Raw genomic sequence first — 57,671 nt, 5'->3', positions numbered from 1 at the left:
GGTCGTTTCCAAATCTTGCCACCGGCGACCTCAGCTTTCGTCGAATCCGGAGCTGGGATCGAACTTGAGGGTGCGTGCGTTTTCTCCGATGGTGCGGATCTCTGCTTCGTCGAATCCTTCTGGTTTGGTCGCTTGGATGTCGATGGCGATTTCGAGTTTGGCTCCCGTTCCTGCGAGTCGGTCGATGACTTCGCGTGTCACGTTGCCGATGTCGCGCGCGTACCGGTCAGAGTCGATCCTGACTGATCCGAAGAATCGTCGCAGGACTGCTTCCATCTGTGTCTCGACTACTGATGGCGTTTCGTCCACTGAATGTGTCACGGAGAAGTCAGTCCGGTTCGAATCCACGGGACCCACCGACGCTGTTCCGCCACCATCCAATGCTTCACCGAGTTCAGCCTTTTGCCGCATGGTCTCGGCTAGGTCTGCTTCGATCTGCTTTTGGGCGCGTTCAACCTCTACAAGCAGTGTGCTGTCGGTGACCTGAATTGAGTGATTTGGGCTTGGAGGGACAATCAGCCCTCGGTATCGCCCGGTCTCTATGTCTTTGCCGGTTGCGATTGCGAACCGTTCGCTGTCCACCAACACGGAGTCTAGTGATTGCTCGATTGCACCATCGAGAACATTGCGTCGGACAAGTCTGGGGAGGTATGTGTATCGGGTGAAGTATCCCCACAGTTCCCCGACGCTGATTTCTCCGCTATCGCGCCAATGGGTTCCTAGTTCCTCGTGCAGGGTTGCACCCAGGATTGCTGCTCCCAGTTCTGTGATGAGTTGGTCTTCTCGGGAGAGCTTCGCGCTGACTCGTTCTGCTATGGAGTTGCCGCCTGAGTCGGGCACTTTCTCCGCTATCAGCTCGAATGGTTTGGTTGGGTCGAACTGTTCTGGATACATTGCCCACACGAAAGTATCGCGGATGCGATCAGAGACGGTCTGATCCAGTCGTGATACCCAGTCGTCTGTTTGCTTACGTTGTTGTGCTGACAGATTCAGGCTGTCACTTGTAGCTTGGACCTTTTTCCATCCCAGGTAACTACGTGTTGCAGCTTCGAGGCTTTCAAGTTCTCCCTTGTCCGCGAGCAGGAAGATCAGCGAGTTGCGGTGAATGCGTTGGCTCGCACCTTTGCTCTCAATCGCCTCTTTCACCCATTGATGAGTGGCGGAATCCGCCCCGTCTTGCTTGCGTCGCGCGTGGCGTGGATGGGCGATGATTAGTCGGGTGTCTTCAAGGTCTGGGATGTCAGCAGATGATGAGGGAGCGACGTGGACCCGGTCGAACACACCTCGGGAACGCTCCTCGCCGTGAAGGCGTCGGCTGATCTCGTTCCACACCAGCTCAGGATCTTCGCGCAGCCTTTCTGCGTAATCGTTGGCTGTCTTGGTCACCGATGGTTGAGTGTCGAACCAGTAATGCCCCTGCTCTTCGTAGAAGTAGGTGGAGCGTTGTGCGAGTTGCTCTACTGCGCTGCCGAAGTTGCCCAGGACATCGCCGGGTACTGCGGTTCCGAGCCACAGGTCTTGCTTATCCAGTCCTTTGCGTGTGCTCTTGATTCGTGGTGCAGCCCCCATGAAGATCGTGCGAGCGATGCGCTGGGTGACAAACCTCTGTCCCAGATTGGGCCGGTCAAGGTCAATCTGTTGAGCAGTTGAACCGGTGCCGTCAATGTCGGACTCGATGATCGGTTTCCACTGGTCTTCTAGATACTGGGTCAGGTCCGTGTTCACCGTCGTCGCATCCAACGGAACGTTGCCCGGAAGGATCAACGGCGACGTGTCGTTTGAAGCCCACAGCTCGTGGACGATTGAAGACACGAGCTTCAATACGCCACGGGTTCGTTGGAAACGCTCCAGGGTTGACCAATCCTCGTAAAGACGATCAAGCAGCTCTGGGTGCAGCGGGTACGAGGCACGGATGCGCTTCTCATAGTCATCGTTCGGTGTCGCAGCATCCCGAGGGAACAAATTAGTGTTATTCCGATACATGGTCGCGAAACTACGGGCAACCGCCGAGATCGTCGTCAGCCCTTCCGCATCGGGAGCTTGGAAGAGACGGCGACGAACGATCTCGAAAGACTCATCCTTGCTCGACGGCCGCCACTGGTCCGCCACACGGCGTATCACGTTCTGGAGCCGCTCCAAAGCGAGTTGCCCGTTAGCCCCACCAATCTCAATATCAGAGCCTTGACCGTCAGCCCCAGTGTCTGAAGCGGGGATCGAAACCACCAGCATGACACCGGGAACAGAACGCACTATCTCCGTGAGCGACTGCGCGAAAGTGAACTGAGTATCGAATGAACCCGCTGGAAGGTCCTTGTCCGTCACGAGTTGTCGAGCATAAGCCACCCACTCATCAATCAGAATCAAAGCCGGACCGTACCGAAGGAACAGAGTCCGCAAGGCTTCACCAGGATTAGTTCCAGCAAGATCATCCTTAGCGATCAAGTCGTACGCTTCACGACCACCCAACTGCCACGCCAGTTCACCCCAAAGAGTGTGAACCTCGGTACCATCCTCCTTCAGGATCGGTGAACCCGCCTTTAAATAAGTACCCACCAGTGCGACACGTTTCACGGACAGATGTTCTAGATCGGGCTTGCCGTTCTCAGCGATAAGCTCCTGGACCTCTTGCGGAAAATCCTTCGCCGGTGTGCCACCGAACAAGTGGTAGAGCGCGAGCATCGAGTGGGTCTTGCCGCCACCAAAGTTGGTTTGCAGATTGACTACCGGGCTGGCCCCATCCTCACCATTCAGTCGCTTGATCGCTCTGGATAGAAGATCGCGAAGACCCTCAGTCAGGTAAGTTCTGGAGAAGAACTCAACCGGATCACCATACTCCGGGCTTGTTGCCTTACCAGTGTGAACCAGGTGCAAGTCCGCTGCGAACTCTGATGCCGTGAACTCACCACGCGCCACATCATCATGAGGCCGAATCACCTCACGCCACGGACGCAAACCCGTACCCGGCTCAAGTGACACCTTTGTACGCTTGACCTGCTGGCGAGTCTGATCCTCAAACACCGTGCGCTGAAGATCCATACGGATCTTGCGAACATCCGCCGCCGAATCCGGAGCATCAACCGCCTGAAGCAGCCTTTCAATAGTGTCCAGCGTGCGGATCGCATCATCCGAACTAAACGCATCCCCATGCGCCCACCGGTTACGGGCATCTCGCAACTCAGAAGCAAAACCCTGCTGAGCCCGCGACAAACGATCCTTGAAGTGATACCCCTGCTCAGTGAGTGCCCTGAGCTGTACTTGGACGTCACTCTTGCTCATCACCCACGGATTAGTGCCACGCTTGCGTGCATCCGCCTGAGCCCACTCATCAGGCCACTCCGCCGTGTTGTAAGCCTGAGTCATCACCTCATCGACTTCAGGCTCTAGCCCCTCGGAGAGCAGATCAAACGCCTTGCCCACCCGATCACGGTTGTTCATCGCCATTGTTTCTCTCCTAAGTCCCTGCTACTCATCATCGTCATCTGTCGCTGCGAGTTGTCGCCTGGCGACTCGTTCCTGTGCTTCTTGGTAGATCTTCTGGATGCGTGCCTGAAGTTCAGCCTTAGGTGGCAGCGCAGTCCAGTACTCCGCCACAACGATCCCGTCCTTGTGCATTTCAAGTAGCTCGATTTGCTCTCTGCTGGTCTCGGTGCAGAGGATGAGTCCAATCGGTGGCTCCTCATCGTCGAGCCTCTCGTACCGGTCTAGCCACTTGAGGTAGAGCTTCATCTGCCCCTCAAAGGCAGCCTTGAACCTTCCCACCTTCAACTCGATGGCAATCAGCCGCCTTAGTGGTCGGGAGTAGAACAATAGGTCGAGATGAAAATCATCGTTGTCGATTGTCATTCTCTTCTGTCGTTCAACAAACGCCCAGCCGTTGCCCACCTCAAGTAGAAATGACTCAACGTCCCGGAGGATTGCCTCTTCTAGGTCCTTTTCAGCAAAAGCATCTTTCAGACCCAGGAAGTCGAGCAGATAGGGGTCGCGGAAACTATCGGCTGGAACAACTACCCCGCCACGAGTCTGAACGTTCGCAATTTCCTTGCGCTCAAAGCCTTGCCGACCAATGAGTTCCCGCAACGCGCGGACACTGAGGTGAGCGGTGACCGCCTGTTTGATGTAGAAGGATCGCGCTTCGTCTGTCCTAACGGGCAGGAGCACGTGAAAGTGGCTCCAACTCAATTGTCGCGACAGCGTTGCGACAATATCTGCTTCGGGAAATTCACGCGCGAACTGCATCATTCTGTAGAGGTTTGCCCTGCTATAGCTTCGCCCATACTCATTAGTCAATTGTCGCGCCAGTGTTGCGACAATCTCTTGTTCGTAGCCAGCGCGCTCTTCTCTTAGCACTTCGACGTCGATCATCCGCCCGATGTACCAGTTCCGCAACGTCAACGTCGCATTCACCTGTGCAGCAGCAAACGATTGGGCTTGATCAATAAGCGCAGACACTCGATCTACGAGATCCCCGCCTTTGGCGCTGACAGACTCCGCGATGGCACGGAACGGAGAAACAGCGTCACCAGATTGGTGCCACACCGCGGCACCAATCTCCACTTCTCCAGGATTCTTCGTCATGACCTAATCACCGTCCTCATCGAAATCAAACTCTTCCTGGGTAGAACGAGGGATTGACGCATACTTACGCGCTTGCTCGTTCACGTCACCCCAAGCACTCACCAAGCCGTTGAAGAGGATCGCATCCTTCGTGTCCTTCTTCTTCTCCGCCTCATGGAACAGCAAGAAACCCAGTTCCTTCACAGCATCCAGATTGACGCGCGTCTGCACCTGCGGTAACAACTCAGCAACCTTGTCGGCACCATCTTTCGCCATCACCCCTGCAAGGCGGATCGTCGCTTCCCACACGCTCACACTCTCATCCGCTGAAGCGTCCCAATCACCATCAAGCTGAGACGGAGACAAGAGACATGCCTTACCACCCTTTGCCTCAAAAATGCCGCCACGTTCAAGAGCGCCAATCGACGTATCGGAAGAGCGAGCTAACTGATCAGCTATACCGGAGTTCTCCTGACCCCAGCCATACTGTCGATACCACTTCACAGCGAACCGAGTATCCGGATCAAAATCGGACTCCTGCTCGCCAAGCACCTCATCAAGCGTTGCGTTGATCAGCAACAGCGCATCTTTTACGCTCATGTCTGATCCATCTGCTTCACGCACACTTCCGAACGCGGAGAAGACCGCTATGCCCGGACCAATTGCGGCTTGAGCCAGGTCAACAGGTGCAATCGAGCCCTGCATAAGCTTGCGCAGGGCATCAGGCAAGCTCTCCTTGAGCGTAGCCACAAACACTCTTCGAGTAGTGGAAACCGCACCTTCTGTGCGTGGTCGGCAAGCCAGCAAAATCGTCGAAGCAATAGAGTTCGCGCCTAGGCTCGTAAGTCTTCCTGCGCGTTCCGTCCTCATCGGCCATGTTGCAGTCACCTCCCAGCCGCCTGAAATCAATCCGTCGAGGAGCGTATGCCAACCATTCGATGAACCGCTTTTGCCATTCTCGTCTTTCTGCTTGTACGCATAGTAGATGAGGAGTGGAACATCTTGATTTGCGGCGTAACGGATGCGCCGGAACACGTCGTTGAATCCATTGACAAAGCGCTGACGTGCCTCTTCTTTCCCACCATGTCTGTACTGGTTGGCGACGAGTTCTTCAGACTTCGGAGTGAGCATGGTGCGGAACAGGTTTGGATAGACATCTTTTAGTGAACGCCTGAGCCACGTGTAGAAGAAATCGGACAGATCAGAGTAGCTGATCATGTCGTAATAGGGTGGGTCAGTCACGACCGCATATCCCGAATAGTCGCGTGAGGCTGCATCAGATTGACTAACGCCACCGGCAGGTATGTCGCCGATCGAAAACGAGTGATTCCTTAGCGCTCGAACCATGCCTTCAAGAATTACCTGAAGAGAACCAGACGCACCCGAGAAAGGATTTGCCTCAGCGAAGTCCCAAACCATAGGAATGGCTTGGCCGAAAAACATGTGCTTGGGACACTGTGCCTTTGGTTCCCAAGAACAGAGTGAGTTGTTCAGATCGGCTAGCTTGTCAACCGCCATCGCGAGATAGGTAGCGATAGCGTCAGCGTATGCAACTGCGCCGCTTCCGCCGTCGGCAAGTGCTTCTCCTTGCTCCCATCCGGCCGCGGTAGCGTCGCGTAAAACTTCAGCACGCACTTCCGCGACGGTATCGCTGAAGGCAGTGAGCATTGTCAGCTGGCGCGGTAGATATAGATCAGAAAATCTTGTGTATCCGTAGGCTGGAGGTGAGAACCACCGGGAATCCGTTGACATGCCAATATCGAGGTCAGATTGGGGGCGCACAACACTCGCGGCTTCCCTATCTCTCTCAGACGGGGCGAAGTACGCCCGACCACTTTCGCTTTTCGCCGCGACTGCGATGAGGTCATATCCAATTCGCCCGCTCATGCCTTCTTCTCTTACATAGTCGTATGAGAATGGAGTCGCATCACCGACAGCTTTCGCACCTTTGCCATGCTTTATGGTCCAATCCTCATCCCCTTTGGGACCATAAGGGTCGCGACTGATGGAGTACTCGATGACTCCTTCACGAACTTCAGGCACGATATACGCCTCTTTGCCTTTGTTTGTGCTCAACCACCAGGTACTGACGAGCGGCGTCCTTATTGGGTGCGCTGGGTTCGGACTCACCACAGTCCGCGCCCACTTCCATGCGATAACGGTTAACTCATTTCCGTCTTGGGTGGTTACTGTCGGATAGAGATGGCCAATCTTCGCCCATACTCTTTCGATGAGTAGCGATCCATAGCGACTCAAGTCCTCTGCAAAACCCTCCATTCTGCTCCAGCTCATAGCCGCGGCGGCTGAATCGGGAAACACAGGGTCTTTGCCGCTCACCAGAGGCGGAATCTGGACGAGTGCCTTCGTAACAAGAACGGCGACCGGATTCAAGTCGGAGGCATGTGCTTCGAGCCCGAGGCGTTGAGCCTCAAGGGGAATGATCCCTCCACCGCAGAAGGGATCGAGTACTGCTGGCAAGTCGCCTCCGTTTGACCTCCGAATCTCATTGCGAGCTTCTTCCATTAGACCCTTATCGCCGGAGTTCTCCCACTTGGAAAGACGTTCCATCAAATCATGGAGTCGCGCTCTTTCAATTGCCTGAGCCTCAGGTGTCGGAAAGCTGTCAGGATCAGCCGACGGATCATCGACAAGTTGGGCGAATATCGCCGCCCGTACGTTGACATGCGGCTTACGCGACCACCAGTGATGCAAAGAAGCAGGCTTCGACTGGCGAATCGTCCCTTCGCGTCGAGTCTCTTCATTGATTGCTTCGAGTGGCAGTGAGACTTCGATTAGTTTCTTCTTGGGTGTTGTTGTCAAGGGATTTCTCTCAGTTTCGGTGTTCTGGTTGTCAGTGTTTTGGCTCATCGTGGTGGTCCTCCGCGATCCCAGTAGTCTCGCCAGACTTCGTTGTAGGAACGGGTTGTGGCGGATGGTTCTAGGTGATCGAAAGCGTCGGAGACGTATCGAATCCGGTCGCGGTCCTTGCCGTCGGCTGATACTTCTACGAGGGCTAGTCGGTGGCGGTCGCCTTGGGTTTGAGCGAAGGTGATCTCGTTGGTGGTGATGGTGAAGGTGTCTGAGCCTTCGATGCGGCCTTTGACTTCGATGTAGTGGATGAAACCGTTGGAATCCATTGACTGGATGTCGTAGCCGGGGTTGTTGTGCGGCATCTCGGTTGGTTGGCGTCCAAGGTCCAGTTCGGCTGCGAGAACGGCGTCAACGGCTCGGCGTTCTACTTCTTCCGTGTTCTTCGCGAAGGTTGAAGACTCATGCTCATCACTGGTCTGGATGGCGTTGCTTGGGATGACTAGCGCGGCTCCTCGGATCACGGCTGGCACTGCGACCAGGTTGAGTGCTTCGTCGAGTTGTTCAAGTCTGGTGTCGAGCCGTTGGTCGAGTTGGCGGGCACGCGCAAAAGCCGTATCGGCACGCAACCTGCCAATGGCGCCGCCGCGTTCAAGGACTACGAGGCGGTTGTGTTCGCGGTCCCAGTGGTTGATCTCCGCAAGTAGGCGATCCTTGACCTGGGTCCGGGTGCGTGCGGTTTCAGCATCGAGGCGTGCCCGGATTTCTTCCAAGCGTGGGAGAAGTCCTTTGCGGTAGGACCATCCTCGAATCTGTTTGTCGTGGTTTTGTTGTGCCCAATCGGAGGAGACCACCTCTGCGATAGCTTCCCTCTCCTCTTCGACTGGCCTGTCGTAGTCCAGGTATGGCGGAGCTGCCGTGAGAATGATGTTGCCGTCCTGCTCCAATAATGGGTAGTCAAAGTGGTGTGAGACTGTGTCGGCATCGGAATTCTCGATACGTTCCTCAACGCTGTACATCAGCATCGGTTCCACGCCTTGTGTTGGGCGACGATCAACCAGCACGGTGCCTCGCTTGAGCGTTGGACCCAGATCGTCAATGGTTGCCTCAATTACCGCGTCAAGAAGCGGATGGCCAGGCGCGATGAGTGCTGCGTCAGTGAGCCCTTCGGGGTGCATTCTGGACAGGTCAAAAGTGATGCGCTCATACTGATCAGCGACCGGTGCCCAACGGTTGAGGCGTCGTGCTACTTCGATGACTCGTGCCGGGACGCGGGTGATCTCGTAGCGTCCCTTCTCCCGCTTGCGGATGCGCCCACCCAATCGTTCGAATGCGGGGACGAAGAATGCGGCGATGTAGCCGGGTTGTAGTCGCCTTTCGCGTGCTTTCTCCATGCGTGTTCGCACTTCGTCAAGGTCGAGCGCGCTGAACATTTCGGGGTGGAGTGCCTGTTCTTTCAACATCTCGTTCAGGCCTTTGGAGACGCTGGAGTCGATGATGCGGTCGAGTTTGGCTTTCACCTGTGGTTGGTCGCCGTAGCGGATTGCCTCGATCAGGAGGTCTTTGAGTGAGCGTTCTTGGAAAGCGTCCGCGTCGCCCAGGACGTTGAAGAGGTTGCCGTTGTAGGCAATCGACATTTGGTCAATCTTCGACAGCAACCGGGTAAACACATCGCCTTCGCGAGTGTCTTTAGCGACCATGTTCCACAGGTGGCAGACCTCGCGCTGACCAATACGGTGGATACGACCAAAGCGCTGCTCGATCCGGTTCGGGTTCCACGGCAGGTCATAGTTCACCATCAAATGAGCACGCTGAAGATTCAATCCCTCACCGGCAGCGTCTGTGGCCAACAGGACCACGGTGTCTGGGTTGTGAGTGAAGCGTTCACGCGCGAGCTTGCGATCCTCACGACGCGTACCACCATGAATCGTGATCACGGAGTCAGCGCGACCAAACTGCGCTGCGATCTTGGATTGCAGGTAGTCCAGGGTGTCGCGGTGTTCGGTGAAGATGATGATCTTGCGTGACTCGCCAGAGCCATCCTGGTCTAAGAGGTTTTCATCCAAGATGGTGCGGAGCTGTACCCATTTCTTGTCCTCGTCCTGGAGCCGAACGCGGCGCGCAACTTTGATGAGTTCATCAAGGATCGCGATCTCAGCCTTCAACTCAGGAATCGTGCGCGCGGCGGTAGCTAGATCGACAACCTGGTCTATCTGCTGCTCGAACTGGTCGCGTTCCTCCTCAGTGGTTTCCTCATCAAAGTCCTCAAAGTCTTCCGCCGAGAACGCTGGAAGATCAGGATCATCAAACCTAATGGCTGGCTTTTGCCCAGTTAGGCGTGCCGTTTCAGCAGCTCGCTGCATATCACGCAGCTTTGAATCAAGGCGTTGCTGGCGTCGTTCAAGGGACCGAAGGATCGCTTCAGGGCTGGACGCGAGACGCCGCTGCAACACGGTGAGCGCGAATCCGACGTTGTTGCCGCGCTTCTTATCGCCCTCTTGCGCAATCCTGTCAGCTCGCCCCATTTCGGTGCGGACATAGTCAGTGACCTGCTCGTACAGATCCCGCTCCGCATCGCTCAACTCATACTCAACCGTGTAAGCGCGGCGTTCAGGGAACAACGGTTTACCCTCGAACGTCAACAAGTCTTCCTTGACCATGCGCCGCATCAAACCATGCGTATCGGTGCGGTGAACGCCTTGCCGATACTGGCCCTCAAACCGGTCACGATCCAGCAAGGACATGAACAGTTGGAAGTCCTCTTCCTTACCCGCGTGCGGGGTTGCGGTCATCAAAAGGAAGTTGTGAGCGGTCTCCGACAGTAGCCGTCCAAGCCGGAACCGTTTGGTCTCGTCAACCTCACCCGCCCACGATGAGTAATGCGCAGACATGCGGTGAGCCTCATCCACCACGGCAACATCCCACGTGACCTCACCGAGCTGCTCGATCAGGTCCTCGCTGCGCGAAAGCTGATCCATACGAGCAATCAGATACGGATGCTCAGCGAAGACGTTACGACCCTGCGCATCATCAACCATTTGACGGCCAAAGACCTCGAAACGCAGATCAAACTTCTCAGACAGCTCCTCACGCCACTGCTCAACCAGACCGCCAGGGGCAACAATGATCGCTCGCTCGCAATCAGAACGCAGGATCAGCTCTTTCAGATACAAGCCAGCCATGATCGTCTTACCAGCACCAGGATCATCCGCCAGCAAGAAACGAAGCGGGATGCGCGGAAGCAGCTCTTCATACACAGCGCGAATCTGGTGCGGCAAGGGATCAACATCAGAGCTGTTGACAGCCGCCATCGGGTCGTACAGTGCGGCGTACTTGATGCGCAATGCCTCAGCCGCGAGACGGAACTCGTCAGGATCAGCGTCATACGCCGGAGCAGAATCGGAATCAGATGCAATCTCGAAAGTGGCCACCTCAGTATTCGTGATCGCGCGGGCCCCGCTACGCCCAGCGTCATCGCGATAGAACACCTCGAACAACTCATCATCCACCGGATCAACTGCCACCAAAGTGACCGTCTGGCCCGGCACCAAACCACGAAGGCGCTGCCCAGCACGCAACGCTTCAAGCGTCAAACCAGGGTCTGTCATAAGCGCCTCCTTCCAGTTTTCAGGCAGTAGATCAGGATACGAGCCACCTCCGACATTTTCTGTCGTAGGGTGATTCGAGGAGTGGATTCAACTCGTTTCAGGATGCTCCTGAGCGGAGTCGGAATCTCCTCTTCTCACCCAGTCATCGACCTCGCTGGCTTGGAACTTCCAGATTCGGCCAATCTTGTGGGCGGGCATGCCACGGTCAGCGATCCACGTGTACACGGTGTCCTTGGTGATGCCAAGGTGTGCGGCGATGTCGTCAGCGGACATCCAAGCTTCAGCCACGAGAACCTCCCAACCCTTCCCCATCGATGGAGTGCCTAACGAACCCAACATTACCGACCCAAACCCGGTTTGTCCGGGTGTAAGCCAGGTGTGGCTGGTGACGGTGGATGTCGTAACGCGCAAGAACGCAAATGTTCAGGGAGAATAGATTATGGAGCGCTTCTTCTCTCGGATTCAGGTTGACCCGGCTCATGCGGATTGGTCTCCTGTGGTGGTTCAGACGCGCTCTTTCACCCTTCCTATTGACCCGGTTGCTTATGAAGCGGTGAAGATCATGCTGGTCCGAGATGGATCAATGGTTTTGTTCTCCGAGTTCGGAAAGCGAGAGGCCACGGTCAACGATCTGGTGGTGTTGTGTGCTGCCACGCTGTGTGGCGCAGTACCGCGAGGGACCGTGAAGGTGTCTACGGCTTATGTTGACCCGGACTATTTGCTGGATCAGTTGTCGTGGCGTCACGCTGAAGTCTTGCCGGACAGGTTCGCGGCTGAGGTTCTGGTGGAGCGGTCGTATCACTTTCGTGCCGAGCTGATCCATCTTCTCCCTGAGGTAGCGGTGACGCTGGCTCGGTTCTTGGATTCGATTGAGAACCGCAAAGATGCGGGCGGTGAGGGGTTCTTCCAAACCCAAGCCACTTTCGCTGGGGTCATGCAGTTACTAGCTCAGCTCATGCCATGCTCGCCGGACAAGACGGGGCCGAACATGCACGCCATCGCCCTAAGTAAGGATGAGCTACGCGCAAGATACGCACCAATCCGGGCCGAAGTGTTACGCATCGAGCAAGCACTACAGGAAGACCTTGCCAGGCGGTGGACTGTTAGTGAGATGGCCGAAATCGTTCACATGTCGCCGCGTCACCTCTCACGGGTGTTCCGCGAGGCTTTGGGACGTTCACCGATCTCCTATCTGGCAACACTGCGCGCCAAGGAAATGAGCCGCCTGCTGCGAGAGACCGACGTGAGCATCGCAGAGGCGGGCAGGGCGGTTGGTTGGCGAAGCCGTACTCGGGCCCGGCAAGCCTTCACCAAGCTGACCGGCATTTCCCCGGAGGATTACCGTCACAGGTTCGCTGGTGCGGATACGGACAAGTGGGACCAGGATCGGGACGAGAACGCTCCAATACCTGGCTGAGACCGCGCGTGTCTTGATACATATGGTTTACGTCAGGTGTATCGCCGGTTCCCTGACGGCCACCCAGGCGGTTCCAAAACCCATTTTTGTTGCACCGTTCTTGGTGCCCCTATCTGATCCGACGGTTGCTTCGGCGTACCTCACAGTCGCATGACCACCCACTTGTTGGGCGGTTCCGACGGAGGGAGGCCCCGACATGGCGACGAAAGAGGAAGCACGGGCAGCGCGTGAAGCAAAGCTCGAAGAACTACATGACAAGCTGACCGGCGCGGTCGAACAGCTCGTCACCGGCGAAGACTGGATACGAGCCCTGACTTTTGCGGCGAAGTTCCGCACCCGCAGCTTCAATAACACTTTGCTGATCTGGGCTCAACACATGCAAGCCTACGAAGAAGGCAAAGTTGACCAGCCGTTCCCGACCTATGTGGCGGGGTATCGGCAATGGCAGGGCCTGGACCGGCAAGTCGTCAAGGGCCAGTCCGGTTACATGATCTTTGCTCCGGTGACCGCCCGGTTTGCTTCAGCAAATCCTGTTGATCCGTTGTCGTGGCGGCGTCTGGCACCGGGCGAGAAGCGCAAGGTCAATGAGGTGGAGCGGTCCCGCATGGTGGGAGCGAAACCTGCCTACGTGTGGGACGTGAGTCAAACCGATGGCACCCCGATTCCAGAGACCCCAAAACCAGCCCTATTCGAAGGCCAGGCACCGGCAGGGCTGTGGGATGGACTCGCGGCCCAAGTGAAAGCTGCCGGTTTCACCTTGACCCTTGTTGCAGACGAGTCGGAGATTCACGGGGCGAACGGGGTCACCGATTACGCCTCGAAGACTGTAACTGTGCGCTCGAACATGTCGGATGCCGCCCAAGTCAAAACCCTCGCCCACGAACTCGGACACGTGCTCATGCACGGCCCAGATAACCCGGATACCATGCAGCATCGCGGTATCAGCGAGGTGGAGGCCGAATCAGTGGTGTTGATGATCGGCGCAGTTCACGGCATGGACACCAGCATCTACACGGTTCCATATGTTTCCGGCTGGGCGTCCTCAGTTGAGGACACCAGCCCGGCAGAGGTCGTGAAAGCCACCGGCGAACGAGTACGCAAAATCGCCACGGGGATTCTTGATCAGCTCGACACCATGAAGGTGGGCGACGGCAACCCACCCGGCCTCAACCGTGACGCCATCCAAAATCGGAATCCTCAACGATCCGTTACCGCACCCTCTGCTGTTGAAAGCCAGCCGCTTCGCTCTGCTGAGCCGGTGTTAGTGGGACGGGGGCTGTCATGAATCCGCTCGCCCTCGTCTTCAAGGATCTCCGAACGTCTCCGGCGCTTGCTGCCCGTCAGCTCGCCGAAGCAGGGGTGCCGGTGTTCCCGTGCATTCCAGGTGGAAAACGACCTTTGCCTGGCTCCAACGGGTTCCTGGACGCCACCACCAACCCGGAGCAGATCAACTCCTGGTGGAGGCGAACACCGAATGCGAATCTTGCTATCCCGACCGGTTCAGAATCAGGGGTTGTGGTGGTTGATGTAGATGTTCACGGCACCAACGGCTTCCACGCCTTCAGCCAAGCCAGAGCAGCAGGACTACTACCGAAACCGTTGGTCGTGGTGCGGACGCCTTCAGGCGGAATGCACCGCTACTACCCAGCAAAGAGAGATTCAGAGCAGCGGTCGTGGCAGGTCGCTAAAGCCGGAATCGACTTCAGGGGTGACGGCGGATACGTCCTCATCCCACCCTCCCAAACCACGGTCGAAGGGGCGCTCAGGCACTATGAGGTGTTCGAACTCCACGCCGACTCGACTGCTGCGGTGGATTCTGTTGCGCTCAGGGATTTCCTTGACCCCAAACCAGCAGAACAACCGCGCAGCACTCATCGTCCGGTGCTGTCCGGTGAGGGCGCGGTCCAGCGGATCACCACCTGGGTGGGAACACTCATCGAAGGAGAACGGAACCGAGGTTTGTTTTGGGCGGCCTGCCGCCTAGCAGAACAAGGACTCACCCCCACTGACGCCTTTGAGGCACTACGACAACCTGCCGAAGCGATTGGCCTGTCCCAGCGGGAAGTCGCTTTGACCGTGCGCTCCGCATACCGCACCGCATGTTCCTCTCCTGTCCGGTCTAGCCCGGAGGTAAACCCTTTCAGTCGGCGTGAACCACAGCGCGCCTCACCGGTGAGGAGCCTGGCATGACAGCAACGATCCACATGGCAGAGACGATGAGTCATAAGTGGGCGGCTCGGACCGCTATCACCGGAACTTGCCTGATCGCGCTTGGGGCGTTCTGGCTGTCCTTCACGGCGTTGGCGGATTTGGCAGCACGGTCTGGCATTGATCGGGGTCAGGCGTGGGCGTGGCCACTAATCGTGGACGGCATCATCGTCGTCGCCACCGTCTCTGTTGTCGCTTTGGCCGGGCAGAAAGCCGCGTGGTATCCCTGGATGCTGCTGGCAGGTGGGGCGCTGATGTCGGTCACCGCCAACGCCGTCCACGCGGTCGTTTCTGCTGATGCGGACGTGCCGAACATCTTGGCCGCAGCAGTTGCCGCTGTCCCTCCTATCGTGCTGCTCGCGATCACCCATTTGACCGTGATCCTCACCCGAAAACCCACCAACACCGTTGCCGAGGCTCCGAGGGTCAAAGTCAACCAAGTACCAGCGGTGCGCGCGGCCCCAGAGGCGGCGTCTACGAATAGGCCTAAGTCCCTGGAACCGGCAGAACCATCGAAGGTGGAACCACTGCGGCTGGGATCGATGTCCCAGCGGCGGGAACGCGCCGCCCGGCTGCGGGAGGCGGGTTGGTCGAATAAGCAGATCGCCCGGGAGTTGGGGGTTCATGCCTCGACCGTGGGCCGCTGGTTCACACAAGCGTCCTCATCAACCATCGAAACAGAATCCGAATCTGAGCCTGAATCAGGAGAACAATCATGAACGAAGAAACTGAACTGATGGAGCAAGCCCGCGAGGCCAAGACTCCAATCAATAAGAACGCCGCTACGAACCTTGACACTGAGGCGGCGACCGTGCCGGATGCGGTCAAGCAGGAGCACACTTCGGGCAGGTTGACGAAGGAGCGTTTAGCGGCGGCGCGGAGTCGCGGCATTGAGTGGGTGCGTGCCTCTGATCTTCTCAGCCGAGGCAGTTCCACCACTGCCGGTGCTGGTATCCGCTTCAACCAGGAAGCAGCTTTGCGAACCAGACGCGCCATCGCCAGGGGTGCCCGCGCCATGTCTGCGCGGGCGCGCCAGTTACCACCCTTATCGGCATATGGCCGAGGTATTACTCCAGATGCAGCGGCGACCCGTTCTGGGGTGGGGATGCGGTGATGACCCATGAACAGCAAAGAGGTAACAGTCCGCCTGTCTAGGGAGCAGCCGCCTACCTACCCTGTAGGAGGTTCCAAAGCCATGACAACCACAACCAATACCGATACCAGTTCTGATGATTTCAGGTCCAGTGAAGGACTACGTCGAATCCTGATTCGCCTGTACCAAGGTGGGCGTGGTGCCTGGCACCGCGATCCGGTCGCCGATGAGTTGATGGAGTACGCGGCCCAGAAGTATGCGGGACTGGCCCGCAAACACGGACTGGACCCGTGGGAGGCTGCTGGTGCGGCTTTTGATGCGATGCGCTCTCGGGCCGCGCGTCGGGCGAATGAACCGTGGGCAGTGATCACTGACGCGGTACGCAAAACCTGCATCGCCGAAGAACGCGGCCAAGGGCTACTGTGTTCGACCCATCAGGCCCGCCGCAAACACATCTCCCGGTTCCATGACCCCGAACGCTTCTCCGACCGAGAAAACCTCCTGGCTGACTATCATCCGGCATTCCAGGCCTTCGATGAGCATCCCGAAGACCAAACGGAATATCCAGAAGCCAGGTCGGTGGTCACCGCGATTGCGGATGCGACCACTCTGTTCGAGTTGTTGGGTTGGCCAAGGGGAACCGTGAGCGCGGCCATCAGCCACATCTGTGACACGTTGACACGGATGGGTAATCGGGCCTCCACCTACGAGGCGCTACGCCGTGACCTCCACGCCAGAGCCCTCCTCGATGTACCCTCTACCTCGTGGACCGCGATGCTGCGGGTGGTATTGGGCATTTCGGATGCGGCCTACGGAGCGACGGGCCGAGGCCAAGGCATCCTCCTGCGCCTCCTAGTTGGCGAGGACCTGTCTGACCTGCTGGCCGATGACGAACTCGTCGCGGTGATCGTGCTTGCCACCCCAAGCCGGTATAACAGGTGACCTGCCATGAGCGCCCCCACCACTGTCAAGGCCCCGACTGGGTATATCGACTTGGAAAGGTCGGTTGACTCGATCCGGGTTGGGAACCGGCACCGCCAAGACATGGGCGACCTCGATGCCCTTATTGCCTCCATCGAGCGTGACGGGTTGTTGCAGCCCATCACTATCACCCCCGACGGACTCCTGGTCTGCGGGGCTCGCAGGCTTGCGGCGGTGCGTCAGCTTGGGTGGAAGAAAGTGAACGTGTGGGTGCGTTCTTCGATCTCGGATCGCCTCGCACACCTTCTAGCTGAACAAGACGACAACGTCCTCCATAAAGAACTCACCCCTCTAGAAGCCGAAGCCTTGTACCGGGAAATCAAACAACTCCTGGTCGAAGACGCCTCCCGCAGGCAGGCCGCGTCGCGGTTCAGCACGCAGAATCAGCCAAGAAGTGACGGTGGTTCAAAATTTGATCCACCGTCAGAGTCCATCAAAAGAACTCGCGAGCAGGCCGCTGCGATGATCCCTGGAGTGCCTTCCGACACCACTTTGGACAAGATCACCTACCTGCGCGATACCGCTAATAATGCTGTGCTTCCCGAAGAACTCCGCCAGCAAGCAGCAGAAGGACTCGCGCAGATTGATGCGGGCAGTGCGGTCCACCCTATCTACCAGAACATCCGCGCCGCGCTGGATCAGGTCAATGCTGTCCGTGACACTCAGCTTCATCAGCAAGCCGAAGAAGCGATGGCCCGAGTCCTAGAAGAAGTGAAAACCGGGAAGAAACACAAATCTTCTGCGAGGCGGACTCCAGGCCCCACCCGGTTTGCGATCCAGGCATTCAACCAAACCTGGGGACACGTCTATGGGTGGTGGGAACACTACGACCTCAATGTCCTCGCCAAAACTCTCACCGATGAGCAGGCCCAGGTGTTCTACGAGACTGCCGAGAAAACCGCGCAGGCCGCCGCAGAACTACGGGCACTCAGAGGCGACCCACCCCTCATCAAGACAGCCTGACCCGCCTAGCAGGAGGCAGGAGTTGTCCGCGTACCTGCCAGGCATGAACACCTCAACTCTTACTCGTCATCCTGGCCGCGTGGTTGCCGCCATCATCACCCTCATCGCCTTCTTAGTGCTTGCTGGGGTTGGTATCTACGGACTCGTCTCGGGTCCCAAACTACCCGCCACAACGCCACAATCCGAACCACCTGCCGTGGTGCCATCTGTGCCGGTTGGCCCGTCGCCGCACGTGCCGAAACCATCGACAGTGAAAACCTCCACGGACCCGGATGTGTTTGCCCGCAACGTCGCGACCGCGCTGTTCACCTGGGACACCGCAAGCACCCTGATGCCCCTGGACTACAGTGCGGCGATCCTTGCGGTGGGTGACCCTACTGGGACCGAGCAGGCAGGACTGGCGTCTGACGTGGGCAACTTTCTGCCATCAAGGGAACAGTGGGTGGAGCTGCGCAAATACTCGACCGCCCAAACCCTCACCATCAGCTCCACCTTCGTGCCCGATTCCTGGGGCGAAGCGGTAGCGCAAGCCGCGCCGGGGCAGATACCACCCGGTGCCACAGCAATCACGGTTCAAGGCACCCGCCACCGCACGGGAATCTGGGAGGGCCAGCCCGTCGCCGAGGACTTTGACGTCGCGTTGACTATCTTCCTCGCCTGCCCCCAAAAGGCGGATTCCTGTCATGTGTTGCGCCTGTCCCAACCAGGCAACCCTCTCCAATAGGCAGGTGATGCCATGTTGAAGAAACTCGGGTTCGCCGCTATCGCGCTCATCCTGTTGGGGCCGTTCACTATCCTTATGGCGGTGGGGTTGTTGGTGAATCCGGCGTCCAACGCCGAATGCACCGTTACCAACAGTGACTTGTCGGTCGGTAGTGTTCCTGATTCTTTGCGGGTGACAGCGAAGGATGGCACCTCTTTCACTCTCACCAAGCAGCAGCTCACCCATGCGGCCACCATCATCACCGTGGGCTCGCAGATCGAGGGCGTGACTCGTGACGGTATTCAGATCGCGCTCATGGCCGCGCTCACCGAATCGACCTTACGGATGCTGTCGAACACCGGCGTCTATCCCGAGTCGGCGGACTATCCGAATGATGGCGACGCCTCCGACCACGATTCGCTGGGCTTGTTCCAGATGCGACCGCAATCCGGGTGGGGCACCGTCAAAGAGTTGATGGACCCGACCTATCAAGCCAAGGCCTTCTTCGGCGGCCCCACCGGCCCGAACTATCCGTCACCTCGCGGCCTGCTCGATATTTCGGGCTGGCAGAGGATGAGCAAGGGCGAAGCCGCGCAAGCAGTGGAAGTGTCGGCGTTCCCGGACCGGTACGCCAACTATGAGCCGGTCGCCGACACCATCCTGGACACGCTGACCACACCTGCGCCCGACACCAGTGCCGGGTCGAATGGGTCCATCCCGGAGACTTCGCGGATCGTGTTCCCGCTCCCGGAGGGCACCTGGGTGATGACCTCACCGTTTGGTTATCGGATGCATCCGACCCTCAATGAATGGAAGCTCCATGAGGGCACGGACTACGCGGCCGCTGATGGAACCGCTATCTATGCGGTAGCTGACGGTATCGTCTCAGTCGCGGAATACTCCGACACCTGGGGCGGGCATGTCGTTATCGACCACACGATTGGTGGCCAGCCCGTCTCGACCGGATACATCCACATGTGGAAGAGCGGCATCCACGTCACCGTGGGTGACCGCGTGAGTGCCGGGCAGCACATCGGCGATGTCGGCAACTCCGGGCGCTCGACCGGACCGCATCTCCATTTCGAGGTTCGTCCAGGTGGCGGGGAGGCGATTGATGCCGACGCCTGGCTGGCCGACCACAAGGCCACCACCCAGAACGGTTCCACCAGCGCCGGGGTATCGAGCGATGGCTGCGCCACCAACCGCTACGCCGGGCAAGCGACCGCGATCACCGGGGACGGCGGGCAGATGGTCGATGACCCCACCACCGGCGGGCAGATCACCTCCCGGATGGCCCAGGTCATGGCCCAAACCAAGGCCGCGTTCCCCGACACCGGCTGGTCGTGCTACTCGCCCAGGCCAGGGCAGAACAGCGAGCACCCGAAAGGTAGAGCGTGCGACATCACGTTCGGTAACGCCATCGGCTCCCGCCCGACGCCCTCGCAACTGGACGCGGGATGGCAAGTCACGAACTGGGTCAAAGACAACGCCGAGCTTCTCGGTGTGGAGTACCTGATCTGGCAAGGCAAAATCTGGGTACTCTCCCAGGATTCCGAGGGCTGGCGTGACTACAACGGCGGCGGAATGCACGACCCCACCGATGTCACCGGCGGCCACTACGACCACCTGCACATAACCGTGATCGAGTAGTCTCGGAAGTTACATTAAATGTAAGAAATCCTTGGTCAGAAACCGTTGATTTCCTGCGGTTCTGCGACTTTCGTGATGTTGTGATTGTAGCAGTTGAACCCTTGTCTGGTCAGGCATTTCACTCTGTATCTTACATTAGATGTATGAATCGTACATTTAACGTAAGCTCTGTTTGTGGGTGTTTTCGATGGATCGGATGATGGCTTGCTGCGTAGTGCAGTGGTCATGTTGCGTCCTGTCGAGCAGGTTTTCGAGGAGATGTTGGAGGGGTGGGCGAATCAGCAGACCTCTCGGGCGTTGACCGCTCAGTTGATCAAGTCTCGTCGCTCCCAGGTGTGTCGGTTTGCTGACTTTTGTGGTGCTCCGCCGTGGCAGTGGAGTCCGGCAGACATGGAGGAGTGGACGACTTCGCTGATCTCGAAACCGCATCAGTTAGCGGTCTCAACGGTGAGGGGCTATCAGAACTCGATTGCCTTGTTCTGCGCTTACCTGATTGATCCACGCTATGGGTGGATACCAAGGTGTCAGGAACTCTTTGAGGCCGCCCCGGTTCAGGTCTGCCATGAGTGGAACACTGTCGTCCACACCAGTGACCATGAGGCCAATCCAGCGGTTCGTCCTCTTTCCCGCTCGGAGCTGCAAATGTTCTTCGACTATGGCGACGACTTGGTTGATAAGGCTCGCTCGTCGAATCGTAAGGGCTGGCTGACCTTGTTTCGGGATGTCACTCTGTTCAAGACGATCTATGCTTTTGGGCTGCGGCGACGCGAAGCAGCGATGCTGGACTTGCATGACTTCACTAGGAACCCGAAAGGATCAGAGTTCGGAAAGTTCGGTGTGTGTAACGTCCGTTGGGGTAAAGCCTTGAAAGGTTCCCCGCCGCGCCGCCGGGCAGTGCTGGCGGTGTTTGATTGGACCCGCCCGGTTCTCGAAGAGTATGTCAGCGAGGTTCGTCCTCGTTTCAGTCCTGATAATGAGTCGATTCTTTGGCCGACCGAGCAGCGCACTCGTATCCGCTTGGATCACATCGATGACCGCTTCGCTGACTGGCGGGACGATCTTGGTTTGGATGCAGCCCTGCATCCTCACTGTCTGCGTCATTCCTATGTCACTCACTTGATCGAGGATGGTTTCGACCCTTTGTTCGTTCAACAGCAGGTTGGCCACAAGTGGGGATCAACCACTGCTCTCTACACCGGGGTCTCCGGCGATTATCGCAACCGCACACTCAGGCAAGCGCTCGATGCTGCTTTCACACCACTGAATCAATCCGAGGAAGGCTGAACCCGTCATGGCAAGGAACGTTGATTACCACTGGAACATCCGCAAAGTGATGAACGATCACGGCATGCAATCCACCACCGCTCTCGTCCCATTACTGGCAGAGCGGGGCGTGTTCATGACCTCCACGCAGGTCTACCGAATCGTCACCGGTAAACCAGAACGCCTCAACATGACCTTCCTTGCCGCTCTTTGCGACATTTTCGGGGCCACACCAAACGATCTGATCGAACCCTACGTCGAGTCCTCGGCGCGCAGAGGTCGCAAGACCGGCACGGCCCCCATCAAACCTGCGAGCAGTGGAACCAAGAACCGGCCAACCAGGGCAGTCATCAAGCCTGCTGACGAGTAGATGACAGATGGCCAGCACCATCGTCCAAGGCCAGTGTTTCCGCTGCGGACGAGTCAAAGCCTTGCGTTGGAATCACGCTCTGAACCGAGGCGAATGCAGGGCTTGTCGCGCACAGCGCTATGAAGAACAAACCTGCTCGATTTGCGGCAGAAAGAGGCGAGTCAACGCTCGCGCCAAGGATGGCGGGGCTATCTGCACAACCTGTTACGCGAAGACGAGGACCAGCACCGATGTCTGTGACCAGTGCGGCGCAACCGGCCCACTGGCCACAAGAGCAGGTGGCAAACGCGAGGACGCCCGGAACCTCTGTATGCGTTGCCACCGGTATCCGCGTCGCACCTGCGGGGTTTGCGGCAGGCTCAAACGCATCGCCTTGAAGGCCACCTCGACCAGTCCTGGTGTTTGCCCGACCTGCTACCAAGCCCCCGTCGTTGACTGTTCCATCTGCGGCCAACAAGGACTCGGCAGGCGCACCACGAACCACGGTCAGCCACGCTGTTTCTCCTGCCAAGCCGCCCAGCAAATCAATGAAGCGCTCACCGCCATAGACGGGACGATCCGCCCTGAACTACTGCCGGTCAGAGATGCCATGCTTGCGCTGAGACGACCACGCTCAATCCTGGGCAACTGGAACGACCTGCTGAGCTTGCGACTGTTGATCGACATAGCCCAGGAGCGTATTGAGTTATCACATGAAACTCTCGACGCTCTCCCACAAGGATTCGCGGTGAACTACCTGCGCTCAGTCCTGGTAACCGCCGGGGCATTACCGCAGCGAGATGAGAACGTGATCCGGGTCGAACGGCACGTCACTCAAGCCACGAAGAACCTTCTCGATCCATCCCATCGCACCATCCTGACCCGCTACGCGAACTGGTATGTGTTGCGCTGCTTCCACACCCATCAAGATGGCCCCATGAGCGCCAACGTTGCAGGACGCTGCCGAGAGAACATTGACATGGCACGCGGTTTTCTCAACCACGTCGCGAGTAGCGGATACTCACTCGATGACTGTCCCCAGATCATCGTTGATCAATGGCTCACCGAGCAGCGGAACAGGCGGATCGCCTTCGTTCGCTGGCTCAAGAACAACGGCCACCTTCACCAAGTTCAATCTCCCGACTCTATGCGAGAGAAAGACCCGAACCATCAGATCGACCCCGACCAGCAACTCGCTCTCGCACGCCATCTCCTGCACAACCCCGACAGCGCCAGCATCGAAGACCGAGCCGCTGCCTGCCTAATCCTGCTCTACGCCCAACCAGCCTCGAAGATCATCACCCTGACAACCGATTCCGTCGAGATTCGCGACGACGACACCTATCTCCACCTCGGGCCAGAACCCCTGCTGCTCATTCCGCCCTTGGACACGCTCATCAAAGCTCTGCCAGTTTCCAAACCGTTCGGAACTGCAAGCACCCTGGCAGACAAGAAATGGTTATTCACCGGCAAGAACGCGGGCGGTCATGTCCATTCAAGGTCGATGATGCACCGAATGAATCAACTCGGCATCTACATCCGATCCAGCCGGAACACCGCACTCCTTACCCTCGCTGTCTCGACACCTCCCGCAGTGTTCGCATCACTCATCGGAATCAACACATCAACTGCCACACGCTGGGCCGCTCTCGCTGGAGCTTCCTGGACCAACTACGCAGCCATCAGATGACACGATTCGGAAAGACTCAGCGCACCTGCCGGACATGAAACTCCAGCAGCTCAACTCACTCCATCGCGTCGCTCCACCGGGGCTACTTGGGGAGTTCGATCCTCCGACCCTGCCGGTAAACTAGCAATTATTACATCTAATGTAATCGCAGACCGTTGGAATCACGCGGAATACCTGGTCATCCAAGCGCGCCGCATACCTCTGGAGAGAAAACTATCCAGCAATGGCCGAGGTGACGAGGGTGCTTCTCGTCAGCGGGATGTCCTCGTGGATGGCGTGTTTCCAGGTTTCGGTGTCGGTGACGGTGGCCCAGTTGGAGTGCAACAGGACCATGAGTGTTTCGTGGAAATGTCTGGCGTTGATGGTTCCTGCTCGGTTGCCCAGGTTGATGGTTCCGCTGGCGTCACTGATCACCTCGACGGACACCGCCTGGGTCTCTGCGGCTGCGGCGCTTGCCAGTAGGCAGTTGTTGGCCATGAAGCCGACCAGTGTGACAGTGTCGATCTGATTGTCAGCGAGCCACTGAGTGAACCCTTGAGAGGTGAAGATGCTTGCCTTGTTCTTGACGAACCGAGGCAGATCACTCAGAGCTTCAAGAGATGGGTGGAGTCTCTGGGACTGTGATCCGCTGGCGAAGACTGAGGCACCGGCAGGGTTCTCATGCTGGATCAATGCGACTGGGATGCTAGCCGTTTTCGCGGTTTCAATGGCACTGATGATGGCCTCCAGCGCCTCTTCTGGTGCTGGGTATTTGATGGTTAGCGGGCCTTGGAAGTACTCGTTCTGCACGTCTACCACTACCAGCGCTCGCCTTGGTGTCTCCACTGTTCTTCTCCCTTCTTGCGGTTCCAGCTCGATTCTTGTGGGAAAAGTGCGGGTAGAGTGAGAGGCGCAAAAGCACTTGTTCGATGGATTTAGGCCAATCATGCGGATCGCGATCTATGCCTTTGATGGAATCTCAATGTTCCAGCTCGCTTCACCGTTGCTCGTGTTCGGGGAAGTGACGCGACTGGGCTTGGCGGAGAACTGGACAACCGAGGTGTGGACTGTTGATGAACAATCCGTATCTACCGCTGAAGAGGTTGAACTGGGCAACCTGAAGCGTCCGAGCTTGCCACTACAGGTTGATCTGTTGGTGTTTCCCTCCTGGCCTTCTGACCTACCGGAGCCAGACGAACGACTTGTGGCACTGATTCGCAATGTCCATCAGGAGGGCGGCATGATCGCTGGCCTGTGTCTGGGGGCGTTTCCGGTCGTGGCGAGTGGAATCCTTGATGGGCGTTCGGCAACAACGCACTGGCTCCACACTCAGACTCTTGCTGCTCGCTACCCGGCGGTGCGGGTGTTACCTGATCCGCTCTATATCGACCATGGTGATGTTCTCACGTCGGCAGGAACCGCCTCCGCCTTGGATGCCTGTATCCATATCGTGCGGGAGAAGCTGGGAGCCGAAGCGGCAGCTACTATCGCTCGCCGCGCGGTGATCGCTCCGCACCGGGACGGTGGACAGTCCCAGTACATCGACAGACCGATACCAGTTCAGGACGCCGACCCGCTGAGTGCCACACTCGACTGGGCGTTGGCAAACCTCGACCAGCCACTCGACGTGCAAGCCCTGGCAGAGCACGCTCACATGAGCGTCCGTAACTTCACTCGCAGGTTCACTGAATCAACCGGAACGACCCCAGCACACTGGGTTCTCCTATGCAGAATGGACGAAGCAAGGCGGCTCCTAGAAACCACCAACTGGAGCATCGACAAACTAGCGCGAGCTTGCGGGTTCACCAGCCCGGTCACATTCCGGCAGAACTTCGTCAAGCACTACGACACCACCCCCACCTCCTACCGGCCAAGATTCACCAAACTCACCTAGTGGGGCCTGACCTCGCCTCCTGGTACTTCATCCGTGGCCGTCCCTGGGGCATCACGCCGTTGCGTATCCTCGTGCGAATCTCGGACTCGAATCGCCCTGACGGTCCTGTCTTCAACCACGGCCCTGGGTAGCGTACCTGCCGGTTATGAATGTGTTTCCTGATTTTGGCGGCCTGTCCGGTATCGACAGTTTGAGCGGCGTGGTTGGCGCGCTATTGACGATCACTTTGATCGGTGCGGTTGCGGCTCTGATCGTTTCTGGGGTGGCGTGGGCGTTCGGGTCCGCGACCGGTAATTATCAGCTCGCCGCGCGTGGTCGTATCGGCGTCCTCATTGCCTTGGCGGTTGCCGTTTTGGCTGGTGGTGGTGTTGCCGTCGTGAACTGGATGATCCACATCGGCCAACAAATCTAGCTCGTCGCCATCTGGTGCCCGCTCTTCCCTTGTGGGAGGGCGGGCATTACTGCGTGTGGGGCAGATGGCGCACCTAGCTGGTGTCTAACCGTTTTCTGCCCACGCACGTGGGCACCCCCTTTTTGGATTGGAGTCCGCCGTGATTGAACTGATCACTACCTCATTCGTGAACGCCATCGGCATGTTGCCGATGGACATCAATATCAGCCCGAACACCGATGGTCTGCCTGGTATCGCCCAGTTGCGCACCATTGTTGGCGCGGTCATGACCATCGGCCTGATCCTCAGTGTTTTGGCCTTGATTATCTCGGCGATTGTGTGGGGTTTCGGAGCCAACAGCTCGAATCCTCATTTGGCCAGCCGGGGCAAGTTTGGCGTGCTGGTGTCGTGTGGTGCGGCGGTGATCTGCGGGGCTGCGGTCACGTTGATCAACTTCTTCTGGAACGTCGGACAAGCCGTATGACCAGGACCCAACTGGAGGGAGGTTTGTGATGGGGGTTTGCGATGTTCCGATCATCTCCACTGTCTGCGACATAGCCGGAGAAGCAGCCGCCACCTTAGTGTCGGCTCCGTTTGAGTGGTTAGCCCAAGCAATGGGGACCGCAGCAGGATGGTTGTTCGAAGCCGTTTGGACGGTGTTCGACACCACCACCCTGGTAGATGTCACCCGACCCGAGTATGTCAGTGTTTACAACCTGATTTTCGGGATCGCTATCTTCCTGATGCTCATCTTCTTCCTTCTCCAACTGATTACCGGCCTGATCAAACGAGACCCCACCGCCCTCTCGCGGGCTGTGTTCGGACTAGCTAGGAGCGTGCTCGGCTCCTTCATCGTGATCACCCTGGTCGGGCTTGCCTTGGAGATCACTGACCAGCTCTGTACCGGGATTATTCAAGCTGCCGGGGAAACCACCGCGACAATGGGCACGAAGATCGCCGCCCTGGTCGCAGGACTGGGGGCGATCACCATGACCGCCCCCGGAGTCGGAGCGATCCTGATCATTTTCTTGGCTGGCCTTGCTATCGCGTCAGCGGCCATCGTCTGGATGTCATTGCTGATCCGCAAAGCCTTGCTGCTGGTGGCAATCGTTTTGGCACCGCTGGCGTTTTCTGGGTCGTCGTGGGATGCGGCGAAAGGGTGGATCAGTAAATGGGCGATGTTCGTCCTCGCCCTGATTCTGTCCAAGCTGGTGTTGGTGGTGATTTTCCTGGTCGCGATCACCCAGGTCTCCGCCCCGATCTCCACTGACCTGACCTCCGTGTCCGACCCCCTAGCGGGCATAGTGCTCATGGCGCTGGCCGGATTCTCGCCATACATGGTCTACCGATTCCTGTCCTTCGTGGGTGTGGATTTGTACAACCAGATGGGTGCCGAGCAGGAAACCAAGAGCGCACTCAACCGGCCACTACCAATCCCCACCAATGGCGGTGGTGAGGGGCCGATGAAAATCCTCACCGGCAACAACAACTCTGGCGACGCCGCGAGTCCGCCACCATCCAACCCGAGCACTACAGCCACGTCTGCTACGGCGGGCGAAGGAACTGCCGCCACCAGTAGCGGAGCAGGGGCTTCCAGCGGTGCTGCTGCGTCTGGCGGTGGGGCCGCTGCCGCTCCTGTGGCGGGCGCGGTCATCGTTGCCGGGCACGCCGCCTCGGCTGGACCAAAAGCAGGAACCGCGTTGGCCGGTCAGGCCGAGCGAGTCGCCGACTCCGCCAACCAAACCACCACCACGGCGCCCGCAAATGCGTCTTCTTCGGTGCCCCCTGGAGTGGTTGGGCGTGGGAGTGAACCGCCCCCGCCGCCGCCACCCCCAGTGCCCAGAACCCCACCGAGCAAGGAATAGATCATGGCCAACAGCAACGACAACACCTCTTCTTCATTGGAGTTGTTTCCGGTCAAGTTTTCCCGCCTGACCCGCAGAGGCATCCTGCTCGGCCTGTCTGCCTCCCAGCTCGTGACATTGGGCATCGCGCTGGGCACGGTCGTGTTCGCGGTCTATTCCGGTGGTGGGATGCTGCTGGCTTACACGGCACCGATCTGGGCCACCTGCCTCCTGCTCACGTGGATACCCGTCGGTGGTCGTCCCCTGGTGGAATGGCTACCGGTCGCCTTCTGGTGGGTTTGGAAGTCCACCGGCGCACAGTTCTTGTATCGACGCAGGATCATCAAACCTCGCCCAGAAGGAACATTGGCTTTGCCAGGCGACATGGCCAGACTCAGGGAATACTCCGACCCGAGCACGGGTGCTTGTATGATTCACGACCCCCACGGGCCAACACTGACAACCATTTTGGAGGTCGCGCATCCAGCGTTCATCCTCCTTGACCCTGGTGAGCAAGAACGCCGCGTCACTGCATGGGGAAGAGTATTAGCCACCACTTGCCGGTCCGGACGTATCGCCACTTTGCAGGTTTTGGAGCGGACCTTGCCAGATTCTGGGACAGGCCTGGCGGAGTGGTGGGCTGAACACGGCAATCATGATGATTCGTGGGCCTCGACCACGTATGCGGAGCTGATCCAGCGGGCCGGTCCTGCCGGGGAACGACACGCCACCACCATTAGCTTGTCGTTGGATATGCGGGCGACTGCTCGGCAGATCAAAACCGCTGGCGGCGGCATCAAAGGAGCCGCAGCCGTGTTACGCCAAGAAATGGCCACCCTCACCACCGCCCTGCGCTCCGCTGACCTGCATCCGTCGGGGTGGCTCACGGCTGGGGATGTGACAGTGATCCTCCGGTCGGCCTACGATCCCGCTGTTGCTTCCTCCCTGGAACGCCACGGCAATATCGGCAGACAGCTCGCTGCGGCTGGCCCAGTTGCCGTCACGGAAACCTGGGGGAACCTGCGCACCGATTCGGCCTACCACGCTGTCCTCTGGATCAGCGAATGGCCCAGATCGCTCGTCTACCCAGGATTCCTCGCACCCCTTGCACTGTCGAGCGGAGTACAGCGATCCATTTCCCTGATCTACACGCCGATGCGTTCTGACCAAGCGGCCCGTGACATCCGCAAGAAGAAGGTCGAGTACATTTCGGATGCCAACCAGCGTGCCCGGATCGGGCAGATCGAGGACGCCTCCCAAACCGCCGAATATCACGACGTCCTCCAACAAGAAAGCGAGTTGACCGCAGGCCACGGCGTCCTCAGATACTCCGGCCTCATCTCCATCACCGCACCCACAGAAGCCGAGGTGGAATCAGCGATAGCTGCCATCGAACAAGCAGCCATCCAAGCATCCTGCGAAACCCGACGCCTCGTCGGACAGCAAGCCCAGGCATTCACTGCCGCAGCGCTACCACTCGCCAGAACCATCTAGCTGAACTAGGAGTCCAATCATGAGCACCAATGACGTACCTGCCACCGGGTCTTGGGTTGGGGTGGTTTTCTTCCAAGGTGAAGACGCCGACCGCGTCCTGGACTACATCAACAAACACGGCACCCAGGGGGCGGTGGAGTATTTGTCGAACTGGGACTACGGAGACGAAACCACCAACGCGGCCACCGCCAATGGCGAGATCCACCTGGACATTTCCGGTGGGATGCTCGACCACACGGTAGAGCACGGCAGTTATGTGTTGTCGCATAACCCGCATCTGGGTCACGTCGCCCTCTACCGGCGCATCGACCCGACACCCGAAACCACAGCATTCGCCGTGCCTGAGTTGGAACCCACACCAGAGCAGGACCGAACCTCAGGGCGCTCCGTGCGGGATGCGTCCTGGTATCAACAATCGCGTCGCCCTGACACGGCGTCTTCACCTGCTCGGGGGTTGGGACTATGAAAGACGAACAGCTCCATACCGCTGTGTTGGTGTCCCCAGCCAAGGAGAAGCGACGGTTGCGCAGGCAGCGCCGTGAGGCCGCAACCAGACTCCTCGCCCAGCAACGCCAAGCAGAAAAACAAGCAGCACGGGATAGGCGTGACTTGGAGCGGGCTGAATTGCGTGCCACCCACTACCTACCCAAAGCCGGAGAACCAGGTGCCGCCGCATTGCGCTCACCGGGACGGTTCAAGGTTCCCCGCCACCAAGACACCTCGGCGGTTTTGGCGGGTCAGTACCCGTTCCTGGCTGAAGGGGGCCTTGGAGCCAAAGGCGTCTTCGTTGGCGCAGACCTCTACTCAGGCGGCTCGTTTGTTTACGACCCGTGGCAGCTCTACAAAGACGGAGTGATCACTGCCCCCAACGTGATCGTCGCCGGAATCGTCGGCTCCGGCAAATCATCATTAGCCAAATCCTTGTACACCAGGAGTCTGCCGTTCGGCAGGCGCGTCTACATTCCCTGCGACCCCAAAGGTGAACACACCGTCGTCGCCCAAGCCGTCGGCGGCAGAGCCATCATCCTCGGACACGGCCTCACCGCCCGGCTTAACCCTTTGGATGAAGGACACCGACCCACTGGGCTCTCGAATGAGTCCTGGGCTTCCACGGTTGCCTCACGCCGCCGCGACCTACTCGGAGCTCTGGCTGAGACCGTGCTCGGTAGAGCACTCACCCCGCTGGAACACACCGCCGTTGATGCCGCCCTGACCGCCACCGTCCAAGAGAATGCGGTGCCGATCCTCCCAATGGTTGTGGACCGACTCTTCAACCCCAACCCCACCAGAGATGACGGACGTCTAGCTGAGGATGGTCGCCTTGTCGCTCACGCACTGCGCCGCCTGGTCGCAGGAGACCTCGCCGGATTATTCGACGGACCCTCCACAGTCACCTTCGACCCCACCCTCCCAATGATCTCCCTCGACCTGTCGCGGGTTGCAGAAAACACGGCGCTTTTGTCGGTGTTGATGACCTGTGCCTCGGCGTGGATGGAATCAGCGCTCCTTGACCCTAATGGCGGGCAGCGCTGGATGATCTACGACGAAGCCTGGCGACTCATGTCCCACCCCGCCCTACTACGCAGAATGGACGCACAATGGCGCTTAGCTAGACATTTCGGGCTAGCGAACATGCTGATCTTCCACAAACTCTCCGACCTCGACACCGTGGGTGACCTAGGATCAGCCAACCGAGCCCTCGCCACCTCGTTGTTGGCGAACGCCGAGACTCGGATCATCTACCGGCAAGAATCCGACCAACTCGGCATCACCGCCCAAACCCTGGGCCTGACCGGCACCGAACAAAAACTCCTGCCAACGTTATCTACGGGGCAGGGGTTGTGGCGGATCAAAGACAGGTCATTCGTGGTCCAACACCAAATGCACCCCAGCGAACTAGCCCTATTCGACACCACCAGCCGCATGACCACTTGAACTCCCGCGTCTTCCAGAACCCCCGGCGCTGTAATGCTAGTTTTGGGTAGCGTACCTGGTGGGTATGAAGAAACCCTCAACGGCTACTGTGCCTGTCATCATTCCCACCATCGTCCTCACCGTTCACCTGAATGGGACGATCACCGCCACCCTCGACGGCAACCCTCTGCCACCACCCGCGAATGCCCCGTGGCGGAGATCGTCACTACCGCAGATCATCGACCAAGCTTCACAGCAACGCTCGATTCCAGTGTGGGTGGAAGTCCAAGAAACCGACGGCACCACGTTCACCGACCTCTTCCCCGCACTCCCACAAGCTGCGACCAGCTCGAAGCCTCCAGCGCCGAAGCGGACAGCCAACAATGCCAACTCAGTCGAGGTCCACGCTGAGGGGTTCCTCCCCGGTGAGGACGTGGCTATCGCCCCGATCATCGGTCACACCAACGCCACGGCTGACGGCCAAGCGCGGGCTCTGATCGACACAGCAGTCTTGCCGAAAGTGTCCGAGGTGGTTCTGCTAGGCCGAGTCTCCGGGACCATGACAGTGAGTAGCCTGATATGAACGGGCCATCCCGTCAAACGGGTTCTATGGGTGATGAGGCAACCAACATCGCAATGGCAGGACTCTTCACCCTCGTCGGAGTTACGTTTGTCCTGCGCGGTGCCGGATCAGTCACCGCCTGGATCACCGGCTCTATGGAGCCTCCTGGTGGTCCAGCTTCCGGCATCAGCGTCCTATTGAACCCTGGCGACCCTGGAACCGCACTCGGCGCACCGGGACTGAATGCAGTGGCCTACTGGATTATCACCGCTCTCATGCTCACCGCCATTGGCACGGCGGGAGCTTTCTTTTGGTTGAAGGTGCGTCGGTTTACGCAGGCTGTGGAGTCTGATCCGCATCGCCTAGCTGGCATCGCCACCCGCCAAGACATCAGCCAAACCGCGTCCACGAAGGCGCTGTTGAAGCGCGCCATCAACCTGCGCCCCAGCCTGGACTCCCCGAAACCAGAAGACGTGGGCTACCGGATTGGCCAATCTAAGGGTTTGAGCGTGTGGGCAAGTGTGGAGGATTCGATCATGGTGATCGGCCCACCCCGCTCCGGCAAAGGCTTGCATCTCGTCATCCCCGCCATCCTCGACGCCCCAGGAGCCGTCGTCTGCACCTCGACTCGCCCCGACAACCTCACCGCCACCATGCGAGCCAGAGCGAAAATCGGCCCCGTCGCGATCTTCGACCCCCAACACCTCGCCGAAGGACTGCCATTGGGGATGAGATGGTCACCGATTAGGGGGTGTGAGAACCCGCAAACCGCGATGATCCGCGCCACCGGACTCGCAGCCGGAACCGGACTCTCATCCGGCGGAGTCGATAGTGGTGGTTTCTGGGAAGGGAAAACCCGCACCGCGCTCCAAGCCCTGTTACACGCGGCAGCCATCGACAACCGCCCACCAAGCGAACTGTTCCGGTGGACCCTCGACCCGGTAGCCGCAGCCGACGCCGTAGCAATCCTCAACGCCTCACCCAAAGCCGCGACCGGGTGGTCAGAGTCCTTACAGGCCATGATCGACTCCGACCCCAGAACAAGGGACTCGATCTGGCAAGGCGTCTCACTCGCACTCGGATCACTCGCCGACCCGAGAGTCCTCGACGCCGTCTCTCCTGGCATTGGTGAGAGCTTTGACCCGGAAACCTTCATTCAAAAACGCGGCACACTGTTCTTGCTGGCCACCGGTAGTGGTGCCGGGGCATCCGCCGCCCTCGTTGCCGCACTGGTCGAAGACCTGATTGAGACCACCAGGCGCATGGCCGCCCGCTCACCCGGAGCACGCCTCGACCCACCCATCCTGCTGGCCTTGGATGAGATCGCCAACCTCAGTCCGCTCCCATCGCTACCAACGCTCATGGCTGAGGGTGGCGGGTCGGGAATCACCACCATGCCCGTATTGCAGTCACTTTCCCAAGCAAGAGACAAATGGAACGAACACCAAGCATCAGCGATCTGGGATGCGGCAATCGTCAAAGTCATCCTCGGCGGAGCATCAGGCTCCAAAGACCTCCAAGACATCTCCCACCTCATCGGTGAGCGAGACGAATATACCGACAGTGTCACCCTCGGTGACCACGGGTCCCGCTCCAACCAACGCTCCATCCGCCGCGTCCCGATCATGCCACCCGACCACATCAGGCGTCTCCCGTTCAGTACCGGCATCGTCCTGCTGCGCTCCGCACCACCCATCATCACTGACCTCCACCCCTGGCCGGGGCGCTCCGACGCGAAACAGCTGCTAGCTGACCGAAGCGAGATCGAAAACCTCCTGCAACAAGGCGAGTAGCTGGGGTGGTTGGCGTACCTGACTGGCACAGCAATCCGACAAGCGGATTGCCTCGACCAGCAAGGAGCACAGCACATGGCAAGAAAGAAAGATGCCGCTCCGGTGGAAGAAGTGGCTCAGGCTCACCCACTAGAACAACGATCAGTTACCGGCCCTGAACTCAAGGACAGCTTCTATGGGTTCGTGGCGACCAACCCTCAGTTCAGCAATCCCGAAGGCGGCACCCCAAGGCTCTACTTCAAGGCGGGACAAGAGCATTATCGTCCTGAGCCGGACGGAACCTTCACCAAACTCGAAACGACCTTCCATGATGTAGTGGCTTTTCGCGGTGCGGCGATTCGTGGATTCGAGAAACTAGCGAAGCAGGATTTCTTCGTAGCTCAGGGTGAACTCAACACTTACGTGGACCGGGAGTCTGGTGTGGAACGTACTCGTTTCATAGCCAATCGGTTCGGACATGATCTCGCACGTACCCGCTACGAAGTTGACCGCACTCCCCGCCAGAGCGGCCTGGGACAGGAAAGGCCAACCCGTGATGCCGCCCCTTTCCAAAGTCCTGAGCGCCCCACGCAGAAGCGCACGGCACCCGCGATGGGAATGTGAGGGCCAGCCATGAATGATGAGACTTCCACCCCTGAAGAAGATTTCTCTGAAGAAGGGACAGTCTTCGATCCCCAACCGGGTTTGCCAAACCCGCCCCATCCAATCAACTGGAACCTGCTTACTTCCACCGACTTGGAAGCAGAGCTGTTGGAGTTGAACCGGTGGGTTCACTGGCTACGTCACACCTACGGGCTCCCGGCCAGTGTCATCCCACCCATGTGGCACAGGCACCCAGAACTGATCTGGGAACTCTCCGCCCTGCACTTGAGTTGGCTGGGCGCATACGATCCTGAACAGAACGCTGCCGCACCGCTCGGGTGGCACCGCGACTTCGCGGATGCTCGTCACCGACTACGCGAATGGGTTGCCACCTCCGGTACTCGGTTAGATCGAGACCGGCCCACGCGCCAGACCAGTTGGCCCGGCGAAGATCCAACGGACTCCATCGAAGAGACACTCATCAGAGACAGAGAAGAAGACTTCGTTCGTTTCGTCATCAACCAAGTGGACAAACGAAAGAAAGCTGAAGACGCCTTCTTCGCAGGTGTTGATCCCGAGACCGGTGAAGTTCCATGAGAGAACGCCGCAGTTTGCCTCCAGATAGGATGCGACGCTACCGCATACGGGCTGAAGTCCGAGATGACTTGGATCTCCACCAACTCGCTCAGTTGTTCATCGCCATGGCCACATCCCGAGCCAGAGCCGAACAAACTGATCAGGAGAACCTCCACCCGGATACTCGGCAAGCAATGGGAAACCCGGTAGAATCTTAGATGTAAGAGTCAGTGACTTCGCCTAGCGGAGTTGCGGTGCGTGTCCTTTTTTGGCCTTCGAGGCTTACCTGGGAACACTCCATCGGGAGAGTTCTCCGGGTCTTGTTTATTCCTTACTCGCACCGCGTGGACGACGAGTGCTGTCCGCGTTGACCCCAAAACCGTTGGGGAAGGAATAAACAAGCCATGACAATCACAGTGAATCCTCCGGTTATTGAGACCGAATCGCGGGAGACTACTGCCCTAGCCGTCTCCTACCTCCGCGTCTCCACCAAGGAACAAGCGGAACGCGGGGGTAGGGAAGAGGGCTTTTCGATCCCAGCTCAACGCGAAGCAAACCTTCGGAAAGCTCGGGAACTCAATGCAATCATCGTTGATGAGTTCGTCGATGCCGGTGAATCCGCTCGCAAAGCTGACCGCCCCGAACTCATGCGAATGATCGAATACGTCAAGACTCACGAGATCAACTACTGCATCGTCCACAAGATCGACCGACTCGCACGCAACAGAGCCGACGACGTGACCATCCACCTCGCGTTGAAAGAAGCGGGAGTCACCCTTGTCTCCGTTACTGAGAACATCGACGAAACACCCTCTGGCATGCTGGTCCACGGCATCATGTCCTCCATAGCTGAGTTCTACAGTCGCAACCTTGCCAACGAAGTCTCCAAAGGCATGACCCAAAAGGCTATGACCGGTGGAACATCAGGCAAGGCTCCTATCGGCTACCTCAACGTTCGCAAGAAAGATGAAGTAGGAAGGGAGATGCGAGTAGTTGAGCTCGATCCCGAACGCGCACCACTCATCAAATGGGCCTTCGAAGCGTACGCTACAGGCAACTACTCAACGATCACGTTGCGCGAAGAACTGATAGATCGAGGTCTCAGAAGCGTTCCGACCCCCAAGCGACCAGCGAAACCGCTAGCACTGTCTTCCATTCACCGTATGCTCAGCAACCCTTACTACAGGGGCCAAGTGAGCTTCCGAGGCGCGCAGTACGACGGACTCCACGAGCCGCTCGTATCAAAAGAAATCTGGTACCGGGTGCAAGCGATTCTCGACGAACATCACCTGTCAGGAGAGAAGACCCAGGCCCACGACCACTACCTCAAAGGTACTGTGTACTGCGGAGAATGTGGATCAAGACTGATCTTCTCTAAGGCGCGAGGCAGCAAGAACGTGATCTACCCGTACTTCATTTGCTCCGGTAGACACAACAAACGCACCGACTGTCAGCGCCGCGCTATGTACGTACCGGACATCGAGTCGGCCGTCGAGGACTATTACCGGAAAGTTCAGATCCCTGATGAGACCGTCAAAGCTCTACGTGACCTCATTGTGAGAGAGTTCGACCGTTTGCACCAGATTGCCCGCCGTGAAAAACACGCCTACGACGCGGAACGCAACGATCTGCTAGAAGAACGGATGAAGCTGCTCCAAGCCCACTACGCTGGAGCGATCCCGCTAGACCTTCTCGGATCAGAACAAGAACGCATAGGACGACGGCTCACCTTCCTTGAAGCCCAGATCAAGGCAGGAGACATGGAATACGAACAGGCCAAAGCCCACCTAGACGACTGCCTTGAACTGGCAGGAGACTGCTACCAGCTCTACATGAGCATCGACGACTCACTACGAAGAACCGCCAATCAAGCGTTCTTCGACAAGCTATACATAATCGAGGATGACTTCATCGAGGCACAACCAGGGGAACCATTCACGATCCTGTTCAACCCCGACGTGCACCAACTCGCCCTCCGCCAAGAGGCGGAGAACGAATCGGGTAATCAAACCCCGTCCGACGTGGGTTTGAACATCGAACATTTGGTGGAGATGGCGGGAATCGAACCCGCGTCCGACAGTCAACCCCGAGGTCTTCTCCGGGTGCAGTCTGCTAATAATTTCTCAGCCCTCAGCATCATGCAGACCTGCTACTGAATAGGCTCAGTTAACTAAGTGTCGGAGTCTTCCCGCTAACATGAAAAACTCCCAGTGGCCCCCTAAATGACGCCACAACCAGAGTAGGAAGCAATCCTCTGGGTGACGGACTCAAGGTTCTGGCTGCTACTAGGCAGCGAGAACGAAGTCAGTGCTGTTTTCTTTGGCACTTAATTGTTTGCACGCGTCGTTTACGAGATAAGCGCACGTCCTCGACCCGCTTCTCCTCGATCGTTAACCACCGTCGAAACCGATCATCCCCTATTGAGTTTTCACTCCGCCGTAGAATCCCGAATCCACAGACCCAAGATCCTTAAGCACACATTAGGATACGGCTAACCCTCATCCAAATCAATGGAAAGATTGGTGACAAAAGCAAAACGACCGTGAGACCGAGATTAAGAAGCTGGAGCATCCGCTTCGAGCACCTTTGAGTTTCAAAGCACACCGCCGAGTCGGCTGAACGTAGTACGAACACTGCCGCCACGCGCAGGCGACTCAGCGAGGACGCTGGGGGCGCTTAAGGTAGTTGCTCATGACGCGTTTGGCCTCGCGTTGGTCCTGTGCCTCACGTAGCGCTTGGCGTTTGTCATACTCTTTCTTGCCTCTGCCTAGGCCGATTTCAACCTTAGCTCGACCCCCGACAAAATAGAGTTCCAGCGGGACAACCGTGTATCCCTTTGCCTGCGAACGCGACTCCCACTTCTCTATCTGCGACTTATGCATGAGGAGCTTGCGCTTGCGAGTCGGGGCATGGTTATTCCATGATCCCTGGGAGTACATCGGAATATTCGCGCCGTAGAGCCAGGCTTCGCCTCGATTGAACTCAACCCATCCGTCGACGATGGAGGCGCGACCCATTCGCAGCGCCTTGACCTCCGTGCCACCTAGCGACAGTCCCGCTTCGAGGGTGTCCTCAATCTCGTAATCGTGGCGGGCGCGACGGTTCCTCGCGACGACCTTCTTCTCATCCGAGGCAGCCTTGCGCCGCTCACCCTCAGTGGGTTTCGGCTGTTTCCATGGCTTGGCCACGACATAACTCCAACCAGGTTCGATACTTGCTCAAGTCCAGATGACTTCCGGATGGCAATACTACATGCCCGCGCTACAGATAGGGCAAAATACTGATCGGTGTTCCATTCTGGAACAGACTCAAGTGCATGTGACAACCCGTCGAGAAGCCAGTTGTCCCGGTATAGCCCACTACCGTCGATGTACCGACCGACTGGCCCACAGACACCGGAGGCCAAGAACCAAAGTGCATCTGTTGAGTGATGTATGAGTTTCCACCGATGACGCCGTGGTTGATGGTTACGTAGTACCCAAGACCGTTGGCACCGTCGTATCCCACGTCAACCACTGTTCCGGACCTCGCGGCATACTGCGGCGTCCCGCATGGCGCGCTGAAATCAGTCCCATCGTGCAACACGTAAATGCCGACCACCGGGTGCCACCGCATCCCGAAGTATGAGGTGATGTAGGTACTGATCCGTAGAGGGTTAACGAACATTCCTGGACCGGCAGATCCTGAAGTGGGAGGCGTGTATCCGCCACCTCCACTAGAACCCGAGTTGCCTGATCCCGAGTTGTTCTTTGCGGCTTCTTCTGCAGCTTTGCGGGCTGCTTCCTGACGTGCGGCCTCCTGCCGAGCCGCCTCTTCAGCAGCAGCCTTGTCGATTGCCGCGATGCGGGCAATCGCATTGGTTCGCTCATCTTGGGCGCTGGTCATCGCCGTTGCAACCTCGCCTCGACGTACCTCCCACTGCGCCTGCAGGGATTCTTGCTCCGCCAGCTTTGTCTGAACCGCGTTCAGGTTCGTTGCGACATTATCGCGCGCTGAAGCGGCCTCAATCGCGGCCTGTTGAGCTTTGGCTTCAAGATCGGTGATGCGTTCAGTTACTGCTTTTTGTTTCTCTGCCTGGTTAGCAGAGACAACCAATCCGGCCCTGACTTCATCCATCGCCTTCGACTGCACCCGGCCCAGAGCACTTGCGGCCGCGGCTTGGTTACTGATGTCTCCCAGATCATCAGTCGAGACAACTACCTGGAACGGAGAGACAGACTCACCGCGATACATCTCGCGAGCCATCTTGCCAACGGCCGACTGGAGTTTGCCCTCCTGCTGCTCCGAGTCCTTGATTGATTCATCAATCTCAGTCTTCAGGGTCTGAGCATCAGCAAGCTGATCAATCAGTTGCGCATGCTTACGCTCTGCGTCCGCGAGCGTCTGCTCGGCGGTCGACAACTCAACCTGCAGGTCAAGAACATCGATCTTGCTCTGCTCAATAGCGATTGCCATGTCAGTGAGGTCGGCGTCGATACCCTCGGCTTCTCCTTTGAGGGTCGCGATCTTTTTTTCGCTCTCCTCACGTTCGCGAACGACATCGGAACGACTTTCAGCGAACGCAGGAGCTGTAGTCACCAAACCCGTCAACGCCATAAGGAAGGTAACAAGAATCGCGCCGATCACCGCGATGCGGCGCTTCGACGACGCGTTTACTGACCTTGCCTTCCGGGGCTTCGTCATTTCTAGTTATACCTTCGTGTACTTAGCTAATGAGAAAGCGGACGCTATCAGTGCCAAGAGTAGCGCGGCAGCGACCAAAACGGGAGTTATGAGCCAAACCTCGCGGAATCCGATGAACTGGACCCACAGGAATGACCCGGAAAGCCAGTTGTTCACCAAGAGTTCAACACCTGCAAACAGGCTACCAACCGCCAAACCGGCACCGATCAGCGCAGCTATAGCTCCTTCGATCATGAAGGGAGCTTGGATAAACAGGTTGGACGCCCCGACAAGACGCATGATCTGAGTCTCCCGCTCACGACTCATCGCTGAGAGTCGGATCGTTGTAGTTATCAGCAGGACGGCCGCGACCACCATTATCCCCGCTAGCCCAAGCGACATCGCCTTCGCTTTTTCGAGGACGTCAAACATCGGTTCCAGTAGCTCTCGTTGGTCAACGACCTCTGAAACGCCCGGGCTACCACTGAATTCCTCATAGATGATCTGATATTGCTCAGGATCGACCAGCTTTACCCGGAAAGAAAACATCAGCATGTCGGCGGTCGTCCAGTCGCCTAGTGCGCTATCTGCAAATCTCTCTTGGAACCGTTCGTATGCTTCTTCTTTAGTTTCCTCGAACACCTCAGCCACATACGAAGACATCTCGTCCGACGCCAGGCGTTGACGGACGTCTTCGATCTGTTCCTCGGTCGCTTCTTGAAGACCGCACGAGGGGGCACTGTCGTCCGTAGCACACATGTAGATCGACACTTCGATCTTGTTGTACCAGTCGGACTTCAGCATGTTGACCTGCATCTGCGCCAGCATTGCAACACCGACAAACAACAGCGAAACATAGGTGACGATAACAACCGCGACGGCCATCGCCTTGTTGCGGGCCAGACCTTTTCCTGTTTCAGAGAGGATAAAGCGTAAACGCATCGTTACATCCCCCCTCCATAGACACCCCGATTTTGGTCACGGACCACATGTCCGTCTTCAAGCTCAATCACACGTTTTCGCATCTGGTCAACGATCTTTGCGTCGTGAGTCGCCATTACGACAGTGGTGCCGGACCGATTAATCCGATCGAGAAGACGCATGATTCCAAGTGAGGTCTCCGGGTCCAGGTTGCCGGTAGGTTCGTCGGCCAGTAGAACCTGAGGCCGGTTCACCATGGCGCGGGCAATCGCAACCCTTTGTTCCTCTCCACCTGAAAGCTCCGTTGGTAGGCGTTTCTCTTTGCCTTCCAAACCAACTAACTCAAGTACTTCAGGAACTTCAGTCTTGATTGCGTGACGGGGCCGGCCAATAACCTGCATTGCCAGGGCAACATTCTCTGCAACCGTTTTCGACGGCAATAGTCGGAAGTCTTGGAACACCGTCCCAATCTGGCGCCGGATCTTAGGAACGCGCCACTGCGGAAGCGTGGTCAAGTTCTGTCCCAGAACCCAAACCTCGCCCGAGGTTGCCCTCTGCTCGCGAAGGATTAGCTGCAACATGGTGGACTTACCCGACCCGGACTTACCGACCAGGAAAGCAAACTCTCCGCGCTCAATTTCCAGGGTGACGTTGTCAAGCGCAGGGCTGGCACCCTTCACATAAACCTTCGTCACGTTCTCGAATCGAATCATTGCTCACTCTTGTGGACGATGGTGCTCGTCTTTAACATCTGACTTGAATCAGCCTAAGTTCCAGTTTCTAACCGGATGTGTGCGACACGCACCGCCTGGCACTCTGTGACCCTATGAATCTGCTCTGGGTTAACGTGCCAAGCTGCAAATTCGTTTCGCCGACCGGGTGCGGAGTTGGAGCATCGCAAGCCAAACAAGTGTCCGCCCGAGGGCATTCGCTCGGTGCATGAGGATATGGGGCGAAGTTGCGGCACGCGACACTAGTCCTTTTGAGACTGCTTACGCCAGCGAATTCCCGCGTTGATGAAGTCATCAATGTCTCCGTCGAATACGGCCTGGGTATTTCCGGACTCGTGTTCCGTCCTCAGATCTTTAACCATTTGGAAGGGCTGAAGAACGTACGAGCGCATCTGGTCACCCCAGGACGCCTTGACATCGCCCTTTAGTTCGTCCTTCTTGGCCTTTTCTTCCTCGTGCCGCAACATAAGCAAACGTGACTGCAAAACGCGCATCGCAGCGGCACGGTTTTGAATCTGTGATTTCTCGTCTTGCATTGAGACGACGATCCCCGTGGGTAGGTGCGTGATGCGCACCGCCGAGTCTGTCGTGTTGACAGACTGTCCACCCGGTCCTGAACTGCGGAAGACGTCGACCTTAAGATCGGTATCGGGAATCTCGATATGATCTGTCGTCTCAATCAGAGGGATCACTTCCACCGCAGCGAACCCGGTTTGGCGGCGACCCTGGTTATCGAACGGGCTAATGCGAACGAGGCGGTGCGTCCCCGACTCGACTGACAAAGTTCCGTATGCGTACGGCGCCTCAACCTCGAACGTTGCAGACTTGATCCCCGCAACATCTGCGTACGAGGTGTCGAGCATCTTGGTCTTGAATCCCCGGCGCTCCGCCCAGCGCAGGTACATGCGAAGCAGCATATGAGCGAAGTCGGCCGCGTCGACTCCTCCGGCGCCTGAACGGATAGTGACGACCGCGTGCCGTTCGTCGTATTCCCCGTCAAGCAAAGTGCGGATTTCAAGATCGGAAATATCGTTCCGTAACTTCGCAAGATCCCTGTCACACTCGGTGAGAATCTCCTGGCGCTCCTCATCGCTCTCCGATTCGTCGGCGAGCTCAACCATCGCCTCAAGATCGTCGATCCGAGAGTCGATGACACGCAGCCTCTCAAGCTCGGACTGGAGATGGCTAAGTTCGGAAGTGACCTTCTGCGCCGCATCGGGATCATCCCAGAGATCAGGGGCCGCTGCCTCGTCCGAAAGCCTGGCGATATCCGCCTCAAGCCGTTGCGGATCTGCAACCGATTCGACGTTCTGCATGGTGCCGCGTAAAGACGCAATGGCCGCGCCGAAATCTGTGCTCACGGCACCTACCTTACCGGACCTAGTTTGTGCGGCGCGTCCAAGCCGATCTGCCCCGTCTAGCTGGGTAACTTGGAATGGTGAGTCCTAAAGCAGTCGCCAAGCCGCCGTCCGCGCTTGAGTTAGCAGCCCTTGCCAACGCCATGGTTCCGGGCCTCCAAGCTCTGGGAGCTAAAGACTATGTCGCTACCGGAAGTGGCGCAATAGTAACGATCGTCGATGATCATGGGAAGGACTGGCAAGTATGGTCAACCTCCTCGCAATTGTCGAAAGATAGTGCCGAACGCCTACTACAAGTGCTTAGGCTGCTCGACGGATACGTCGGTGTGAACAAGCTTCCCTTCAGTGTTCCGGTACCGACGGCCGTTCTTCGTCAGAAGTCGGGGTTCCTTGTGTTGGTGTACCCACACATGGGTGGAGAACCGGGAGGCGAGGGGTATCTCAATGGGGGCGGTGCGCTTGCCTCAACGATTGGTAAGGCGTTAGGACAGCTACATAACCTCCCGAGTGATGCTTACTTCGAGGCTTCGGGGCAACTAAACACTGCTGAAGAGAACAGAGGTCAGGTCGCCGGTCTAGTCGAACAGCATGGTTCGGTATTGCCCGCTGATCTGCGAACCCGGTGGGTCGGAGCGCTGAAAGACTCTGCCCTTTGGCAATTTGACTCAACCCCGATTCACGGAACCCTGAGCACTAATAATCTGCAGGTCGCCCAGGGAGGCGCGGTGCTGGGCGTGCGGGGATTCGAAGCGGCGCGAGTCGATGACCCCGCTTTGGACTTGACGTGGCTCATGTACGGCGCAGACGACGGGTTCCTTCGCTCGTTTGAGGCGGCTTACTCGCGGGCACGGATAGCGCGAGACCTGCACCTTCTGACACGAGCGCAGTTCTACGCTGAGATCGAGACGCTCAGATGGTACGACCAGGCGGTCCAGGCTGATGACTCGGCTTGGCGCAAGGCTGGCGTGGATGCGCTGAGGGAACTGGACAAAGACCTGATGGGCGAGTTATTGGTCGCGCCCAAGGAAGATGTCATCGAGATCAAGTTCACCGCAGAGGAAGAGCCTCTCTTACGACTTGGATCGTCCACTTCTTCAGCCAGCCCGACCGGTGCCACAGTGGCGGGAGCAGAACTGGACGAGGAGCTGTAAGCAGGCGATTTGGAGTGCCTCACCCGTTGGTGAGACTAGGGTGTGTGTCCTGAATCTGTGCTCGGGCGAGGACCACCAGGAAATTCGTGGTTGCAAGGCGGAAGAGGAGGCTTTGCTGGTGGCAAAGCCGACGATAACAACGTAGCAAACGCGGACTTCCCGGTCACCACAACAAGCAGGAACTTAGCAGACACACCCTAGCTTTCCATCTCTAGCAGCTGATCCAACGTAATCCTCTGAGTTCCGTCAGGGGCGATGAATAGGAGCTCAGCGCTGATTCCGACTCCCTCTTCATCGGCGCGCGGCTTCCAGGCTGCGACGTACTGGCTAAGTTGAGCGATGTAGTAGCGAACCCAGTCGGCGCTTAGGGATCTACTCGACCTTCCTGTGGTCTTCCAGTCAATCAGTTTGTAGTTGCCCTCGTTGTCCCTAAGAACCGCGTCAATACGGCCGCGGACAGGAATCTCACCGGTCGGAACCCAGAACGCCACTTCCAGCGCCTCAACCTCTAGTCCGTCAAGCGGGTCAGCCGCAAGAAACGCGTCCCGCATCCTCTTGAATCGCTCCCGCTCCGAAGGGGGAAGGGCTTCCGCCATCTGGTTCCCAACCAGTAGGCCGTTGGCCGGGTCGTCGGACTCGAACTCAGGATTTGTTCCGATATCGCTGGAAGCGGCTCCGGCCTTGCCCAAGTACAGTTCGATCCACCTATGGAAGGCCGTTCCCAACAGGCTCTGGTCCCCGGGCGGCTTTGGTATTGGCCTGAGTAGCTCATTTGCCGTTGCGCGTGGATCCCGCTCATACTGCGCAAGCTCGGTGACGTTCAGCTCTCGTACCTGCCCAACGCGCCTAAGTATGATCTCAGGTCGGTCGTCGGCATTCAGCGCTTCGCTTTCTCTGGCGTCCCTGTCTGCGAGTAGCCGAGACACGGTATTTGCCAAGCCTCTACTTTCAACAGACGCCAGTACACGCTCACGTCGCGAGACCCTGTCTCCCCCATCCTCAGAGTGCCTTTCAATTTCTTTCATTGACTCAAGCACGCGTGCTGCAGCCTGTTCTGCGGCTCTCCGAGTCACACCTGGATCACGAGGAAAGCTCACATTCCCGGTCTCGGCCCTATGCTCTTCGATCTGCTCCCGGGTTGGCGAAAGCACCATAGTCGATCGCACGCCGTTTACATCCGCTGCTTCAGTGAGGAATGCAGAGGGGAGATAAACGCTCGCCCCGCCGCGGTTCCAAGCCCCGGACAGATGCAACCACTTCTTTGCTCTAGTGAAGGCGACGTAGGCAAGTCGGCGCTCTTCTCGAAGCACGTACTCTCCCATTTGGTCCTTAAACTCTGTTTCAAGAACTCCCCCTCCTGCCGCTTCCATGTCCAGATAGTTCGGGTTCGGCAGGTGGCGATGGTCTGCTCGCAACTCAAAAGGCAGGCGCTGCTGGTCGGTCCACCATCCGCTAGTGGGCTTCGGATCGGTCGGCGCCTCAGGTTGTAGTGCTTCTTCGGTCCTCCTCTGTTCCCCCCCTCGATAGCTCGGGAAACCGCCGCTGGTCAGATCGACCACAGCCACCGCATCCCATTCCAGCCCTTTTGCGGCGTGAACCGTCATAACCTGGATCGCATCCGGATCAATCTGGACCGATGGCAAGGCGATCCCGCGTTCCTGTTGCTCCGCAACGCTAACCCACTCAAGGAATGCTTCCATCGTGGGTCGATCGGCGCCGGATTCGTAGTCTGAAGCAATCTGCGAGAACTGGTCTAGTACCTCTGAGACACCCGAGGATGTCGGATCGGCAAGAGCATTTGAGTCAAGACCAAACACCCACCGGGCGTTATCGATTTGCTCTGTGATCGATCTGTCGCGTCGGTGTCTCATAGATTCGAGCCGACTTGCCAGCCCAGCGATACGTCCTCTGGCGACCTCTGTCATGTTGTCTGGCTCGTGGCCCTCACCGATGGCGCTCACTGCTTCCAGGATCAGGGTTTGTCGTCTGTCATCGCCCGGGCTCTTATATGCGAGATGACGCGCGAGGTCAGATAGAGCGCGGAGATCCGAGACTCCAAGATCCAAGTTTGTTAGTAGACGAGCTAAAGAATCGGACCTGCCGATGTCCGTAGTGACCTCAAGAGCCGCCCGCAGATCCACCACCATTGGGTGGCTCAGCAGAGCCTCGCCCGAAGCCAATTGGGCCGGGAGCCCTGCTTCTCTCAATGCCTCAACGACCCGCAGAAGAATCTTTGAAGTCCGGCCAAGTACCGCTGCGGACGACCCGGGATCTTGTTCACGGACAGACCGGATGAACTCGACGGTGTCAGCGATGCTCTGATCTTGGAACTCAAAGTAGTTGGCAGTAACCGAACCCGGACCGACATTCCTACGCGCGGTAAGAACCGGCAGCGCCACGCTCTGATCATTCCTCACCGGCCCCGTGCCAGCGTTTCGCTTATCGATTATCCAGGAGGGTGGCTCCGAAAGTGGTGCGGCCACCCTATTAGCCACATCTAGGATCAGTTGATCATTTCGCCATGCCGTTGAAAGGGTGAGAGTAGCGTTCAAGACGTCCCTGTTCTTGTTGAATAGGGAGTGGAAATCATCGAGCGAGGCAGCCGAGGCCCCCCGCCACCCATAAATCGCCTGGTTTGGATCACCAACCGCAGTCACTGGATGATCGGAGAACAAAGCGGAAAGAAACCTCATTTGAGACACCGACGTATCCTGAAACTCGTCTAGAAAGACGATCTGGTGTCGTTCACGAAGTATCTCTCTCGCCTCTGCCGACTGCTCGACTACGGCAATCGCCCCCTGTACCTGATCGGCAAAATCCATGTACCCATCGACCCTGATCTGTTCATTGAACGCATCGATGATGTCCAAGAGTTGCAAGCGCGCCTCAACGGCGGCCTTGCCGTTGCGGTGAAACGTGATGAACCTGGGTCTTCCTCCGCTCGGACTCGGATTGGCTTCTGCGTCCGCGAATCGCTGGCACAGCGACTCAAGTTCTGAGCGAGCCTGTCTCACAGTCATTGCCTGGTTCATAATGTCTTGGCGCAGCCGTAGAGCGTTGTCGGTGACTGTCTCCATGCTGCCGGCCGATAGGTCACCGCGCCAGCCTGCGATTATCTCGCTCATCAGTTGCCATGCGGCTGCCTCACCCAGGTGATTTATTCCGGGGTCGATTCCGACCAGGCCACCGAACTCCCTAACAACGGAAAGTGCAAAACCGTTGTAAGTCGTCGCTTCGGGACTGCCTGCCAATACATCCAGTTCTCCGGCTCCAGTCTGCAGATTCCACTGCCGCAGTCGGCTACGAAGACGCTGTTCTAGCTCCGCGGCAGCCTTACGAGTGAATGTAAGTCCCAGGATATTCTCCGGGGACACCCCATACGTTGCGGCGATATAGGTAGCGCGCAAAGATAGGGTCTCTGTCTTACCGGAGCCAGCACCCGCCACCACTAGGAGCGGCTGAGCAGTCCGCTGTTGTCCCTCCCGGGTTTGGCCCGCTACCTCACCCTCTGAATCGCTAACATAGGGCGGATACACTGCGATCTCGGATTGCTCCTCCGTCGGCTTCTTTAGCGACAACCGGTCCACAAGCTCCATCAGCGCAGCATGACCCTGTTGAGTCTCCACGATCTTGCCCTTCACTCTGTGCTCCTGCTCGACTGGGCCTTAGCCGGACAGACCGTCTTGAACGGACATAGTCGGCACACCCGTTCATCCTCCGAGGGGACATACGTTCGGCCAGACAGCGTTAGAACCAGTTCTGAGTATTCGCTACGAACCCGCTCGGCTTCTTCGGCAGTGAGCGGGGGTTGCAGGGCCAGCTCCTTGCCTGCCGCGGCTTTCAGTTGTAAGAGTGCCGCCCCACCATTTCGCTCTCCTGCCTCGGCCAAACCAAGCTGGTATGCCAGGAGTTGCGGATTATCCTTCACAGATCTCGCAGAGATCGGGGTACCAGTCTTAATGTCGATGATCCGCACTGATCCGTCTTGACCCGTCTCGAGCCGATCGATTCTTCCATTGACGACCGCATCCCCAAGGCGGTAGCTCATAGCCTGCTCGACTTCGACTGTTGCTTCGCAATCATCGAAGTAAGCTGCCAGGGAACTAATCTGTTCCTTTGCCTCATTCCAGCGGGTACGTCCCCAGTGAGTCTCGGTCTCAAAACCCGCTCTATTCCACTTTTCAGTGAGTGCTTCCATTAGTTCTTCGTATGTTCCCTGCGGATGTTCTTCGGCGATCTCGTGGAGCATGGTTCCCCACGCTGAATGGGAGTATTCCCCCCGCGATTCCTGGGTATCCTGCGGGTCAAGATTCACAGAAGAAAGAAACCACATCAGCGAACAGTCCACGGCCTTACCAATCTTGGAGGGAGAAAGCCTAAGAGGACCCGAACTAATGACAGGAGCATCAGATGAAATAGAACCAGTTGAAGCCCACAACGCAGGATCCGCGCCCTCTACCCCCTCGACAGCGAGCAGTGAAAGGATACGGACGGCCTCTTCCTTCACCGCTTGACCGGCGTCTGGACCCGAGATTACGCGCCTGAGCGAACCCACCACAGAAGGCAGGTCCAAACGCATTGTCAACTCTGAGTACTGTGGTTCACCATCTTCCCCGTGCAGGCGCGGAACGATCTCTTGATCCTCCAGCCCAGACAAGAACACACTGGGCGCAGAATCCTCGTTCTCGACAGCGAAGAAATGGAGATGATCAATCGCCCGCGAGACCGCGAGATTGAATAACTTGGCCTCGTCCGCTCTCTTCTCTTTCACCGATTGAGCGTATGGACGACCGATTCCTACGCCGCGATCTATGAAATGCTCTCCAAGCGCGACTTCTCCCCGCCATCGCCTACCCTCGGAGTTCTCTGCCATTGCAGAATCGATGATTGCTCGAAGCTCACCAATGTTGCCGAAAGACCCGACCGCCCCACCGGGCCACTCTCCCGCCTGCGGCCCGACAATACATACCACGCTCCACTGTTGGCCTGCGCTGGCCGTCGCGGTTAATACCTGCACACCAGTTTCCGTGATTCCGCCCCGCACCAGTGAATCTGACTCGACCTGTTCCTTAAGAGATTCGCTTGCAAAGTCAAGGGCTGTATCCCCACCAAGATCCGCCCGCTCCAAACGCTTCTGAGACCAAAGATCGGCCTTTCTAAACAAAGCTATGGTCGCGTCTAGTTGGTCGGCGGCAGCGCGAGCATCTACTAATCCGGCAGTCGAAGTAGAGGGGGCAACAGCCCGCTCTCGAAGGGTCTCAGCCAGCCCAGAACTGTCCCAGAGCAGCCAAAGCCCGGCCTGGGGGGTCATCTGAGCTGCCTTAGACTTCAGCTGCCACAGTGTTCGCGCCGTACGAACCTTAGCTAGAAGCTGAGTTCGTGACCGGTCCCCTTTCATCTCACCAAGGACGAGTTCGGTCTCTGGGATACTCAGCAAATCAAGAGCGGTAAGCTCACGCCCACCCAATCTGGCGCGTAGGTCGCGGATTAGGCGAAACACGGCGAGTGGGTCAGCCACAATCAGTGGTGACCTGAGCAAATCCAGTGCTCCCGCACTGGGGTCAAGCATCTGGGCTCTCTCGTCCGGCGACGCCCAGTCGCCCAGCTCCTGGGCCCCTTGGACAACTAGCTCAAGCAACGAGCGACAAATCGGCACCGAAGATAGACGCATCGGACGGTCGGCGTTCTTCAGAGGGATTCCGGCACGGATGAGGCGACGCCGAACCGAGTCGACCTGAGCGGCATTTCGGACGATGACTGCCATCTGCTCCCAGGGCACACCCTCGAAGAGATGGTGCTTCCGCAGTCTCTCGGCAATAAGCGTCTCCAAGCGAGTGTCCGTCGGTGAGAGCGCCAAGGTCACGCTCTGATCTTGCCCACCTCGGGTCGCCTGCATTTTCGGGACGTCTGAGGCAACCCATGAACCAATCACGTTGGAGGCTCTGACGATATTCGGCGCCGATCGAAAGTTCTTCGTCAAACTCACCAAAGGAAAACCTTGGCCACTGTTCGTCAGCTCAGACGTCTCTCCGCCGGATCGGTCTTGTGCCACGTTGCGGGCCAATCGTTCACCTAGGCTTGGATCCCCACCGCGAAACGCCGCTGCCGCCGTCAATGGAGAGTTAAGGAGGATGACCTGCTCGGCATACCGAGCAACGGTTCGTACCAACTGAGCCCCAGAAACCGTCAGATCCTGTACGTCATCAACGATTAGGGTCTTCGGAACCGGCCGCCCAACCTTCAGCCCAGCAGTCTGCCTGTCACCTTGCCATCCAGCTAGCAAACGTGCCGCGATGCGAGGCATCCGTGCAGTATCGGCATGCGGGGTCGCCGGGGTGAACGGCGCGTCCTTGTCGCCAGCAAACTCCCGATAGGCTCGCGCCGCCAACGACCAGACAGGACGGTCATACTCCGTCCCCAACTTCTCTAGGTCATCAGCGAGAAGCCCAAACTCCCCCACGCGCGCCAAGAGGTTTCTAAGTTCCATTCGAAAAACCGGGGTTCCCATAATCTGCGTGGTATACCGTTCCCCAGGCTCAGCCAGAGAACTGAGAAACTCCGTGACCCATGCGTCCTCATCGCCACCTGAGACAAATGGAATCCGAGCAACGGGCTGTTCCCGCTCAACCGCCCAGAGGTTAGCGACCAAATGAGCGTAAGAGTTAATCGACCGCACCAGCCTGTGGCTTCCCGGGCCATCAAGTACCCCAGATGAGACTCGATGATCTTCGACTTTTGCCAGCTCACTACTGACAAGCCGATCCGTAATGGTTCCCCTACGACGGTCGGGTGTCAATACCAGCACCGGAGACCAGAAATCATCTGAATGATGGGATCTCTGTGACAAAGCCCGTGCGGCCAACTGGACTGCCAGGGTGGTCTTGCCGGTTCCCGGGCCGGCATTTACACAAAAAGACTCGCCTTCGAGCCCGCGCTCAAGCAACCGGCCGTAGTCGACCGCCTCCCCTGAATCTACTGCTTGACGCACGGCGCTCCTTTCAACACTGAGTTCTCCACACAAAATGAGTATGGCGCAGAGCTCCGACAAAAACGTCCGGATGTAGTTAAGCCCCAGGAGATCGGTCAGGGACTGCGGGGGTGCTGAAGACTAGAATCAAGCCAGGCCCAGATGGGCACCTGTTCCTAGGAGACGATGATGAAACTTGTTCTGAATCTACGAGACGGAATTCCCCCGCTCGCGCTTGACATTGAAGGTGACGAGGACTCCGTCCTCGAAACGGTGAAAAATGCAATCAACAAGGGCGAAATCCTCGACCTCACGGACAGCAAGGGAGAGCGTGTTCTGATTCCCGCCAGCGCGATTGGCTACGCTCTAGTTCCCTCGCGCAAGAGTAGCCCCGTGGGCTTCGGGCGGATGTGAACCCAAAGGAACTACGCCTTTAGGTTCACTGCCTCCATGCGCTCCTTGTGGCGCTTCGTCGAGTAAGAGACCACCGCATCGACTGTATCGGGATCAATCGCTAAATCCGGGTACGTAAACAGAGTGGCTCGCAGAAGACCAAAGGCCTCGCCCGCAACCCGTCTGGCCCACAGCGACAAACGCGAAGCCAATTGAGGATCATCGGCCGTTAGGTCGGCAAGATGCTCCTCGACCCATTTCCCGTGTCCCAGATCCCAGGCGATCAAGTCAGACTCAAGTATCTGGTGGCGTTCGCTCAACTCGCTAAGAACATCTGCAAAGATGCCGAGGACGATGTAGCTCTTTACACTGCGTTCCCACCAGTCAGACGGACGGGTACGGTCATCTAGCTCGTCAAACAAACCGGCGTAGATGCCGGCCGCCTCCGAAAGCGAGAAACCGCGAGCCGCGGCTATGTCCTCAAGCTCAGTGAAACGCCGGTATCCCCTGTCGGCCATCCGAGAAAGGTCGATGTGATATTCGATTGTCGGTGCCTGGTCGCCATCTTTGGCCAGTCGCGTCATTGCCGCGAGCGCACTGAAGGCAATTAGTCCGATCGCCTCCTGCTCAGCAGTCGAGGCTTCCGGTACCGAGGTCAGATCGTCGTTGCTCATGACACAAGCCTATAGCCCTGTCCACAGGGGGAGCGACGCCAGTGTTCAGCGTCGGATAATCGCTTCCTAGGTCGCGCGGCGCGTCGGTACATCTCAAGGCAAACGAGCCGAGGGCTTGCCGGGGCAAGTAAAGCCGGGCTGTCCCCTGAAGATGTCAGCTCCGTTCGTGAGATAGCAGGCGAATTTACGGCGCGGGACACCAGGCAAGCTAGACTTCTAAACAGGTTGCCCGGTCGTAACGGACACTCGGGTACTTTGGGGCATCGGCCCCACTTAACAGATATTGACGATCGGCTGCCTAATAACGCTTAAGACTCCTTGAAAGGCAGAACGTGAGTCAAAATACCTTTGCCGACTATGACATTAATCCGGCAATCGCCAGCGCCCTTGCGGACGCAGGAATAATCAACCCCTTCCCCATCCAGGCGCTGACCCTTCCGGTCGCCCTGGAGGGCCGCGACATCATCGGACAGGCAAAGACTGGAACCGGAAAGACACTCGGATTCGGAATCCCTGTTCTGCAGTCTGTCGTCGGACCAAAAGACGAGGGGTTTAGCGATCTTCGCGCGGCAGGCGCTCCGCAAGCGCTGATCGTTCTTCCCACCCGCGAACTTTGCAAGCAGGTTGCAAACGATCTCCGCGTTGCGGGAAAGGGCCTATCGGCGCGAATTCTCGATATTTACGGTGGTGTCGGCTTCGATCCGCAGATTGATGCGCTGAAACGCGGCGTCGAGATTGTTGTCGGCACCCCCGGTCGTCTAATCGATCTGACAAACCGTCGTGTCCTAGACCTGAGCCACGTAAAAACGGTGGTCTTGGACGAGGCCGATGAGATGCTGGATCTCGGCTTCCTTCCCGACGTCGAGACGATCCTGTCTAAGGTGTCTCCAACTCGCCACTCGATGCTGTTCTCTGCAACCATGCCAGGGCCGGTTATCGCCCTTGCTCGTCGCTTTATGCGCCAACTGACTCACATTCGAGCGGCCGACCCGGATGACGACAGCGCGACCGTCAAGCAGGTGAAGCAGTTTGCCTACCGGACGCACCCAATGAACAAAGTCGAGGTCATGGCCCGCATTCTTCAGGCAGAGGGCCGAGGGCGCACCATTATTTTCGTAAAGACAAAAAGGACGGCCGCGCGCCTCACCGAGGAACTGACAGAGCGTGGTTTTGCTGTTGGAGCCCTCCACGGAGACCTTGGTCAAGGAGCGAGAGAACAGGCTCTACGCGCGTTCCGTAACGGCAAGGTTGACGTACTCGTGGCGACAGACGTTGCGGCACGCGGGATTGATGTCCCCGACGTCACCCACGTAGTCAACTACCAGAGTCCCGAGGACGATAAGACCTACGTACACCGGATTGGTCGCACTGCACGCGCTGGTGCCAAGGGAACTGCGGTCACCTTCGTTGACTGGGATGCACTTCCGCGCTGGGGACTCATTTCTAAAGCCCTTGAGCTGGACCTGGCGGACCCGCCGGAGACCTACCACACTTCAGACCATCTCTACACGGACCTGGGAATCTCTACGGACGTTACTGGTCGCCTCCCTCGTGCAAAGCGCACCCGTGAGGGCTTGGATGCCGAGGAACTAGAGGACCTCGGAGGATCGGACCGTCCCAAGGGAGGAAGTGCCAGGGGCGGCAAGGGGAAAAAGTCTGACGGCAACAAAGGAAACCGGAACCGCCGTTCCTCGTCCAAGAATCGAAGCGAAAACGTTACTGCGGGAGAGGACAAACCCCGGAAACCGCGTAAGCGCACCCGCCGCCGAGTGAACAAATCTACGGGTGAGGCGTCCGAGAACGCCAAGTGAACAGGCCGGTCGCCTAGATCGCGCCGCCAGCCATGTAGGTGTCGATGAACTGAAACACGGCCGTGGCGACCATCTGAGTTGCGATTGCGGCTAGAAGAACACCAGAAATCTTGGTCAGGATCATCACTCCGTCGTCCCCGAGTAGTTTCTGGAGCGCCATCGAGAACTTCATCGTCAGCCAGATGACCACGTGCATTAGCAGTACCGCCAGCATCACAGCCACCCAACCAGCGACAGTGTTATGTCCCTGGTTCACCGCTACCATCACGGCAACGATTGCGCCGGGGCCGGCGAGGAGCGGAGTGCCGAGAGGAACCATCGCGACGTTGGATTGAATGTCCTCTGAGGGCCCGCCGAACTCGCCCTTGCCCATCAGCAGTTCCATTGCCACCAGGAACAGCAGGATGCCACCGGAGAGCTGAAGCGCGGGCATCGAAATATGCAGTGCTCTGAGGAGAAAGTTGCCTGTGACGGCAAAACCAACAATGACAAATAGCGAGGTGAAGGTTGCCTGGATCGCCGCCTTGTTCTGCGTCGCTTTGTCCATTCGACCAGTCAGAGCGAGGAAGACAGGGATAGTTCCCGGCGGATCCATGATCACAAACAGTGTCGTGAACGTGGTCGCCAACAGCGTCACGTTTATGATGCTATCCAGGCTCACGGCTCAATCACCCCTATCGCTCCCTGACTGCGAATCTGCTCAAATACTTCTTCGTCGGTGAGGTTCTCACCCAATCTGTTGGGCTTCCCCAGGCCGTGGTAGTCAGAGCCGCCCGTCACCGGTAGCCCAAAGTGCTCGGCAAGACGCTCAACTTCTGCCCGGTCGTCCTCATCGTGATCTCGATGGTCACGTTCTAGGCCAAAAAGTCCTGCCTCCACCATTTCCTGCACGACCTCCTGCGGTACCGGACGTCCACGTCGCGTGGCTTGCGGGTGAGCGAGGATCGGCACGCCTCCGGCCGACCTAATAAGTTCTACTGCCTCACGCGGAGGAAGGGTTCGCTGGCGCTCCCAGTATGGCCCAGCGGGGTTCAGGATCACTTTGAACGCCTCTGAACGATTCGGAACGTACCCCAACTCAACCAGTTCATCCGCCAGGTGGGGACGGCCCAACGGAGCTCCGTTTGCGCGCGCCTCCACATTCTCCCAGGTCAAGCCTGGGAAGTCGTCCAGCATCTTCGCAACCATGCGGGCGAGGCGCTGTGACCTAGACTTCTGCGCGTCCAAGAACTCACGCTGCAACGGCTCATAGGTCGGATCAACCAGCAACCCGAGAACGTGCACTGGCCGACCCTGCCACTGAGCGGAGAACTCCACCCCGGGGATCAGTCCAACTCCGGCTTTCTTTGCGGCTGTGATCGCTTCATTCCAGCCCGCAGTTGTGTCGTGGTCGCTGATACCGACGTAGTCGAGGCCGGCGTCCTTTGCTGCACCAATCAGACCGCTCGGGGTGTCAGTCCCGTCGGAGTGAATGGTGTGCGCATGAGGGTCGATCCGGATCACCGGCCCATATTATGCCCCCGGAGCCATCCGAGACGAACGCGCTTGATGCACCTCACTGCGCCTCACTTTGTTCCCCTCGGTTACCCAACTCCGCTCTATGGTGCGAGGATTGCTGTATGAGCGAAACGACCGAGACCAACAGTTCTGAACAATCAATCGACTCGCGCGGAGACAACCGCTCGCACCGTCCCTCTGGAAAGGCGTTCCGCGAGTTCATGGCAAGCAATTGGGGCGAGCGTCCCCCACTGGACCTCGATCCGACCGGCACCGCCGACTATGTCCCTGCCCGTCACGAGGCAATCGGAAAACTGTTCCCCGGCGAACGTCTTGTAGTCCCAGCGGGGAACCTCAAAACTCGTAGCAATGACACCGACTATCGGTTTCGAGCTCACTCCGCATTCGCGCATATGACCGGGCTAGGGGCGGAGCTTGAACCCGACGCCGTGTTCGTCCTCCACCCACTTACAGAGTCAGAGAAAACGCACGAGGCGGTCCTTTACTTCACCCCACGATCTTCGCGTACTTCCGAAGAGTTCTACGCGGACTCACGCTACGGCGAGTTCTGGGTGGGAGCCCGGCCCTCGCTTGAAGAAATGGAGACCGCCACCGGCATCAAGTGCGCGGCAATCGATACCCTCCGCGACGCGCTCGCGAAAGACGCCGGCCAGGTTCAGTTACGGGTTCTACCCCAGGTCGACACGAACGTCAGCGCAATGGTCGAAGAGATTCGGGAACAGGCGGGTCTACCGACGGGCGAGATGGCGCTGGACCGTGACGAATTGCTGGTTGAGAAGCTCTCTGAGATTCGTCTCTGCAAGGACGAGTTTGAGGTGCAGCAGATGCAGAAGGCCGTCGATGCAACCATGCGTGGTTTCGAGGAGATTATTCGTTCCCTCCCCCGCGCCGCAAATCATCCTCGCGGTGAGCGTGTCATTGAGGGTGCCTTTGCGGCGGTGGCTCGTGAGGACGGCAACGGTCTTGGCTACGAGACCATTGCGGCCGGCGGCAACCACGCAAACACCCTCCACTGGATGGATAACTCGGGTACCGTTCCCGCCGATGGACTGGTGCTAGTTGACGCCGGGGTCGAGGTGGATTCGCTTTACACCGCCGACATCACCCGGACCCTCCCGGTGAACGGCAAGTTCACCGAAGCCCAGGCAAAGATCTACCAGGCAGTGCTAGACGCAGCAGAGGCCGCGCTGGCTCGTGCGGCCGAACCCGGTGTCAAGTTCCGCAATCTGCACGAGGCAGCGCAAGAGGTGTTGGCGGCCCGTCTAGAAGAGTGGGGCGTTCTTCCAGTTCCGGCAGAAGAATCATTGAAGAAGGAGGGCCAGCAACACCGCCGCTGGATGCCACACGGCACCAGCCACCACCTCGGCCTAGACGTTCACGACTGCGCGCAAGCTCGCCAGGAAATGTATCAGGACGCCCTGCTCGAGCCGGGAATGACGTTCACGATCGAACCTGGCCTGTACTTCCGTGCCGACGACCTATCCGTGCCCGCAGAGATGCGCGGAATCGGGTGTCGAATCGAGGATGACATTCTCATTGAGACCGACGGAACCCCACGCCGAATGAGTGAGGCAATTCCACGTACTATCGCCGACGTTGAAGCCTGGATCGAGAGGGTTCAACGCGGCTAGGGTGTGTCTCGCCCCGCAAGTTCGTTTCCTAGATTGCGCGGAGAGTAGGCGCATCACAAGGCAAACGAGCGAAAGCTCGGAGGGGCAGAGTCAAACGAGGGTGTCATCGAGAGGTACTGGCTCGGCGCGAGAGCTAGGGACGAATGGGCGGTGGGACCACGAGTGATCCCCTGATGCCTATCCCTTTGGCGTTTCGTTCTCTGGCTCCGACTGTCCGGAGTCAGAGGTGCTTTCGGAGCTTTCCCGTCTCTGCGCATCGTCAAGGCGCACACCGAACTTGGGAGGCTCAAGAGTACTGCGTTTCTTCGGCTCGTTCCCACTGCCCCTGGAACTGTCGGTTGCGTTGGGAGCCACACTCGCCTTCGCTCCAGATTCCTTCTGCGCATCCGAGTAGGTTCTCGGCGTCCTGTCATTTTGCGCGAGTCTAGTCGGTCGCTGAGGTCTGGGAGCAGTATTTCCGCGTGCCCCTGCGAGGATGCTGTAGGCCCTGTCCACCTGCTCGGTCACTAAGATCGCGTATCTCGATGCCACCATGGCGGAGTGAGAGAAGAAGGTTCTCTTCCTCGTACTGGTCGCCCACATGACAACACTGATGAGAACACCCGCAAGGATTCCGATGGACACCGCGATGAGCGCCACTATTGATCCACCTTGGGGAAGAGCAAGGATCGAGAAGATTCCCATTAGTAGGCCCCAGGTGAGTCCCTGTCCGGCACCCGTCAGTGCGACGCGTGCCGGGGTTAGCTTCCCCATAACTTTCTCGATCAAGTGCAGGTCAGACCCGGCAATCGTGACTGAAGCCAGGGGGAAACCTTCCCTCTGGAGTGTGTCAACAGCTGCCGCAGCATCCTCATACCTGGCATAGGAGGCAACCTCAGTGCCGGTGGGAAGCTCCGCCGGGTACCTGGTGCGAGGTGAGTTCACTGACATATGGCATCCTTCAATCGTTCGTTGACCTCAAGACTACGGTGAAGCAGCAACGGCGCGCGATTGGCTTTCGCTATTGGCGTCGAACCGGCGGCCATCTGCCCGATAACATGGAGGAATGACGCTCTCGCATGATGCCGTAATGGAAGCCTTGGCCAAGGTCAATGATCCGGAACTTCGCAAGCCGATCACGGACCTTGGAATGGTCGATGAGGTTCAGATCGACGGTGGCGCCGTAACCGTAGCGATCCTTCTGACGACGGCCGGTTGTCCTCTGCGAGACACCATTACAACTGATGTTCAGGCTGCGGTTGGCGCCTTGGATGGAGTCGATTCCGTACAGGTCACCATGGGTGTGATGAGCGACGAGCAAAAGAAGGCCCTGCGCGAGCAGCTGACAGGTCACGCCGAGAGGGAGATTCCGTTTAACCTACCCGGATCACTAACGCGAGTGATTGCCGTAACGTCAGGGAAAGGCGGCGTCGGCAAGTCATCGATGACCGCGAACCTTGCAGTGGGGTTGGCGAATCAGGGGCTCAAGGTTGGGGTTCTTGACGCCGACATTTACGGATTCTCGATTCCTCGCATGCTCGGAATTACAACTGAACCTC

General features: G+C 58.0%; 49 protein-coding genes and 1 other RNA gene (2 of these 50 only partly in view). 28 read left to right on the top strand and 22 right to left on the bottom strand.

The genetic code is table 11. The features are described 5' to 3' along the window. The 6 genes from U6G28_06585 to U6G28_06560 all read right to left on the bottom strand — a co-directional run. On the bottom strand, positions 1-22 hold the 5' end (the start) of the coding sequence (locus U6G28_06585; GenBank protein ID WRS29201.1) for a Shedu immune nuclease family protein. Its footprint begins 1,370 nt before the window's first position; 22 of the gene's 1,392 nt are visible here — the first part of the coding sequence; it begins with the start codon at positions 20-22; its stop codon lies off the left edge, out of view. 8 nt (positions 23-30) lie between these two features. Continuing rightward, entirely contained in the window at positions 31-3,441 is a 3,411-nt protein-coding gene (locus tag U6G28_06580) for a DUF499 domain-containing protein (protein ID WRS29200.1), read from the bottom strand. 21 nt (positions 3,442-3,462) lie between these two features. Continuing rightward, complete coding sequence (locus U6G28_06575) at positions 3,463-4,575, bottom strand: PDDEXK nuclease domain-containing protein (GenBank protein ID WRS29199.1); 1,113 nt, start codon at positions 4,573-4,575, stop codon at positions 3,463-3,465. Positions 4,576-4,578: 3 nt separating this feature from the next. Beyond that, positions 4,579-7,422: a DUF1156 domain-containing protein gene (locus tag U6G28_06570; GenBank protein WRS29198.1), complete on the bottom strand. Its 2,844-nt coding sequence runs from the start codon at positions 7,420-7,422 to the stop codon at positions 4,579-4,581. Further along, positions 7,419-10,970 carry a helicase-related protein gene (locus tag U6G28_06565; GenBank protein WRS29197.1) on the bottom strand — a complete coding sequence of 1,184 codons (3,552 nt, stop codon included), beginning with the start codon at positions 10,968-10,970 and terminating at the stop codon, positions 7,419-7,421. Before U6G28_06565 ends, U6G28_06570 begins: the two co-directional genes overlap by 4 nt. Positions 10,971-11,057: 87 nt before the next feature. Beyond that, positions 11,058-11,381 (bottom strand): helix-turn-helix domain-containing protein, encoded by a 324-nt coding sequence (locus U6G28_06560; GenBank protein WRS29196.1) that lies wholly within the window; start codon positions 11,379-11,381, stop codon positions 11,058-11,060. A gap of 28 nt (positions 11,382-11,409) precedes the next feature. On the opposite strand from U6G28_06560, the gene U6G28_06555 reads away from it, so the two are divergent. The 11 genes from U6G28_06555 to U6G28_06505 all read left to right on the top strand — a co-directional run bounded on the left by U6G28_06555 (position 11,410) and on the right by U6G28_06505 (position 21,618). After that, the gene (locus tag U6G28_06555; GenBank protein ID WRS29195.1) at positions 11,410-12,387 is read left to right on the top strand and encodes a helix-turn-helix transcriptional regulator; all 978 of its coding nucleotides are present in this window, start codon (positions 11,410-11,412) and stop codon (positions 12,385-12,387) included. A gap of 196 nt (positions 12,388-12,583) precedes the next feature. Further along, positions 12,584-13,672, top strand: coding sequence for an ArdC-like ssDNA-binding domain-containing protein (locus U6G28_06550; GenBank protein ID WRS29194.1), 1,089 nt, complete (start codon positions 12,584-12,586; stop codon positions 13,670-13,672). Then, entirely contained in the window at positions 13,669-14,577 is a 909-nt protein-coding gene (locus tag U6G28_06545) for a bifunctional DNA primase/polymerase (GenBank protein WRS29193.1), read from the top strand. The genes U6G28_06550 and U6G28_06545 overlap by 4 nt, the downstream gene beginning before the upstream one ends. Then, complete coding sequence (locus U6G28_06540; protein WRS29192.1) at positions 14,574-15,314, top strand: DUF2637 domain-containing protein; 741 nt, start codon at positions 14,574-14,576, stop codon at positions 15,312-15,314. The genes U6G28_06545 and U6G28_06540 overlap by 4 nt, the downstream gene beginning before the upstream one ends. Beyond that, positions 15,311-15,709 carry a hypothetical protein gene (locus U6G28_06535; protein ID WRS29191.1) on the top strand — a complete coding sequence of 133 codons (399 nt, stop codon included), beginning with the start codon at positions 15,311-15,313 and terminating at the stop codon, positions 15,707-15,709. The genes U6G28_06540 and U6G28_06535 overlap by 4 nt, the downstream gene beginning before the upstream one ends. A gap of 81 nt (positions 15,710-15,790) precedes the next feature. Beyond that, positions 15,791-16,630 (top strand): hypothetical protein, encoded by an 840-nt coding sequence (locus U6G28_06530; GenBank protein WRS29190.1) that lies wholly within the window; start codon positions 15,791-15,793, stop codon positions 16,628-16,630. A gap of 6 nt (positions 16,631-16,636) precedes the next feature. Continuing rightward, positions 16,637-17,632, top strand: a complete 996-nt coding sequence (locus tag U6G28_06525) for a ParB N-terminal domain-containing protein (GenBank protein WRS29189.1) — start codon at positions 16,637-16,639, stop codon at positions 17,630-17,632. A gap of 43 nt (positions 17,633-17,675) precedes the next feature. Then, positions 17,676-18,356: a hypothetical protein gene (locus U6G28_06520; protein ID WRS29188.1), complete on the top strand. Its 681-nt coding sequence runs from the start codon at positions 17,676-17,678 to the stop codon at positions 18,354-18,356. 12 nt (positions 18,357-18,368) lie between these two features. Beyond that, entirely contained in the window at positions 18,369-19,985 is a 1,617-nt protein-coding gene (locus tag U6G28_06515; GenBank protein WRS29187.1) for a M23 family metallopeptidase, read from the top strand. A gap of 174 nt (positions 19,986-20,159) precedes the next feature. Beyond that, the gene (locus tag U6G28_06510) at positions 20,160-21,269 is read left to right on the top strand and encodes a site-specific integrase (protein WRS29186.1); all 1,110 of its coding nucleotides are present in this window, start codon (positions 20,160-20,162) and stop codon (positions 21,267-21,269) included. Positions 21,270-21,276: 7 nt separating this feature from the next. Further along, entirely contained in the window at positions 21,277-21,618 is a 342-nt protein-coding gene (locus tag U6G28_06505) for a helix-turn-helix transcriptional regulator (protein ID WRS29185.1), read from the top strand. Here the strand turns inward: U6G28_06505 and U6G28_06500 are convergent. After that, positions 21,599-22,129, bottom strand: coding sequence for a hypothetical protein (locus U6G28_06500; GenBank protein ID WRS29184.1), 531 nt, complete (start codon positions 22,127-22,129; stop codon positions 21,599-21,601). The two genes, U6G28_06505 and U6G28_06500, sit on opposite strands and share 20 nt — an antisense overlap. A 216-nt stretch (positions 22,130-22,345) precedes the next feature. Here U6G28_06500 and U6G28_06495 point away from each other — a divergent pair, with 216 nt between their 5' ends. Then, positions 22,346-23,287: a hypothetical protein gene (locus U6G28_06495; GenBank protein ID WRS29183.1), complete on the top strand. Its 942-nt coding sequence runs from the start codon at positions 22,346-22,348 to the stop codon at positions 23,285-23,287. A 213-nt stretch (positions 23,288-23,500) separates the two neighbouring features. Here the strand turns inward: U6G28_06495 and U6G28_06490 are convergent, their stop codons facing one another. Further along, complete coding sequence (locus U6G28_06490; protein WRS29182.1) at positions 23,501-24,112, bottom strand: isochorismatase family protein; 612 nt, start codon at positions 24,110-24,112, stop codon at positions 23,501-23,503. A gap of 100 nt (positions 24,113-24,212) precedes the next feature. Between U6G28_06490 and U6G28_06485 the strand changes: the two genes are divergently transcribed. The 11 genes from U6G28_06485 (at position 24,213) to U6G28_06435 (ending at position 34,337) form a co-directional block, all read left to right on the top strand. Beyond that, the gene (locus U6G28_06485; protein ID WRS29181.1) at positions 24,213-25,160 is read left to right on the top strand and encodes a helix-turn-helix domain-containing protein; all 948 of its coding nucleotides are present in this window, start codon (positions 24,213-24,215) and stop codon (positions 25,158-25,160) included. A gap of 145 nt (positions 25,161-25,305) precedes the next feature. Beyond that, positions 25,306-25,572 carry a DUF6112 family protein gene (locus tag U6G28_06480; protein ID WRS29180.1) on the top strand — a complete coding sequence of 89 codons (267 nt, stop codon included), beginning with the start codon at positions 25,306-25,308 and terminating at the stop codon, positions 25,570-25,572. A gap of 181 nt (positions 25,573-25,753) precedes the next feature. Next, positions 25,754-26,035: a DUF6112 family protein gene (locus tag U6G28_06475; GenBank protein ID WRS31209.1), complete on the top strand. Its 282-nt coding sequence runs from the start codon at positions 25,754-25,756 to the stop codon at positions 26,033-26,035. Positions 26,036-26,063: 28 nt separating this feature from the next. Further along, positions 26,064-27,416: a conjugal transfer protein TrbL gene (locus tag U6G28_06470; GenBank protein WRS29179.1), complete on the top strand. Its 1,353-nt coding sequence runs from the start codon at positions 26,064-26,066 to the stop codon at positions 27,414-27,416. Between the two features lie 3 nt (positions 27,417-27,419). After that, entirely contained in the window at positions 27,420-28,889 is a 1,470-nt protein-coding gene (locus U6G28_06465) for an SCO6880 family protein (GenBank protein WRS29178.1), read from the top strand. A gap of 19 nt (positions 28,890-28,908) precedes the next feature. Beyond that, complete coding sequence (locus U6G28_06460; GenBank protein ID WRS29177.1) at positions 28,909-29,355, top strand: hypothetical protein; 447 nt, start codon at positions 28,909-28,911, stop codon at positions 29,353-29,355. Beyond that, positions 29,352-30,824 (top strand): ATP-binding protein, encoded by a 1,473-nt coding sequence (locus tag U6G28_06455; protein ID WRS29176.1) that lies wholly within the window; start codon positions 29,352-29,354, stop codon positions 30,822-30,824. The genes U6G28_06460 and U6G28_06455 overlap by 4 nt, the downstream gene beginning before the upstream one ends. 64 nt (positions 30,825-30,888) lie before the next feature. After that, positions 30,889-31,386, top strand: coding sequence for a hypothetical protein (locus tag U6G28_06450; GenBank protein ID WRS29175.1), 498 nt, complete (start codon positions 30,889-30,891; stop codon positions 31,384-31,386). Next, positions 31,383-33,158 (top strand): TraM recognition domain-containing protein, encoded by a 1,776-nt coding sequence (locus U6G28_06445; GenBank protein ID WRS29174.1) that lies wholly within the window; start codon positions 31,383-31,385, stop codon positions 33,156-33,158. The genes U6G28_06450 and U6G28_06445 overlap by 4 nt, the downstream gene beginning before the upstream one ends. 75 nt (positions 33,159-33,233) lie before the next feature. Continuing rightward, complete coding sequence (locus U6G28_06440) at positions 33,234-33,761, top strand: single-stranded DNA-binding protein (protein WRS29173.1); 528 nt, start codon at positions 33,234-33,236, stop codon at positions 33,759-33,761. Between the two features lie 9 nt (positions 33,762-33,770). Next, complete coding sequence (locus tag U6G28_06435) at positions 33,771-34,337, top strand: hypothetical protein (protein ID WRS29172.1); 567 nt, start codon at positions 33,771-33,773, stop codon at positions 34,335-34,337. A 440-nt stretch (positions 34,338-34,777) separates the two neighbouring features. Here the strand turns inward: U6G28_06435 and U6G28_06430 are convergent, their stop codons facing one another. The 8 genes from U6G28_06430 to prfB form a co-directional block, all read right to left on the bottom strand. Further along, complete coding sequence (locus tag U6G28_06430) at positions 34,778-35,146, bottom strand: hypothetical protein (protein WRS29171.1); 369 nt, start codon at positions 35,144-35,146, stop codon at positions 34,778-34,780. Positions 35,147-36,202: 1,056 nt separating this feature from the next. After that, complete coding sequence (locus U6G28_06425) at positions 36,203-36,358, bottom strand: hypothetical protein (protein WRS29170.1); 156 nt, start codon at positions 36,356-36,358, stop codon at positions 36,203-36,205. Position 36,359: 1 nt separating this feature from the next. Continuing rightward, positions 36,360-36,734, bottom strand: a transfer-messenger RNA (tmRNA) gene (ssrA, locus tag U6G28_06420). A gap of 236 nt (positions 36,735-36,970) precedes the next feature. Continuing rightward, positions 36,971-37,504 carry an SsrA-binding protein SmpB gene (smpB, locus tag U6G28_06415; GenBank protein WRS29169.1) on the bottom strand — a complete coding sequence of 178 codons (534 nt, stop codon included), beginning with the start codon at positions 37,502-37,504 and terminating at the stop codon, positions 36,971-36,973. A gap of 73 nt (positions 37,505-37,577) precedes the next feature. Further along, positions 37,578-38,999: a peptidoglycan DD-metalloendopeptidase family protein gene (locus tag U6G28_06410; GenBank protein ID WRS29168.1), complete on the bottom strand. Its 1,422-nt coding sequence runs from the start codon at positions 38,997-38,999 to the stop codon at positions 37,578-37,580. A gap of 6 nt (positions 39,000-39,005) precedes the next feature. Beyond that, a complete protein-coding gene (gene ftsX / locus U6G28_06405) occupies positions 39,006-39,920 on the bottom strand; it encodes a permease-like cell division protein FtsX (GenBank protein WRS29167.1) in 915 nt (304 codons plus the stop codon). A 2-nt stretch (positions 39,921-39,922) separates the two neighbouring features. Next, positions 39,923-40,612 carry a cell division ATP-binding protein FtsE gene (ftsE, locus tag U6G28_06400; GenBank protein ID WRS29166.1) on the bottom strand — a complete coding sequence of 230 codons (690 nt, stop codon included), beginning with the start codon at positions 40,610-40,612 and terminating at the stop codon, positions 39,923-39,925. 260 nt (positions 40,613-40,872) lie between these two features. Beyond that, a complete protein-coding gene (gene prfB / locus U6G28_06395) occupies positions 40,873-41,991 on the bottom strand; it encodes a peptide chain release factor 2 (protein ID WRS29165.1) in 1,119 nt (372 codons plus the stop codon). Positions 41,992-42,065: 74 nt separating this feature from the next. Here prfB and U6G28_06390 point away from each other — a divergent pair, with 74 nt between their 5' ends. Then, positions 42,066-43,139: a phosphotransferase gene (locus U6G28_06390; GenBank protein WRS29164.1), complete on the top strand. Its 1,074-nt coding sequence runs from the start codon at positions 42,066-42,068 to the stop codon at positions 43,137-43,139. 197 nt (positions 43,140-43,336) lie between these two features. Here the strand turns inward: U6G28_06390 and U6G28_06385 are convergent, their stop codons facing one another. Together U6G28_06385 and U6G28_06380 are read right to left on the bottom strand one after the other, a co-directional pair. Continuing rightward, entirely contained in the window at positions 43,337-46,780 is a 3,444-nt protein-coding gene (locus tag U6G28_06385) for an ATP-dependent DNA helicase (GenBank protein WRS29163.1), read from the bottom strand. Then, entirely contained in the window at positions 46,777-50,127 is a 3,351-nt protein-coding gene (locus U6G28_06380) for a PD-(D/E)XK nuclease family protein (GenBank protein WRS29162.1), read from the bottom strand. The genes U6G28_06385 and U6G28_06380 overlap by 4 nt, the downstream gene beginning before the upstream one ends. Positions 50,128-50,292: 165 nt before the next feature. On the opposite strand from U6G28_06380, the gene U6G28_06375 reads away from it, so the two are divergent. Further along, on the top strand, positions 50,293-50,520 hold the full coding sequence (locus U6G28_06375; protein ID WRS29161.1) for a DUF3107 domain-containing protein: 228 nt from the start codon (positions 50,293-50,295) through the stop codon (positions 50,518-50,520). Between the two features lie 11 nt (positions 50,521-50,531). Here U6G28_06375 and U6G28_06370 read toward each other — a convergent pair whose 3' ends face one another. Further along, on the bottom strand, positions 50,532-51,173 hold the full coding sequence (locus U6G28_06370; protein WRS29160.1) for a ferritin-like fold-containing protein: 642 nt from the start codon (positions 51,171-51,173) through the stop codon (positions 50,532-50,534). A 332-nt stretch (positions 51,174-51,505) separates the two neighbouring features. Between U6G28_06370 and U6G28_06365 the strand changes: the two genes are divergently transcribed. Then, on the top strand, positions 51,506-52,984 hold the full coding sequence (locus U6G28_06365; GenBank protein WRS29159.1) for a DEAD/DEAH box helicase: 1,479 nt from the start codon (positions 51,506-51,508) through the stop codon (positions 52,982-52,984). 13 nt (positions 52,985-52,997) lie between these two features. On the opposite strand, the gene U6G28_06360 is transcribed toward U6G28_06365, so the two are convergent. Next, positions 52,998-53,645 (bottom strand): MarC family protein, encoded by a 648-nt coding sequence (locus U6G28_06360; GenBank protein WRS29158.1) that lies wholly within the window; start codon positions 53,643-53,645, stop codon positions 52,998-53,000. Continuing rightward, positions 53,642-54,487 (bottom strand): PHP domain-containing protein, encoded by an 846-nt coding sequence (locus U6G28_06355; GenBank protein WRS29157.1) that lies wholly within the window; start codon positions 54,485-54,487, stop codon positions 53,642-53,644. The genes U6G28_06360 and U6G28_06355 overlap by 4 nt, the downstream gene beginning before the upstream one ends. 116 nt (positions 54,488-54,603) lie before the next feature. On the opposite strand from U6G28_06355, the gene U6G28_06350 reads away from it, so the two are divergent. Then, on the top strand, positions 54,604-56,133 hold the full coding sequence (locus tag U6G28_06350) for a Xaa-Pro aminopeptidase (GenBank protein ID WRS29156.1): 1,530 nt from the start codon (positions 54,604-54,606) through the stop codon (positions 56,131-56,133). A 177-nt stretch (positions 56,134-56,310) separates the two neighbouring features. On the opposite strand, the gene U6G28_06345 is transcribed toward U6G28_06350, so the two are convergent. Further along, on the bottom strand, positions 56,311-57,063 hold the full coding sequence (locus U6G28_06345; GenBank protein ID WRS29155.1) for a general stress protein: 753 nt from the start codon (positions 57,061-57,063) through the stop codon (positions 56,311-56,313). Positions 57,064-57,178: 115 nt separating this feature from the next. On the opposite strand from U6G28_06345, the gene U6G28_06340 reads away from it, so the two are divergent. Then, positions 57,179-57,671, top strand: partial view of an Mrp/NBP35 family ATP-binding protein gene (locus U6G28_06340; GenBank protein WRS29154.1) — the 5' end (the start) only. The gene runs 632 nt beyond the window's last position; the window shows 493 of its 1,125 coding nt (coding positions 1-493); the start codon lies at positions 57,179-57,181; its stop codon lies beyond the right edge, outside the window.

The sequence above is a fragment of the Actinomycetaceae bacterium MB13-C1-2 genome, assembly GCA_035621235.1.
GTDB lineage: Bacteria > Actinomycetota > Actinomycetes > Actinomycetales > Actinomycetaceae > Scrofimicrobium.
Note: the sequence above shows the minus strand (reverse complement) of the source record. Positions and strands in the feature narration are given on the sequence as shown.

Bases quoted from the DNA above. Each gene is read 5' to 3' on its own strand.
- U6G28_06580 (WRS29200.1), bottom strand. From the start codon at position 3,441: ATGGCGATGAACAACCGTGATCGGGTGGGCAAGGCGTTTGATCTGCTC.
- U6G28_06575 (WRS29199.1), bottom strand. From the start codon at position 4,575: ATGACGAAGAATCCTGGAGAAGTGGAGATTGGTGCCGCGGTGTGGCAC.
- U6G28_06570 (WRS29198.1), bottom strand. From the start codon at position 7,422: ATGAGCCAAAACACTGACAACCAGAACACCGAAACTGAGAGAAATCCC.
- U6G28_06565 (WRS29197.1), bottom strand. From the start codon at position 10,970: ATGACAGACCCTGGTTTGACGCTTGAAGCGTTGCGTGCTGGGCAGCGC.
- U6G28_06555 (WRS29195.1), top strand. From the start codon at position 11,410: ATGGAGCGCTTCTTCTCTCGGATTCAGGTTGACCCGGCTCATGCGGAT.
- U6G28_06550 (WRS29194.1), top strand. From the start codon at position 12,584: ATGGCGACGAAAGAGGAAGCACGGGCAGCGCGTGAAGCAAAGCTCGAA.
- U6G28_06545 (WRS29193.1), top strand. From the start codon at position 13,669: ATGAATCCGCTCGCCCTCGTCTTCAAGGATCTCCGAACGTCTCCGGCG.
- U6G28_06540 (WRS29192.1), top strand. From the start codon at position 14,574: ATGACAGCAACGATCCACATGGCAGAGACGATGAGTCATAAGTGGGCG.
- U6G28_06535 (WRS29191.1), top strand. From the start codon at position 15,311: ATGAACGAAGAAACTGAACTGATGGAGCAAGCCCGCGAGGCCAAGACT.
- U6G28_06530 (WRS29190.1), top strand. From the start codon at position 15,791: ATGACAACCACAACCAATACCGATACCAGTTCTGATGATTTCAGGTCC.
- U6G28_06525 (WRS29189.1), top strand. From the start codon at position 16,637: ATGAGCGCCCCCACCACTGTCAAGGCCCCGACTGGGTATATCGACTTG.
- U6G28_06520 (WRS29188.1), top strand. From the start codon at position 17,676: ATGAACACCTCAACTCTTACTCGTCATCCTGGCCGCGTGGTTGCCGCC.
- U6G28_06515 (WRS29187.1), top strand. From the start codon at position 18,369: ATGTTGAAGAAACTCGGGTTCGCCGCTATCGCGCTCATCCTGTTGGGG.
- U6G28_06505 (WRS29185.1), top strand. From the start codon at position 21,277: ATGGCAAGGAACGTTGATTACCACTGGAACATCCGCAAAGTGATGAAC.
- U6G28_06485 (WRS29181.1), top strand. From the start codon at position 24,213: ATGCGGATCGCGATCTATGCCTTTGATGGAATCTCAATGTTCCAGCTC.
- U6G28_06480 (WRS29180.1), top strand. From the start codon at position 25,306: ATGAATGTGTTTCCTGATTTTGGCGGCCTGTCCGGTATCGACAGTTTG.
- U6G28_06475 (WRS31209.1), top strand. From the start codon at position 25,754: ATGTTGCCGATGGACATCAATATCAGCCCGAACACCGATGGTCTGCCT.
- U6G28_06470 (WRS29179.1), top strand. From the start codon at position 26,064: ATGGGGGTTTGCGATGTTCCGATCATCTCCACTGTCTGCGACATAGCC.
- U6G28_06465 (WRS29178.1), top strand. From the start codon at position 27,420: ATGGCCAACAGCAACGACAACACCTCTTCTTCATTGGAGTTGTTTCCG.
- U6G28_06460 (WRS29177.1), top strand. From the start codon at position 28,909: ATGAGCACCAATGACGTACCTGCCACCGGGTCTTGGGTTGGGGTGGTT.
- U6G28_06455 (WRS29176.1), top strand. From the start codon at position 29,352: ATGAAAGACGAACAGCTCCATACCGCTGTGTTGGTGTCCCCAGCCAAG.
- U6G28_06450 (WRS29175.1), top strand. From the start codon at position 30,889: ATGAAGAAACCCTCAACGGCTACTGTGCCTGTCATCATTCCCACCATC.
- U6G28_06445 (WRS29174.1), top strand. From the start codon at position 31,383: ATGAACGGGCCATCCCGTCAAACGGGTTCTATGGGTGATGAGGCAACC.
- U6G28_06440 (WRS29173.1), top strand. From the start codon at position 33,234: ATGGCAAGAAAGAAAGATGCCGCTCCGGTGGAAGAAGTGGCTCAGGCT.
- U6G28_06435 (WRS29172.1), top strand. From the start codon at position 33,771: ATGAATGATGAGACTTCCACCCCTGAAGAAGATTTCTCTGAAGAAGGG.
- U6G28_06425 (WRS29170.1), bottom strand. From the start codon at position 36,358: ATGTTCGATGTTCAAACCCACGTCGGACGGGGTTTGATTACCCGATTC.
- U6G28_06410 (WRS29168.1), bottom strand. From the start codon at position 38,999: ATGACGAAGCCCCGGAAGGCAAGGTCAGTAAACGCGTCGTCGAAGCGC.
- ftsX (WRS29167.1), bottom strand. From the start codon at position 39,920: ATGCGTTTACGCTTTATCCTCTCTGAAACAGGAAAAGGTCTGGCCCGC.
- ftsE (WRS29166.1), bottom strand. From the start codon at position 40,612: ATGATTCGATTCGAGAACGTGACGAAGGTTTATGTGAAGGGTGCCAGC.
- U6G28_06390 (WRS29164.1), top strand. From the start codon at position 42,066: ATGGTGAGTCCTAAAGCAGTCGCCAAGCCGCCGTCCGCGCTTGAGTTA.
- U6G28_06375 (WRS29161.1), top strand. From the start codon at position 50,293: ATGATGAAACTTGTTCTGAATCTACGAGACGGAATTCCCCCGCTCGCG.
- U6G28_06370 (WRS29160.1), bottom strand. From the start codon at position 51,173: ATGAGCAACGACGATCTGACCTCGGTACCGGAAGCCTCGACTGCTGAG.
- U6G28_06350 (WRS29156.1), top strand. From the start codon at position 54,604: ATGAGCGAAACGACCGAGACCAACAGTTCTGAACAATCAATCGACTCG.
- U6G28_06345 (WRS29155.1), bottom strand. From the start codon at position 57,063: ATGTCAGTGAACTCACCTCGCACCAGGTACCCGGCGGAGCTTCCCACC.